The following is a 47,846-nucleotide window of genomic DNA, read 5'->3' as shown; positions in this document are numbered from 1 at the left end:
GCGGGAAGCCGAAGCGGTTGTAATAATTCAGATAGCGGTTAAATTCGCTTACCGGCCAGCCGTCAATTTCTCTGGCCGGGATATGCAACAGAAAAGACAGCTCAATTATGAATTTTTCGCGTCTTGTAACTGCTTTTTTAACCCTGCATCTCCGTTGATCAGGAAGAAATGATCTTGTACGGCCGCCAGTACTTTGCTGGGCAGGTCAGCCAGAAACTCCAAATCTTCGCGGCTATCCGGGTAAAACATGGGATTGCCATCCTGGTCGACAATCATCAGCGCTTTTTCACGCACGCCGTTTAAACCATCATCGTAGCTGCTTTCAAATTCGCTGCACCGCTGAAAAAAATCGGTCATTTCGCGCACATTGAACATCTTGACATGCAGATGTCCATCGTACGGGGCAATATCCGGTACGGCGCTGATTACTGCCTTGCGCATATACTGGCGGGCGGCATTGATAAAGGCTTCTTTTGTGTTTGCGGTGTTGGTCATCTTATTTTGCTCCTGTTGTCATATCTAACTTACGGCTGCGACCATTAATTTGCAGTTCGATAGAAAACTGCCATTTATCGCCACTTTTACCATCCCAGTCCAAGCTGGTGATTTTTACCTGATAACCGCGCATATACTTGCTGCCTTTGGGTTTTAAGGTAAAAAATATGGTCTCCAGCTCCTCGGCCATCTCTTCCAGAAAATCCTGAACTTCTTTGTCTGGCGCCCACAATCCGGACAGGCTAATGGTGCCCGGCTCTTTTTCCAGCTCAGTGACAGCGCCCTCGTCGCAGATGGTGGTTGCATCAATTGCTTTAGTCTTGAGCGCCGCTATCTTGACGCTGGTGGCATCACAGAAGCTGTATCTTTTCACGGTGGTAAATTTAGCATCGGTCACCGTGCCGATATCTTCCCCGTCCAGCGTCATCAGCGCAAATGAGTCTTCGTTACTCACGCTAACAAGATAATAGCCATTAATAGCATCGTTTTCGACGCTCTCAACCCAAACCGCATCACCCGTTTTCAAGCCATGACCCACAGATGTAGCAATGGCTGGTTTAGTGTTTGTTAAATCACTAATAACTTTTGTCGGCGTCTCCGGCAGGTCGTAAAAGTAAGTGCGGCTATTAAAACTCATCCCGCGCTTCGCACTTTTCTTAATAGCCGGTTGCCCTTGTGTTTTTGCCATAAAAAACTCCATAAAAAAAGCCACGGATAACCGTGGCTCGTATAAAAAACAATTGTCAGTTAAACAATCAGATAATCAAAGGTTGCCAGATATTTCTTTCTGTCAATATCGTAAGAAAAGAATGGCGCTGTTTTAAGCAGGCATTCGATTTCGTCGCTAGCCTGTATCGTATCCATCACCTGCTGCACACATTGCGCGCGCTCCTGCGCCGTGCTGGCATAAATATCCACCTGCACCCGCGGGTTGAAACTCTGATAACAGTTTGTTGTCTCCACTTGCCCGGAAACAAGTACATAACGCATAGCTGGCCACATGGCCGGGTCTGTGGCGCTGTTCTGCACCGGTATCAGGTCTGGATAAACGCGCCCGCCGCATAAATCCTTTATGGTGCTGTAAAAAATAGCTATTTCTTCCATTCTTTCTGCACCTCTTCCAGCAATATTTTGGCTGCTTCCTTTTTAGCCTCCCCGCGCTTATTGTCATAAGCTGGACGCATAAACGGATGCGGCTGCGGCATGTTAATACCGTATTCCACAAAGGTGGCAATCTGTTTTGCTCCTTTGGGAATTTCCTTGGAATTGGATACGGTGACGATATGCTTGGAAGCCAGCCCGTGCCGTTCCGAGGCAGGGATGCGCTTCATGATGATGCTGCGCCCGACATGGCCGGGCTTCACTACTGTACAGGTTTTACCGCCCTTGCCGTCACTGTTGTAAACCCGGTAAGGTTTTGATGCCTTGTAGGCATTGTTTTTTGCCTCGTCCCGGATGATGGCTGCACCTTTGCCGGTGGCTTTTTTGGCAATGTCTTCCTGAACGCTCTTACCAAGTCGCCTTAGCTTTTTCTGCAACCGCTCCAGCCCGTTAACCTTAAAGTTGAATGCCATTTTTAACCCTCGTTCATACCCGTTGTACAAGGTAAATTAATTACTTCGGGGTGAGTCGAATCCGGTAATACTGCCTGAATATTGAAAATACTGCCTTTGTACATAATCCGGTATTCAGGAGTAATGTTGGCTGTCAGTTTGCTTGTGCGCACCTGTATCGACACGGTACAACTTGCCGAATCCAGCCCGTTTTTAACAAACTCACGGCCAGACAGATAGGACATGTTTGCCCATACCTTGCCGACATCAACCCAGTTTTTTTCAATATCCCCCAGACTGCCCTTACTGATTTCCGGGCGTTGAATCAATACCCGTTTATCAAGTTTGCCTGCCGCAATACTCATGCATCCCCCCACATAATCCGGTACGGCTGCAATAAAAACCCGACACCAAAAGGCAGCCATGCGGCATTCATTGCAGAAACCGCCTCACGGTTTTTATACCAGTTGGCGGTTAGCAGTAACATTGCCATGTCGACTGCGGAGTTGTACAACATGCCTGTCGGGTCTGTATCCGGCACTTCATTTTCGTACCAGTTGCGTCCGGTGAACTGTTTTACTGTTTCCTGTGCCGCTGCTAGATAAATTCTAAGCAAATCATCTTCGCTATCGTCATCAATCCGGCAATTATTACGAATATCTTCAATACTAATCATAATCGCCCTCAGCCGCCCCTTGCGGGGCGGAATAAACGGTTTTGGTTTGTTTAGGAATTCGGCGGCGTAGGTGGCGCAGGCTGTGTACTCTGAACACCCTGCAATTTACCCGTTACAAATGCATCTTTCCGGTAAATAGCCAGTGCCAGCCGCTCCTCGCACAATATGGTTACCATATTGCGAACAAAATCATCCTCGTTATTAAAGGCGATATTAATACCCATATCCCAGCGGTCAAAGATTTGTGCCCCCATTTTGAAAGCGCCAGTCAGAAACTCGCCTTGTTCCATAGACGGCGTGGCAACAACTGGCTGCCCCCATAATGTCGGGATTGCCTGCCCCTGCGGATTACCGATGACATAGCGGCCAATGTCATCCTTGGCCATTTCAATTTCTGCCCATTGCACCGGGTTGAGTACATGGCCGGTAGCACTGTAACCAGACAATACCACCTGCAACATGGCCAGACGTAACTGGTCAATAATGGTAAAGTCCTTAACGTTACTTTTATTTTGAAACTTTGTAGCGTTAGGTATCAGACCTGTTATCTGCGCGCCACCACCAGCGCCATTTAATAGCTGCTGCTCTTCCTTGAGTTTCAGGCCGTACCGCAGGCGGCCATCAATCATAGATTGCAAGCCGGAAGCGTCACTCAATATCTGTCTGGTTGCTTTAAGCCAGTGGGCAATAGTTACAACCGGCACCGTTTCCTGCACAAAGTTTAAATGTGATTCAGGCTTTATACGCCCCTCAGGTACTATATCAGCTTTATTATCAAAAAATTCTTCTCTGGGTACGATTATCATGTCTCTATCGGTATTGCCCGGCGTAAGCAAATCACGCACCATTAATCGCTGCTCCGGCAAGGTGACAGTACTAACAACGTGTGGCTGTACTAATGCACCGGCACTGTAACTCGTGTTGTCTGAACCGCCCAACTCTTTAGTATTAATAGGAATGCGCAGCTTGTCGCCTTGTGATATGTTGGCGCAGTTTTTAAACTGTTCAGACTTAACCACCATACTCCCCAAAGTCTGCTTGCCCTGCGGGGTGACAGGATTGCGCGCCTGCGCCTGTTCCATATCCAGCACTTGCGACTTAAGGCCATTAACTTCGGTCAGCAGCTTGTCAACATCGTTTTTAAGTTCTTCGGTAACTTTGTCACCTTTCGCAAGCTTGCCTTTAAGCTCCTCGCCAAGTCCCTTAACTTCGTCAACGGCCTTATTAACCGCTTCCTGCTTTTCTTTCAGCACTTTAGCCAGTTCACCTGCTTTGATTTCATCTGCATCAGCCATCTAGTTAGCTCCTAAAATTCGTATAACTTCGTCTATTTCAGACACGTGGTTGGTTGGTGTTGCCTTTTGTGACAACGAAAAAAAACCGCTGTCGTGAATGACAGCGGCCTGCTTTGCATTAAATCCGTTTTGCATTAACAGCGCTTTGAACTGTTCAGATGAGGGTAAGCCATGATCATGCTTGACATAGTCCACCCTGGCTTCCGGATTGGCTGGAAAAATGACGACGGATATTTCATATAGTTTTACTTCTATCAGTTTGTTGGTATCTGCTTGCCGGTCGTATTCCTGCCGCTCGATGCTATAACCAATCGACAGGCCATCAATCGCCTTGGCCTGCAATAATGCATGCGTTTCCCGCGCTTTTCCTATCTGGTCGATCAGCAATCTACCCTCGACATACAGCCCTCGCTCATCTTCAACCAGTTTGGTATAGCAGCCAATAGGTGCGTTCCAGTCATGATTGAATAACACTGGTGGCATGCGGCCGCGGGCTTCCCATTCCGCCAGCGACTTTGCGAACGCCCCCGGCACTACCACATCACCATAAGAATCTACATTGCCATTTATAGAACCGTAACCCGAAAAAAAACCGTCTTCTTTGACGGATTTAATTTCAAGCGGCATATCAAGACGTTTTGTCTGCATCATTCTTGCCTCTTTAATGTTTCATTTGCTGCATGATTCAACGTACCCATATTTAACTGCACGGTTAATTCGTCCCCGCCCTCCACGGCCGGCAAGTCTTCAAGGTCGCGCACATGATTGCGTGAATAAATCCCGTTTTGCACCATTGAGGTATAAAAGCTGGCGCGGTTGGCGGGTGAAGCGCGCAATAGCCCCTCGGTATTAAATTTGGGTGTATAAATCTTGCGCTCCGCCGGACTTAACAATTTGCGCGTAATCGTCTGCTCAATCCGCGCCAGCTTCGGCACCATTACAAATGCCTGAAAACTAAGCACCGTGTTTTCGTAACTGGATGCCCAGCTAGACGATTTACTGGTGTGGCCAATTAATTGCGGTGGTACCGAAAAACAGCGGCAGATTTCCTCAATGCCAAACAGGCGTGATTCAAGCAATTGGGCATCAATCGGGCTTAATGACGGCGCTCGGTTTAAAAGGTCAAAACCACCCTCAAGTATTGGTGTCTTCCCTGCGGCACTTGCCTCTGAAAACTCTTGCAGCCATTTGCGGGTTTTCTTACGCTGCTCCTCATTCAATATCGGCGCCCCGCCTTGCCCTGTACCTCTGTATACAAGTACATCGCGCCCTTTGAAACGATTCTTGTAATCGTGTGCTGTAGTATCATTGGCTTCCATTTGCAATCCTAGGATTTCTGCGCCATAGGACAGCGGAGAAAGCCCAGTTATTCCGTCCATCGTGAAATCTTTCAAATGAAAAACATCTCGGTCGGGCAGTTTTCGCGTTCCATCCCTTTCATTGTATTCATATACTACCGCACCCGTTTGCAGGCGGGTTATTTTCATTCTGGCCGCATCAAGCACTTCCAGCGATATAATCCGCTCACCTTTGCGTTTGATTTCAGCAAATGCATTGCCATATATGTCTATTGAAGTCATCAATGCCTGCCAGAATTCGCATGGGTTCATGTCGGCATTGGGCGCATAGCGAAAGATGTCATACAAAGGATGCTCAGTAGCAATATTTTTATCCGCAGTTCGTAAGGCAAAAGGCAGGGTAGACACCAGTCCGGAGCGTAAATTAATACATGCCCACACAGCCGAAAGCTTTAACGCTTTTTCTGGCGTCACCATGACGCCACTAACCGACGATGCGCTATCAATTGCCATGATGCTCTCGCCTTTGCCTAGCTTTAACTGCGGCCTGAAAGCACTCAGAATGCGGCGAAAAAAGCCAGTATCCTGTAAATCAGCCATTGTTTAACCTATTATGTAGTTGTCTAGAAAAGAATCAAGGCCGCCGTTATATCGTGAGGTCGGATTGGTCGCCATCACGGCCACGGCATCAAACAGCGCCATCAGGCTGTCAATCTTGGCAAAACCTGCATACTGTTTGGTTACCTGAATACCGTTGCCCGATTGGATAACGCGGGCGTTACCAACATTCCAGTTCATCAGTGGTTGATTAGCGTGCCACATATTTTTGCTGGCTAAAGCGCGCTCTGTGGCTTTAATAGTGCCTGTCATTTTGAAGCCTTGCGATATCGCTTTAAACAGACCATCAGCAGGGAAAGCATAGCCACTGTCAACAAATTTATTATGGATGGTTTGTAAAACTGGTTCCATGCCATAGCGGTCAACTGCTATAGAGTGCAACAAACCCGTTTCGCCCACTTTCAAACATATCTCAGCCACTTCTTTCAGGTCATCGCCTACATTTTGGCAAAAGGTCATGTCACCGTCTTTCACAAAACTATCCAGTTGCGGCAGGATGTCCTTGCGATTATTCAGCACCGGCGGGTTTGCCCATGCATAACACCATGAAAGCCAGCGCTGAGTGTCTTTTTCCCGCCCAACCACGGCCAACCCAAACAGGTCATCATTACCACCGCCGTCAAGCCCTATTACAACCACCTCGCTGCGTTCTAGCAGCGTATCTAGCGTCAACGTGTCATCTGTCTGCGCTAGCCAGTAATCTGCACCACTCCAGCGATCTGAGCGTAAATTTAACCCGACTTCCTTGTTTAAGTGCTTGGCCTCAAACTCAATCAGCGTTTCTTCGCCTTTCAGTTCGGCCTGTCGATACTCACTAATCAGAAAAGCCTCGTCTACTGAGTAGCCAAGGCTTGGATTGGTTATATAGAAGTTTTCAGGCTTCTTATACGCTCCCGACTTAATAAGCGCAGCCGGAAACTCATATAAAACCGGCAAATAAGTCTTATCAACAAGCTCTTTACCCTCTGCCGTCTTGCCATCCCGTACCGAACGCGCATACTCCAGTTCCGTTTTAAACACACCAGCGGGCGGCTCTCGGGATTGCGTGGACAAAATAATTAAAAAACCATCCACTTTAGACATCAGGCCGCCGGTGGCTTCTTTAATTATGGATTCCGCATTCGCCATCGCGCCAAATAAATGATGTTCATCAATCAAAACAAAGGCGGCTTTCAGGCCACCTGCTGTTTTATCGTCCGCAGCCACAACTTTCAGGGTTGACTTAGTAGCTAAATGCGTTATCGTCCTTGTATGCTTGGAAATGCTGTATTTGTCCTGCATTTCCGGGTCAAACTCAATCATACCCGCCGCAGGTTTAAACGAATTATCAGCCACTTCTTTCGTTGGCGCCAGAATGATAGCCTCAGCTAAATTACGTTCATTCAGTTCGAGGGCGGTTATCATAATTCCGGCAGCAATGGTTGATTTAGCGTTTTTCTTGCTAATCAGCAGAAAGAACTTTTTGATTAGTCTGCGCTGCGTATCTGGATCAAGTGCGCCAAAAATCGCACCAACAAAATCAAATACCCACTGCGGCATTACATCACGCATTCTTGGCAATCCGGTCATGTCGGGCACTATCAGATCACCAAATACCTCAATCGCAATCTCTGCCACGATAGGAAATAGCGGTTCACTGGGCACCAATGACTGCCGGTTAACAATCCGCTCTTCCCAGTCAGGGCAGGCTGTCACCCAATCAGCCATTTACTTCACCTGTTTCAAACCTTTCTGCTCTAGCCGCGCAGACAGTCCGCCAGCGCGTGATTTTTCAATGGCCACATCTCTGGCCGCCTCTTTCTTGCCGGTCTCGCCAATACGCCCATGCTTATAAGGCATCAGGGTTTTAGCGGCATCAATCCGCAGCTTGTGCGGCCAGCTGTCATCATTCATTACCATCACCAAAAACTGCAAAGGGTCATCACTGGGCGGTGATGCAGACTTAACAGGATTAACATCCGTGTTAATATCATTGTTAACAATTTTGTTAATATTTTTGTTAAGTCTGTTTTGCTGTTTTTTCAGCTCCTCAATGCGTGCTAAAACGGCCTGATTTTTCATTAAACGACATGCGGCAGCGGCTGCACCATTCCTGCTGTAACCCGCATTAACACAGGCTTCCGTCTGATTTATCCCCGCAGCCACATTCAATGCGAATAATTCCTGTTTATCATTAAGTGACATAGCAAATTGCCTATTTTTTGAGCAGATTTTGTTAATTAACAGGTGTTTTCAGGCCATTTTTTTTATAAATGAGAGGGCGCGCGGTGTCGGCGGCGATAGTAACCCAACTTTACTACCACCCCTGCCTACTTTTTAAGCAACCTAAAAATAATAATAAATAGTTACTCAATGTTACTATTCCACATAAGAATATAAACCAAAGCGATAACATAACGTTACTATCTGTATGCGTAATAATCTAACCGGCTACATCCATCACTAAGTAGATTTACCATCCACGCTTGTATCGCTGCCGCAGTTCTTTGGTGGTTTTATGCTTATGACAATCCGCGCATAGCACTTGCAAATTGCTATCATCATTACTGCCACCTAACTCCAATGGAATGATATGGTCAACCTGTAAGCTGCCACCAATACAACCGCAGGATCGGCATCGAAAACTATCCCGTGCCAGCACCCGCTTCTTTATCTCCTGCCATTGATAGCCTCGTATGCGCTTTGTAGCCCCCGGTTTATCCCTGAGTACCGTGGCAGATGAACTGTTAAACTCAGGTAGGCTACTTTTAAGCGTTGGTATCTTCATGGCTTCGTGTCAGTAGGTAGTGAATCTTATGGGCTGCGCTATAGCTTTGCAGTACTTCGGCAAGCGTTGCTTCAAAGCCATCTTTATCAATAACGGATTTAAACCAGCCACCATGCCTAATCACGCACGGATACCCGCCCTGTGATGGCTCAATATCTACTAGCGTCTTGCGTACTCTAGCTTTACTTTTACTTCGCTTTATCGCAATCACTTTTAAATCAGATGGATTACAGTAAGGCCGTCTGCCAACCTCTAACACCAACTTGCCCTTGCTGGCAGTATGTACCTCTTCGCAAAACCGGGTAAGCACAGCATCAATTTCTGCCGCCTCTTTTTTCTTATTTCTGACAACTTCAAGGCCGTTGTAATACGCCTGTGCAAAATCTATAGGGTTACTCATATCCCAACTCCAACAAAAAACCCGCCTGAGGTGGGCGGGTTGAAAGATTCAAAAATTGATGTACATAAAAGGAGATTTTAAGAAACAATATTCTTGAACAAGATTTATCTTAAGTCTTATCCGAAGAATAGCTGAATTATAATTTTTCACTACGCTTTTTTCAAGCATAAATGACTGTTAATGCATCTATTTTACATTATTTTTCAATCTTCGTTTATTTGACCGTCTAGCTTTGAAATGCAGTCACAATGCAGTTTATTTATTATAGTTTTTATGTGCCTCAATTTTCTGTTTAGTTTCGGCGCGCTAAAATTAAATTTATCCTGCATTTGAGTGTAAGTTCTATTCTTCAAAAATAAATACTCCAGCAACGCATCGCACTCCAATGGCTGAATATATGAATCTCTATCTAGTACATAACTTGTTAAATCAATAATGCCTGATAAGTCATAACCATATTCAGCTTTAATCAGCGTCCATTCAATATCGTTTAAAATATTTTCCACCCGGCATAGAACCATTGCGCTATTTGCATGCCAATCGTGCTGACTTAACCCTGAGCAGCAACGATCAACAACCCCTTTGCTTTTAATCCATTCCTCAATTCTTGCCGAATTGCTTTTACCCATAATCAATGTGTTTTTAATATAAAACGCCTGACACAGTATTTCATCAACTGATTCCCAACACATTGAGGCGGTGCTTTTGATTAAATTAGCTGTACATGTCATATTTTCTCCAGTCTTTAAACTTAACATCATTTTCAGCTCCCCAAGCTGTTATATACTCAATCAGACTAGCCATGCGCTTAACCCCCATCTGCGCCGTCGATTCCCTTAGATTGATAACCTCACCCTCTAGCCCTATCGCCATTTCTGCCTGCCCGCCAGTGGCTATCCGATGACCACTTACAAAAATCATCTTCCACTGTTCAATACTCAGTTTTTTGCCGTTGAAAGTCTTCTGTTTGGCAATATCTCCCAGCATGGCATGCAGCTTTGCATTCTGTTCATCTGATCGGGTAATGCTTCGCACCTCAATGGAAATTACATCATGAGTATTTAGTAATGTGCCTACAAAATCCCAAGCAAGCGTCATTACATCCCGTTTATTTTTTTTGTTAATTCTGCGTTTGAATCTTTCAGTCATAGCAATGCCCGCCTTTTTTCTTTGTATAACCTCTCTAGCTGGCGTAAATCGTCTTTAGTGTAGTGGCGTGGCGCGTTATCAGACTCCAGTGCTTCTACAGCCTCCAATCCAATACGCTCAATTAACCCGCAGCGATAGTTGACATGGTTGCCACTTAAATAATTGTTGCAACGCTTACACTGGCCATGGCAGTTATCTTCATTAAAGCGTAGATTAGGTGCTGAACCTACCGAACGATAATGCCCTGCATCGTAACCGTTAGGTGTATCAGGCAAAGGATTACCACAGCTAATGCAAGACTGGTGCTTATCTCTCAATCTGATAAAGGCATTAAATGCCGCCTGTGCGCGCTTCGTAAGCTGCGGTTTGGTTTCTAATGCGTGCCTGCGGGCTTTTATAACCGCTCTTTCCCGTCGTTTTGCCTCCGCCTGTGCTTTTTTGTTTGCAGCCTCACGTTTCCTTTTGTTCAAGGATATAGCGCAAGCTGAACTGCAAACAATCTGTAATGGGCGCAGCTTTTCAAACTCTGCACCACACCAGCGGCATTTGCGCTTGGGTGATTTTCGTAGCTGCTTCATTTCCTTGTCCTTAATCTTTCAGCTCGCATCAGTTCTTGGCAGCGTTTTTGTTGTTCTGCATTTTTTCTGGCTATCCACTCTTCCCGCTTCTTTCTCAGCTCGTCTTCTATTGGCTCAAATTTGCCTTTTGAACATTCTTTGCGATAGGAGCAATATCTCCATATCTCATCAAACCGACACCAGCCCCAGCCACCTTTCCTTGTCATCTCATCGGCGACATATTCGCCTTTATTATTTTTTCGTTTCAGCATCCAGTGACGGCAAGCTATACAGGTGTTTTTAGCCACGATACGACCCCCAGTTAAAGCCAAGAATTAAGCCACCACCCTCTTTTAGCCTGTCGACGATGCGTTCACCCAATGCGTCTTTAAGCTGGTTTATATTCAGATTGCTAATAACAATCGTCGGTTTCATGTTCTGATAGCGGGCATTAAAGACATCGAATAACGCACGGCTTTCTGCATCTGTACCAGACTGAATGCCAACCTCATCAACAATCAGCAGGTCATAATTTCCAAAGGCTGTAATGATTTCTGTTTCAGTGTATTCAGCGTTGTAGCTCTTCGATTCTCTAACCAGCCTGTTAATCTCTGAAACGCTGGTAAATCGCGCTGTACCACCATAGTGTTTAATGACGCATAAAGCCATCGCGCTGGCGATGTGAGATTTTCCTGTACCAGTATTGCCCAGCATTGTCATACAGCGCCCAGAGTGCCCCTGAGGGCTGCTAAATTCAATCAAAAAAGCCTTGGCGTCGTTAATTACATCCTGTTGCTCTTTGCAGCTCACCTGATAGCTTTTCAGCGTTTTGCCAAGAAAGCGTTTTGGAATGCCTGAATTGCCGATTAGTTCGTCAATCAGTTTGCTTTTGCGTTCGGCAGCTTCTCGTAACTGCGCTGCTTTTTCGTCTGCAATGCGTTGTTGTTCACGTTCACGTTCGCACTCTGGGCATTTGGTAACGCGGCCAGATTGGTATTTCGTTTGCTGGTATTCACCATGTGTGCTGCATGTGGCTGTGCTTTGTCCGGCAACCACAAACTGCGGGTGGTGGGCAAACATGCTGCCTACCGATGTCAATCCGCTTACCATGACAATCTTCCTCCCTCTGTGTGGCGTGGCACGTCTTTAACGCTTGGCTTAACTGCATTGATTTGCGTCATCTGCTCGCCCCTATGCATGTCAGTCAATACCTGCTGATAGTTCTGGAGCAAGCAACCAAATCCATGCCTAGACTTCACAAACCAGCTATCGTTGTGTGATACAAAATATTCAGCCAGTGATGGTGCAACCTCCTTGCCAACGTATCGAACCAACGTTGCAACCTGCCCTCTGGTTTTTGGATTGGCGGCTGGTAGTATCCCGTACCGATTGCGATAGGCTTTTGCGTAAGCTTCCCAGCAAGCGATGTTGTCAGGGTTCGCATGTTTTGATTTTTTCACTTGCTCCGATGGCACTGTGGGTGCGTTAGCAACCCCCGTGCCTATATTTTCTGTATTCTTATGCAGTAATCTATTGCTGTAATCTAATGCTCCTTTATACGAATCCCCCATTTGTGCCCCCGCGAATCCCTCATTTGTAGCTTCGCGAATACCTGATTTGTCGATTCCCGAATCCCCTTTTTGCGTTTCGGGAATCTCCGATTTGTCGTTTGGTGATTCGTCATTCGGCGATTCGGTATTTTCTGTTTCGCTATCCGCCAAATGCTTGTAAACAAGCTCGTCATAAGCAGCAAAATCAATCCTAAAATAAAGCCGGTGTTCTAGCCTTTTATGTGTCTCATGCAGAACTCCATGCTCTTTTAATTTCTTCCGAGCCGTTTCCTGCTCTTTTGCACTTAATCCGGTTTCATCTTCAATCTGTGCAGCAGTTTTATATATTCCAAGCTCGTGCTCAGTCTTATCTGACCAATACACTAACTGTCCGAATAATATGGCTGCATTTACACTACCTAGCAGCCTTGCTAGTCTCGGGTGATAGGCTATTGGCCTACCTAGCAGTTTTAATGTCTCTGATGGGCTCATATTCACCTCTAACCTAGGCTAACCAGTGAGTAACGCGCGTAACGTCTCCCTGATTTTTCATCTTTCACCATCAGCGTATTAATTACGTACCCATCTTGCTTTAGGTCATAAATCCGCGCGCCTAGTCGCATACAGCCAAACTTGCGCAAGGCATCTAATGGCGTTATTGAATTGCCAGCTCTCATATACTCAAGAATCTGACTTGTCTGAGTTGTTTTAGTTGTCATTGCGAGCATCCTTTTTTCTGGCGTTTGCTATTAAGAGGAAGCGGGAATGGACGAATTTCAACCGCTTGCACCTTCCCAGAATAGCTGGCGTGAATAAAGATATTTCTTCCACTTCTTAGCGCCTTACTTATAGCGCCCTGAGTTAATCCAAGTTCCTTGGCAGTCTTGTGCTGTCCATTATTTTTTACATAATCCGATAAAGGTATTTTTTTCATTTAGCACCTGAGTAATAAGTTTTAAACATATTATTACCGCTTGTAATTATCATTGTCAATACCGGCGGTTGTTGTTTTTTGTGAATACCAACGGTAATAATTATTAAAATTCAATGGTGAACTTATGACTAAATCTGTGAAAAAACGCCCTTTAACATCTGAGGAGTTACTCGAAGCTAAAAAACTAAATGAAATTTACAAGGCAAAGAAAAAAGAATTGAATTTAAATCAATTGAAAGTTGGTGATCTAATGAATATTAGCCAAGGTGCCGTAAACCATTATCTAAACGGGATAAATGCACTCAATTATGAATCTGCTTCACAATTTGCGAAAATTCTTCAAGTCCCCGTTTCCGATTTCAGCCCCCGTTTGGCAAAAAAAATACAAACTCTAGTTCCAAGAGATTTTGCCAGCAATGTCGGCGCTAAAGGAAATTACCTTTTATGGGACGATGATAATCCTCTGCCAGAAGATGAGTACGTGCTTGTCAATTATTATAAAGATGTGCGTCTTGCTGCGGGAGATGGGTCATATGATTGCACCGACTATAATGACTTTAAAATTGCGTTTCCACGTAATGCATTAAGGAAATGTGGCGTCTCGCCAAACAAGGCAGTTTGCATGACGGTTAAAGGGGATTCCATGGAACCAGTACTGCCGGATGGTGCTATCGTTGGCGTCAACTTAGATAGAAAAAGAATAATAAATAATGAGATTTATGCATTCAGGCATTCCGACGTTCTCCGCATAAAGCAATTATCATGGAACAAGGATAATACTATTAATATCCACAGCTTCAATTTATCTAGAAAAGACGAAACCGCATACTTAGAAGAGATGGAAATTATTGGACATGTCTTTACATGGTCGGTAATTAGATATATCCCTTGAACTTAATTAGTAATATTTTTATTTTGAGGTAGAAAGTATCAATACTATTAGTTGATTGACTAATAGTATTTTATTATAAACACCAAGCCACAACTTTCGGTTGTGGCTTTTTTTGTTGTCTTTAAATAATAAAAATTTCCAAGCGACAAAAAACAAACATATAAATATCAACAGCTTAATAAAATTATCTAAATATTTATTACCTGCGGTATTGATATATTTAATTACCGCTAGTAATATACACCCATTGAACAAACACAGACACCGATGACCTCAGTATGAAAAAGAACTGGGGAAACGCAGCAAAAGGAAAGACAGGCTAGGTTGCCACGCTGCTATAAGTTGATAGCGACAATGGATTGTTCATTGTTCTTTAAATAAGCTGCCGAAAAATCTGAGACAAGTATGAAACGAGTTTAAAAATCGCAGCCCATTCTAACGAGTGGGCTTTAGTTTTTGAATTTAAATAAAGCTAAAGGAGTAAAAAATGAAATATGCTGCTTCATTAAATACAAACATCACCAACCCAGAACCTCACGGATATTTGGATTTTATGGCGCGTGAAGATGCTGCATGGGCAGCAAGCGACCTACTCGCAGAAAAGAATGCAGAAACAGAAGAACAGCTAGCTGATGATGAGTTGATACAGGTTGCTGATGACGCTATCGGGGAACTGTATAGCTCAAAATTCTATGAGGATATACAAAAGGTAGCAAATGAGCTGGTTAAGGCAATTTATTTAGGCGGCCATTACAGACAGCAGACAGTAGGCCAGATATTAAGCCATCTACCACTAGAGGCTGAAAAAATGGTTACTGAGTATATTAAAGAGAACGCAAATTGAAAGTATTTAATCATGATTGAAGTTACTGAAAAAGCAGAACCCGAAATTAAATATCCAGTAGGTAGACAATGGAAACCTGATGATGAGGACGAAGAAACTACGGTTGCTATTTTTTGGAATAGGTTTCAGGGTGCAATCCTATGCGGTAATAGTGCTAGCGGGCTTGTCGGGCGTACAGCTTTTCTCATACCTTGTGATAATTACGTTAAGTGGCTACCCGTGGATTTCGAAATATCAGAGGGATGTATTATTTTTGATGGCGGTAAAATTGTTAAAGAAGAAATTATATACCCAGTAGCTAGAAGACGGAAATACGATGGATTGCTTGTTATCTATACTGCTTATAAAGCTGGAGTAGTAGCCAATGTGGGTAGAAGAGGAAAACCTAATAAGGATACGTATGTGGGTTCTTGCGCTAGGGATTATTGGGATGAGGCTATGAAGTCTACGGATTCTGAGTGGGAACCGGTCAATTTAAAAATTTATGGGTAATCTATTAAAGGTTATGATTAATCATGCTTAAAATTACTGAACGGAATATACCGGAAATTAAATATCCAGTAGGTAGAAGACGGAGTTATGATGATGTGGTTGCTATTTTCTGGGGTGAGTGTAAATGTACGGTTGTTTGTAAAGGGACGTCCAATACCCCTCTTGGCTATATAACAGGAGATTCGGCATTCCATGTGTTAATTAGTGATTGGAAGCCGGTAGATATAAAAATATCAGCAGGGCAAATATCCATAGAGGGTAACACGGTTACAGGGGATGAAGTTATATATCCAGTAGCTATGCGAAATAATAAAAACAACATGATTGTTATCCTTACTGAGCCTAATGTTGGGGTAATAGCTGATCCGGGAAATAGCGAACATATGGATAGGGAAATTGGGGAGAAGTATCACTTATGTGAAACAAGCAGTGTATGGACGGCGGTTAATCTAAAAATTTGTGGATAACTTATCAATTCAAATGCATTCGATGAGTGCATTTGCGTGGATGAGTAGACAACGCCGGCTATTAGCTGGCGTTTTTATTGGAGATTGAAATGCAACCCAATCTAACCAAGGAGCAAATTGATATCCAGAGAAGTTTTTTTGAAAATTGGATATCTCGCACGCCAGACATTTATATGAGTTATCCCTTCAGTGCTCGTTATTTTAATGAAGAGAAATACGATAACGAGGAAGTTCAATTCCTTTGGGAAGTTTGGTTAGCGATTTATGAAGCTATGTATTTGAGTAATGAGACTAATAGTTATATTGATGTTGAGCAAGCATACGATACTTCTTTTGCTGCCATCCAATTCAATAATAGCAATAAACCATTAGAACCTTATGAAGTAGACAATATGCGTAAGGTATGGGATGAAATGTATGACACATATGTAAGATTGCCCTAGCCACGAACATTACCTTTATTGGAGTAAAGGACCACTGATGAATACATTCAAGTTAGAAAGTAAAAGATAACTATTTTAGGGAGATAGATGGTGATTAAACTACAGATAACTGCATTTATTGCAGTTTTTTTTATGACTGCTTCAATGATGATATTACCTGTACCTACTGAGACAGAGCAGCTACAGATGCAGCGCGAATACGTCGCCAAACAAATGCAACAAAAAGAGCGGTTAGCAGATTTAGAAGTTAAACGGATAGCTGATGCGTATGCGCGAATGAGTGATGCAGAACGGCTACGCGGTGATGCTGAGGCTTTATATTGAGAGGTCAGAAAAAATGTATATGTATATGACTAAATTTGTAGACGTGGTATCAACCCTTCCCAGCTGGGCTGTTTTGAAGCTTAATGACAAGAACGCGGCAATCCTCGCCCCATTTGAACTTGGCTATGGGGAACGGCTTTTTTTGTATATTCACAGTAGAGACGAATTATCTTTTAAGTTGACGGACGATGGTCGAGCTGCCAATTACGTCGCTGATAGAGAATTAGACCTAACAGAAGAATTAATACATGAATTAAATAATACGCACGGCATTAAATACGCACATGTTGAAGCCTGCGGCGAAATCATAGCAGAGCACAGGGATTTAAATCTATTGCACAAAGCCGTCGAGGACGCAGCAAAGTTGGCACTCGCTATGGTATTTAGGTGCCCTAATTAGGAGGTGTTAAGATGACTAAGAATGAAGAATTAACATTAAAAGAAGACTCTTGGGAGATTGAACGCCGCGATGACGGTCGAATTCTGCTTTTTTCTCCATACGAGATTGTGGATGGTGAAAACTTTTGTCTTTTTCTTACTGTTAATGATGAGGAGTTCGAATTAACGGATGACAATTACGTCGCAATGACCTTGTCTCACCGTGGATGGAATATGCCAGAAAAAGTAATTGATAAGTTAAATCGTTTTGCATATGCCAATTATAACTATGCCCGAATAACTTCCAGTGGGGAAATCATAGCATCAAGTAGCAAGAGATGGGCGTTGTTAATAGCGATTCACGAAGCAAGACAATTGAAAAATATGATGGTATTTTACTATTACATTCGGGGTCGGAGGGATTGATGTCGGACACTTCTGCAAGATGGTTTGTAATTAGGCTTTCGCCTGATTTAGCTACTGGCGAGCTATTAAATATAGGCGTAGGGATTATTTATAACAAGCAGGTATTCACCAAAATAATACCTAATACAAAACCTTTTGAATTGTTGTACGGCGATCATGTCAAGGAAAACCTCAGCTTTTTGCTTGATTTATTAAAATCAAGCAGAGATAGCTTTTCAGCCCTTAAATCGATTTCTCCACATCTTTCTTTCAGTTCATTGAACTTTGTTGCTGGGGACAGTGTTGAGGGCATACTTGATAGATTATATAAAAGTATGATCCGGATCGATAGAAATTTAAATAATTAAACAGCTAGTATCTAGTTCAAGGATATACAAATGAATAATGTAACTTACAAGCCTGTAAAAGCAGGTATTCATGTTGTTGTCTTCCGTACAGTCATGAAGAAAGAAAAAAGTAACCGAGCAAATAACTTAGGCCGCGGTAAATGCAAATCTGTCAAAAAAGTTATCGCAGAAAAAACATTGGATGGATGGGATGCAGCTTACGCGTGGAGTAATCAGTTTTTTGGTGTAGGTGTGTTCTGACCCGCCCAGCGCGCAGGTGGCGGGATTAATAACAGCGCGCAGCACATGGTTAGTCCTCCTTTGCTTTCGTGTGTGCCGACTGACCGCCGTAAGCGGTCGTTATTCAAAACAAATTATCGGAATTGAAATGGTTAAATGCACATACTGCGGCAATGATGCGGAGCTGGTTACTGGAGAAAGAATTTACCCTCACCGGCCAGATTTATACGCGCTTAACTTTTGGCTGTGTGCTCCCTGTGATGCGTATGTAGGCTGCCATAAAAAAGGCGCAAACATTCCAAGAATTGGGAAAAGTGATGGCACATTACCGTTAGGCAGTCTTGCTAATGCTGAGTTAAGAATGTGGCGACAAGCTGCGCATTCCGTACTAGACCCTATCTGGCAATCTAAACAGATGGGGCGAAGAGATGTTTACAGGAAGCTGGCAAAGCATTTAGGCATACGCTATAGAAAATGCCATATTAGCTTGTTTAGCATTGATAGATGCCGAAAAGCTATTGAATTTTTAAAAAAAGAATTTCCGGCCAGTCATTAGCTGGTGTTTATTGAAAAATAAGGATGTATAAGATGGCAAAATTAAAACAATTGCAGAGCTGTAAATGGATTCATGAAAAAAGCGGCATTGTGGTTACAAGAGCAAATCCAGGATTTAAAGTAAAAGTCCCAAGTTCGGCAACTTGTTCGGCGCATTCTACAACTTGCTCAACAATCAAAGACGCTAAGCAATATATAGATATGATTATCCAGCCTTGCGGATATGATCCAGATAACCCTGTAACAATTCGTCAATTAATATGGCAAGCCCAAGAACAAATGCAATCAAACGATCCTAACATAGTCGAATGCGCAAGAGACAATCTTGCCTCGTTCGCTGTTGCACTTGCAAACGGCTGCGCCCTTGATGATCACATTTATTAATCTTGAATAAGCCTAATAAGCAAAAAACATGCCAGCCTAATGCTGGCTTTTTTATTGGAGTTTGAAAATGAGTAACACCAACGCAATCCAAAAGGCAAAAGATATTAAATCCTTTTTAAACAACCCAGCCATTCAGAAAAAAATGCATGAGCTGGTTAATAAAAATGCCGCCAGCTTTGCAACCTCAATCATGCAGATTGTGAACAATAATGAAATGCTTCTGAATGCTGACCCATTATCTATTTTTAATGCAGCGTGCATGGCGGCAACTTTAAACCTGCCAATTAATAACAGCTTCGGCTTTGCCTATATCGTCCCCTACCATAATAAAAAAACAGGGCGAGTTGATGCGCAATTTCAGCTTGGCTACAAAGGGCTAATACAGTTGGCTCAGCGTTCAGGGCAGTTTAGGCGCCTTGTTTCATTGCCGGTTTATAAAGCTCAATTAGCTGAGAAAGATTTAATTAATGGCTTCAAGTTTGACTGGGAGGTTGAGCCTGATGAAAATGAAAAACCTATCGGCTTTTATGCTTATTTCAAGTTAATTAATGACTTTACTGCTGAGCTTTATATGACAACAAGTCAAATTGATGAGCATGCTAAACGCTACAGCCAGTCATTTAAAAAGGGTTATGGTGTATGGGCTGATAATTATGAGCAGATGGCCTTGAAAACAGTAACTAAATTGTTGTTATCTAAATATGCTCCCTTGTCTATTGAGCTGCAAAAGGCCGTTTTATCAGACCAATCAGTCATTAAGGACGTGACTGAGGATAAGTTTGATTATATAGACAATCAAAATACATCTCTGGATTTATCCGTGACAGTTGATGATGAGTTGATGCAAACGCTTGTAGAAAATATTACTACAGGAGAGGTAAGTAAAGAAGCGGTATTAAACGGGGATTACAAATTTACACCCGAGCAACGGGAAGTAATCGAGGGACTTTGAAGTGAAAATAAGATGCTCAGCAATATCACTGATAATCGGGGATGGTCGAACTAAAGGCAATCCCCTTTCTGATACGGCTAAATCGTACTTGATGACCTTGGCAAAAGAAAACCTGTACGGCGTTCAGAGATTCGCCGGTGATAAGGAAACGGCTAAAGGCAAGCAATTGGAAGATATAGCTATAAAGGCAAGCGGAATGAAGCGCGGGCGGGTATTTACTAAAAATACTACCCGTTTGGAAAATGACTGGATTACAGGTGAATGCGATATTTATGTGCCAAGCGAACGACTAATTATTGATACAAAATGTTCATGGGATGTTTTTACACACCCGCAGTTTGTCGATGAGGCTCAAAAGAAAGCTCAAAAGGCCGGATATATTCATCAGATGCAGGGCTATATGTGGCTTTATGATTGCGATAAGGCCGATATTGATTTTTGGCTATTCCCCTGCCCTGAAAACTTATTGGGCACTTACGACCGCACGGAAGTGCTGGTTGATGCGGTCGAGGATATTCCGTTGCTTAAACGGGTTACTACTGTAACGGTAGAAAGGGATGAAAAGGCAATTGAGAAGATTAAAGAAAAGGTTGAAATTTGTCAGGACTATTATGAAAGCCTGATAAAACAGGTTGCATGAAAGGATGATCCATGTCTGTAAATAAAGTAATCCTGGTTGGCCGTTTGGGTCGTGACCCTGAAGCTCGATATATGCCCAGCGGCGAAGCAGTAACCAATTTTTCTATTGCTACAGAAGAAAGATGGAAAGATAAATCTGGACAGCCTCAAACCCGTACCGAATGGCACAATATTACCCTATTTGGGAAACTGGGGGAAATAGCCGGCCAGTATTTGCATAAGGGTAGTCAGGTATTTATTGAGGGTCGCATTCAAAGCCGTAAATACAGCGGAAAGGACGGTATCGAACGCATCGCTTACGATATCATTGGGAATGAAATGAAAATGCTGGGCGATAGCAATAACGCCTCTAATTCAGGCGGCAGTTATGATGCCGCACCTACTGCTTCCAACCCACCACCAGCCGCGCCACGGCGTCAGGCACCACGGCCAGCACCCACACCGGCACCTGTAGATGATATTGATGATTCCATTCCATTCTAGGAGAGATGATTATGGCTACTTATAGATATTTTGTAGATGGTGAACGTGATAACCTGTATAAAATTGAACCATATTATGAATATGATTTGAACAATCCGGATAGCTTGAGCCTCCTTGCGAAAGTGATGGCTGCGGATTATCACTATAATCATGATGGCGGATGGAGCGATGATTCTCCTATTAAAATAACCATTACTCATAATGATAAAGATATTGCTACTTTTTACATTGAAGTTGAGTGGCGACCGTTGTTCTCAATATCTAGAATTGATGAGAATTAAAATATCAATAACCCAGCCCGCCAACCAGCGGGTTTTATTTTATCTCTTACAAACAACGCAAATTGAAAGGAGTTAATCATGCTTGAAGTTAAGAAGCCCGATGCATCTGGAATTAAATTCCCTGTAGGTAGAAAAAGAAAGTGTGACGGGTCGGTTGTTATCTTTTGGAAAGAGACGCGTGCTACTATTGTTTTACAGGGTGAAGCCAAGGCCGACGCTGGGGGTACATATGATGGGTTAATCTCATGCATGAATGAAGATGAGTGGGAACCAGTAGACATACACATTTATGGATAAAGCTTATCAATTTAAATGCATTCAATGAGTGCATTTTCGTGGATGAGTAGACACAGCCAGCTAAATGCTGGCTTTTTTATTACGAGATACTAAGGACAATACCATGATTATTACAAGCGAATGGTTAGAAGCAAATAACTTCGGACATGACTACATTAATGAGTTCAACCGGCGTTTTCCATCTGGTGAAGCTGACGCTTTAAAGGTACTGAAAAAATGGGAAGAATTGGGCTATTTCGCCTTTGCCATGTGGTTACTAGATGAACTCCCGTCTAAAATGGAACCTTTAGTAATAGAAGAATATAAAGGCGGGGATATCTATTATCCCGGTGACGTGCATATCAAAAAAGAATGCATGCTTACTGGCAATATTATTGTTAACGGCACATTATCGGTTGATGGTAAGCTTATCGTTAAAGGTAGACGGTTCATCCTTGGGAATGTCAACTCAAAGATCGTTGTTATTACTAATGACGGAAACATTAGTGGAGGTGTCGAAGCTGATAACATTGCCATCGATGATAGTGGTTCCATCCATGGAGATGTTAGAACCAGAGAGCTTACTATATATGCTGATGGATATATCCTTGGGGATGTTTATGCTGAGAAAACTAATATCAGTGCTTTTGGGGGCATCTTTGGTAAAGTTGAAGTAGTGAAATCATCCGACAATAAATAACCCTAAATACCAACCATAACTTAACGACTATAGCCAGCCTAGTGCTGGCTATTATTTTGGAGTTGAATAATGAAAAAACAAGTCTTTATTAACGGAAAGTATTTACGAGCATTATCTTTGTTAAGTGCTAAAGATGATATTAGGTATTATGTAAATGCAGTAAATCTGCGCTTCAAAACAAACAGTGTAATTATAGAGGCGACTGATCACTTGGTTGTTGGTGCATTAAAAATTGATTTGCCAGAACAAGTTGGGGGAGAAAATCAATTTCAGCCAGATGATTGCTGCATAATCCCTATTGAATGTTTGGCTAAAATTAACCCCAAAGTACATTATATTATTACACAGGAAGATGGCATAATTTCTATTAAAAGCGATGGGTTTTGCGCGTCAGAACCCGAAATACAGGCTATTTATCCAGATATACCTAAATGGTTTAAAGACCAATGTAGCAAGGAGATTAAACCATCTAATTTTGACCCCGAATTATTAAATAGATTCCGTAAGGTAGGCAAAATACTTGACTCTAATAATACGCCTATTTTAATCCAAAGAGGAATGGCATCTGTAACAGTGCTTTTTCAGCAGACACCCAATTTTATTGGAGGGATATCCCCCTTTTGGCCGTTGAAGGAACCAACCATTCCCGAATGGGTATTTGATTAAACAACTTATAGCCAGCACCACACTGGCTATTTTATTTTGGAGAGTAACAATGAGTAATGAAAATTTAGAGATTAAATATTTCCAAATTGGCGATGAGCCCAATATTTACATAGCTTATGATATAGAGAGTATAAAAGTATATCTTTTAAATTTAATAAACGAAAACATAAAAAACGGCAATGAATTCGGAAACGATTCCCTAGAAATGGTTGTAGAAGATATAAATGATGGCAAATATAAAGATGTTGGTTCAGATTATGAATATAACGACGATAATGGCGATAGCGTTAAAGTGTCTTGCCATTATCCCAAGGAGGTTGTAGAACAACTCGGAACAGATCAAGTACTTGTAATTGATTTAGAGGAGTGGTGACCAGTTGAACAACAAGCCGCTTTTATGCGGCTTTAATTTTTGGGAAAATTTATTATGGAAGCAAATAAAGAAACAAAACTTTGTTACGCGGTTATCGATGACAACGGTGACGCCTACAACGACACAGTACATGATTCTATTGAAGAAGCTATATCGTTTGCTGACGAATTCGTAAAGTCAAGAGTATTCACAACTGTTCACGCGTATGAGCAAGTGCCAATCTCACCTAGTGGTGTTAGTCTTATTGATGTGGGCGATTTGCTTTTGGAATTAGATGAAAGGCTTGAGGATAACGGGTTTGAGGGGGCTGAAGTAGCTGATTCGTTGTCTGATGACGAAGTTAAAGCGTTACAAGACAAGATTGATAAGGTTTTAGATGAGCATATTAAAATTCCTTATTATGAGTCTGGCAAATTAGTTGAAAAAATCACATTAACCGAAGATGATTTAAAAAAAGTATTTGTAAATCCATAAGCCAGCTACTAGCTGGCTTTAATTTTGGAGTTTAACATGAACAGCCCTGTACTAGACCCCTGCTGCGGCAGTCGCATGATGTGGTTTGACAAGAAAGATGAACGCTGCCTATTTGGTGATAAACGTCAGGAATCCCATATTTTATGCGATGGTCGCGCGTTAGATATTAACCCAGATGTTCTTCTTGATTTTACGGATTTGCCATTCCTAGACGACGCTTTTCATCTTGTTGTTTTTGACCCTCCACATTTGAACAAAGCCGGTTCTAAATCGTGGCTGGCTAAGAAGTATGGAAAACTAGGACAAGACTGGCGAGATGACTTACGGAAAGGTTTTGCTGAATGTTTCCGAGTTTTAAAACCAAACGGCACTTTAATCTTTAAATGGAATGAAACCCAAATCAAGGTTAAAGATATTTTAGCCCTCACACCGCATAAACCATTGTTTGGTCATGTGACTAAAAGACATGGCGGCACGCACTGGTTTGCTTTTATAAAAGGTTAATTTGTCAGCTACCAGCTGGCTTTAATTATTTTGGAGACTAATATGACCCCAAAAGAACGCCCTATTCTATTTTGCACGGAAATGGTCGCGGCACTACGGAATGGAGATAAAACACAAACGCGCCGATTATTAAAACCAGCGCATCTTAAAAAAGATGGTGCTTTTACCATTCCCGGAACAAATGGCAACTTCTCGCCACCTCATGGCATGGCGGGAGATAAATTATGGGTACGTGAATCATTCAAGGTGACTAAATGCGGTGACTTGCTTTCATACACTCATGACACCCATTACACCCATTACACCCATTACACCGTAGAGTATAAAGTAGAGTATAAAGCAGGTGGCAATCAAACCGTGAAAGCTATGATTGATAGTATAGATTATTATCAATTGACAAGATGTGCCGGAAACCCAGCCAACAAGTGGCGGCCAAACCTACATATGCCCAAGCAAATATGCAGGTTATTCCTGAACCTCATAGCTGTTAGGCTTGAAAGGTTACATGACATTAGCGAAGCGGATGCCAAAGCCGAGGGCGCAGTTATTGAGGATGGATCATACGTAACCAACTATAAAAGAATATGGGAAGAAATTAATGGACAAGGCTCATGGGACGATAATCCGTGGGTTTGGGTGTATGTATTTACTATAGATAAACGCATTCCTGACCCGTCCTAACACAAGCCGGCTCAAAGCTGGCTTTAATTTTGATTATCAGGACAGATAACATGAAAACTAAATTGATTATAGATGGCATAGCGGCTTTTTTTATTGCCGGTTGTGATTTCGCAGAAGAGCGGAACGCCAAATTAGCAGAACGGGCTAGTAAACGTATTATAGAAACACAGATTGTGTTACATGATGGGCGCAAAATCACCTGCATTGTTTACAACGAACAGCTTTACGAAAGTAATAACCAAGACAAAGCCTCAGGCCTATCCTGCGACTGGCATAACACACAGCAACCTAAACAACCCTAAGCAAACGTAACAACACACACCGGCAATCTGCCGGATTTTTATTAATGGAACGACAAATGCAAACCGCACAAGCTGATTTAGGCACACTATTGTCCGACATCCTTAATAGACTAGATGCGCTTATTCTTGCGCAAAATGATAATAGCAATTTATGGAATGCAGAACGATGCGCCCGATTCTTTTCATGCTCAATTGGGCATTTTAAAAGTCGCATCGCGTGTAAGCCTGATTTTCCAAGGCCGGTAAAATTGAATCAAACGGCGCATTCTTTATGGATTCCAGCAGATGTAAAAGATTATGCCAAACGAAAGCAATCAATCAAGTAAATCTGCCAGATTAGCTGCGTCTGGGGCATAATAGGTATTAAGCAATATTTTTATATCTCTATGCCCTGAAATCTTTGCCAAATCCATCACATTCACCTTTTTAGACATTCTTGTCAAGGCTTCACGGCGTGAATCATGAAAATGCAGGTCAGATATTCCGCAAACGCGACAAGCCCGCCTGAATGTGGTGCTTAATGAATCTGGATCAAGGTCGAAAACAGTAGGCAAATTAACCTGCTCAAGCTGATGAAGTAGTTTTATTGCAGCCTTAGATAACGGGACATCGCGAGAGTAGCCGTTTTTAGTCATTTCTAAGTGCGCCACCCTGCGGTTAAAATCGATATCGCCCCACTCCAAACCACATAATTCACCAGCTCGCATAGCTGTTTCAATTGCAAACAAGAAAGCCAAGGCTACACGCTGTTTTTTCAGTTTAGGAGGGGTGCTATCATCATAATGACACCATAAGCAAATGCGATGTATTTCATCGTCTGTAGGCCTGCGTGTACGCGCTTTATTTCCTTGTGGCCTTTTGATCTTACGGGCAGGATTGTCGTAGATGAGCCCCCACTCTTTCATTGCATGATTAAGTACGCTAGAAATAGTAGTTAGTTCACGGGCGACGCTAGGAGATTGTACTTTCTTTAGACGATCATCCCGCCATTGAGCAATATGGGTTGGCATTAATTCAGAGACAAGAACATTGGCCAAATCAGTTTTTAGTACTAGGTTAAGTCTAATATGCTCATTTCTATGCCCTCGCTTCAAAGGCGTTACTTCTAACAAATATCGACGGATAAGGTCGCCAACAGTAATATTCTTCGGCGTCAATCCTAGTCGTCTGCTATTGATATCTGATTCTGTTTGTACTGCCCATTCGCGCGCCTCGGCTTTGGTAGAGAACGTTTTGGTTACTTCTTTACCTTTAAGGCGGACGCGCGCAGTATATTTGTCCCCGCGTTTGAAGATGGAAGCCATATATAAAAATTGACTGATTGGGAATCACACACCATACCCCAAAACAGTTATTTTTAAAAGTTAATTGTCACAATATTGACACAAAACACGGTTAATCACTTAATTTTATTAAATATAATGGTGCCAGTAGCAGGAATCGAACCTGTGACCTTCGCGTTACGAGTGCGCTGCTCTACCAACTGAGCTATACTGGCATTGCATTGATTTTAATCAGAATGGCGCGCAGTATAGCATAATTGCCTGTTGTTCTCCATTATTCACTGAATGCATTTAAACTTTTCCCGCAGTAGTAAATCAATACAAATTTTAGGGTAGCTCTAAAAATAAATAGTTTTGCCAGTTTGCGATAAAACGGGCGATAACAATATTATCGATTACTCAAAACCGCTATCCTATAAAGCAAAATGAATATTATCCAAACTGATATTTGGCTACCTTAATTTTTAATCTTTTGGTTATGTGACAAAACTGATGAAACTGCAATTATTTTTGTATCACTACAGAACTACAGATAAAAATTTTTAGTCCACTGTGCATAACCGGCAAAATAAAATCAGCTTTTAGCGTTGTTTTTTCTTAAAATTACTCATTACTTGCGCCAGATTATGCTGCAATACATCTTCTACCGCCGCAGGCACTTCTGCCAGTAATTCACGCTGCAAGGTACTTACCAGTCCGGCAGTATGTTTTTGTACGGCAACACGCACCATACCTGACAATACATCGGCCAGATGGGGACGTAATTTCTCGCTTAACTGCTGCAATAATGCCTGCTCGGAAATACAGGCTACTGCCCTGTTGGCCGTCCCGCGTGGTTCGATCACATGCATATGTACATGAATAATTGGTTGGCCGTTTTCTGTTGTAGCAGGCAACTCACCATCAGCATTATTCTGGCTGGTTTCTGTTTGTAAGACAGTAGACTGATTACCCTTTAGTTGAATAGTACAGCTTGAAGGCAAATTTTCATCGATGGGTGCGCTTTGTAAACAGTTCTGTGCAGCCAGCCAGTCTTCCTGAATCAGTAAGGCTGTATCATTTAAAGCAGATTCCTGCTGTTGTACTTCCAGAGTACTTTGCTGCTGCCATTGCTTCAGGTAAGCACGATAAACCCGCTCCCGCTGTACTGGATCAAGTAAAACTTCATTATTAGGCTGAGGCAGGTTATTGTTTCTGGGATTAGGCCTTGTATATGCGCTACGGCCTGCTACAGTACCCGTTACCGCCGGTGGTAAATTGAAACCATGTTCCTCCGGCCTTCTGGTTTTGCGTGCGGCCACTGACGGTTTAGTGATTTTTGCATTCTCATGGTGAACAGACCCGCCATCCTGCTTTTTTTTATGTTGTCGCAACTGTTCAAGACGGCGCTCCCACTCGGGCATCACATCTGTTGTCATTGTTGCCGCACTGGTAGTCGTACTGGCCACAGCTTGCTGTTTAGGTGGATTATCTTCACTCAGAGTAAAAACAAATTGATTTTGTTGTTCATACTGGTTTTTCACCATGCCCCCTCTTCTCGCTATCCCGATATATTTTAAACAGGCTGCACATGATTTTTTAGTGCGCCATATCTTAGTAATTATAACAACTTTTATAGTTTAAAATGCTAAAATAATGTATATTTTTCCCAATTAAATTAGGATTGAATGATGAATACAATCGAACAGCGTATTGAGTTTCTTGAAGAAAGTAACGAAGCCTTAATCATGCAAAACCGGGTTCTGGCTACAGCACTGAAAGGCTTATTACGAGCACTGCCGGCAGATATAGCAGAACTGGCCACAGAATCCATTCGTGCAGCTTTTGATAACGAAGTTGCACGGTTGCAGTATGAAGAAAATCCGCAAGTGGAACTATTTCATGACGCAACATACGCATTCTTTCATGAACGCGAACACTGATATAAAACAGGCTGGTAATAGTACTATTACCAGCCTGTTTTATATCAGGACTTGCTAATTTAAGCTTATTTTAACATTTACATTTCCGCATAATTGGGGCCACTGCCACCTTCTGGACACACCCAGTTAATATTCTGGGCGGGATCCTTAATATCACAGGTTTTGCAGTGTACACAATTCTGTGCATTAATCTGCAAGTGTGGGTTTCCTGCTTTTTCAACAATTTCATACACACCAGCAGGACAATAACGGATTTCTGGGCTGGCATAATCACGATAATTGACACTGATGGCCAGTGCCGGGTTATGCAGTTGTAAATGTACCGGCTGGCTTTCATTGTGGCTGATTCCTGCCAGAAAAACGCTGCTCATGCGATCAAAGGTTAATTTACCATCTGCCTTAGGATAATCAATAGGCTGGCAGTCCTGCGCTTTACGCAAAGATGCATAATCTGCACAGTAATGGCGAAGTGTCCATGGGGTTTTGCCTCTGAACAGATATTCTTCAAGTGCACCATAAGCCAGACCGCCAAACAGCCCCCATTTGAACGCTGGCCGCATATTGCGAACTTTATGCAATTCCGTATGTAACCAACTGTTTCGGAACAATTCAGTATACCTTACAGCTTCACTATTACTACTCTCATCGATGCCTTCTGCATTCAATACGTCAATCACGGCTTCTGCTGCCAACATTCCCGATTTCATGGCGGCGTGGATCCCTTTGATACGCGGCACATTCAGAAAGCCAGCTGTATCACCAACCAGTACACCACCGGGGAAAGTCAGCTTGGGCAGACTTTGCAGCCCTCCTTCGCTTAACGCGCGTGCACCATAAGCAATACACTTACCACCTTCAAGCACTTCCCGAATGGCCGGATGGGTTTTATAGCGTTGCATTTCAGCAAAAGGCGACAAATAGGGATTCTGGTAATCCAGACCGATTACAAATCCCACAGCCACTTTATTATCATTCAAGTGATACAGGAATGAGCCGCCATATGTCTGCTGATCCAGTGGCCAGCCAATTGAATGTATTACCGTGCCTGGTCTGGATTTTTCTGGCGCGATTTCCCATAACTCTTTAATCCCGAGTCCGTATGTCTGATGCTGACAATCCCTGTTTAATCCAAACTGCTGAATCAAGGTTTTGGTAAGCGAACCACGACAGCCCTCCGCAAAGATGGTTTGCTGCGCCAATAGCTCCATACCCTGCTGATAATTGTCTCCGGGCTTACCATCACGGTTTAGCCCCATATCTCCGGTAGCTATGCCACGCACGGAACCATCAGAGTGATACAGTACTTCCGCAGCAGCAAAACCCGGATAGATTTCTACACCCAGCTCTTCTGCCTGCTGCGCCAGCCAGCGACAAAATACCCCCAGACTGATAATATAATTACCATGATTGTTAAAGCTTGGCGGAGTGGGCAATCGATAGGCTTTCTTCTGGGTTAGAAACAGCAGCCGGTCTTCCTTAACAGGACAGGATAATGGCGCATCCTTCTCCTGCCAGTTTTCAATTAGCTCAGATAAAGAACGAGGGTCAATAACTGCACCAGACAGAATATGTGCCCCCACCTCAGAACCTTTATCGACTATGCACACACTGATGTCACGTTGCTGCCGTGCTGCCAGTTGCTTCAGACGGATGGCAGCAGATAAACCTGACGGACCAGCACCAACAATCACAACATCATACTGCATGCTTTCGCGTTCAACGGTTTCTGTCATGGTAAGCTTCCTGAATTGAAACAATGATAACTAAAACAGCTAGCATGCCTAATATACGCATGCCGGATATTCAAAACTTGTCATTATAACGAACAATGGCAATTAAACGGTCTTTGACTAGCTGTATAGACAGATTAATAAAAGATGCAAACAAATTAAGATGTAAAAAAAGAGTGATAAACCAGCCAGATACAGATAAATAAGTTATAGCCAGCAATACTCACCCATTAACTAAATTTAATTTGAAATCATAAAAATTGCTGCTATCTTAAATTTTGTATTTTAATAGCAGATGCATTCAGTAATAGATTAACAATTTTCAACTATTTGCTATACCAAGTCAAAATGTTAAATCCAACATGAAGACTGTAGAGTTTAAAACGGCAAATAAGCTGTCGCTGGTTATTGAGGTATTGAACGGTTGTATTATTAATAATACTAATCTGAATACATAAGATAATTGAATTGCAGATTTGAGGTTAATTACGACCACATGATGAGTATTCAAAAAATCATTTATAAAACGCCTTTTTTATACAACCACAGTCAGCAAAAATGAGGTACTTCGTTCCTATATATGAAATAAGTACTCCGTTTAGTAACAGTTGAAAAGTTTATATGAGGCAATAAAGCCACAAACATGCAAACATGTTGTAAAAAAGCAACTGATGTTTATTTTAACAATTTGGATATGTAATCACCTAACTGTAAAATTATTGTCGAATATTATTTACTTTTACTAAATTTTATCAATATCTTATATTTTTAATTTTACCAATCGCCTGTAATTGCATACAGAAGCTTGTATATCATCAAACAGCATTTTCAATTAGGCAACAGACTTTACCAACCGCCTTATTTAACAAAAATACACGCATGGCTGATTGCATTAGTTTGCAAGGCGGGGCATAATTCGATTTGCACAAGTTATGCGCACTATAGCTATTTGTTGATGAAACGATATGGTGTGCAAAAACTGGACTTCCATCATTAAAGTAATACTTTTTGATACAGATTAAGGTACATAATCATGAAAAAATCTTTGTTAGCTGCTGCTGCCCTGATGTCTTTGTTCTTGGCTGCTTGTACTAAAGACGAAGCAGCTCCTGCTGCTTCTGCTGCTTCTGAAGTTGCGGCTCCTGCTTCTGAAGCAGTTGCTCCTGCTTCTGAACCAGCAGCTGCCGCTTCTGAAGTTTCTGCTCCTGTTGTTGCTTCTGAAGCTGAAGCCGAAGCTTCAGCAGCTGCTGCTTCTAAATAAGCACACACAAATCAAAAAAGCCAGACTGTTTAGTCTGGCTTTTTTGTTATGTGATTTTTTAAAACAATAGAAATTATCTTAGGTGTTCATTACCAATCCTAATTACAATTTTCCTCTAAAACTTAACGTCATATATACCAGCTGTGTAAATAAACTGAAAAGCAGCAAAGTCTGCCAACGCCATATTGGCTTTTCGTTATCAGCGCCACGCAAAAACAGCATCATCATCAATATCCATTGACTACCAATCCAGAAAATCGGTTGCCAGGCAAACATCTGGAGCAAACTTACCAGAAAAGGGATAATCAGAGCAGCTTTTGTTATCAGGCACAGAACTAAAGCCAGACAAATAGCCAATGATCCAAGCTGTAACCAGCAACTGTAGAACAACATAGTTAAATAAGGGCTATTCCTGAGTTTGCGGCCTTGGTGCATAGCGAAACATGACCCTAGCAATACGTACACAGGCACCAGAAACGAATTTACCGGCTTAAAAGGACCAGCAATACCCGGCAAAATCTCACTACTGATGTTGGTCAAAACCAACCAGACAGTTACTGATGCCGCCAACCAGCCATCAAGCTGATATTTGCAGCATTGCCAGACAAACAGTACAGCATATATCAGTACAACAGCATTACTTATTAGTGTACCCATTAGCGTACCAATTTCAGCAAACGCGCCAGAACAATAGCCATATTATCAGCCATGGCTGTTACCCATTCAGTGGCCATATCGGGAGCAAAATGCGCTTCATTTTCATGGCCAATAACCAGTATGGCAAGCACTTGATCTTTCCAGAGCAGTGGTAACTGTAAAAAACTTTCCAGACGTGGCTGCGCAGGTAATAACTCTAATAAAGCCGCTGCCGGCAAGGCACCACAAACAGGAGCAGTTAATTTTTCACTAATGGCTTTAATTCTGTTTTCAGCCAGTAAAGTTACAGGCACACGCACATTTTTTGGTATATCGGCAACAATTTTCAGCGCATAGTAAGATAAAGCAAATTCATTCTTCAACCCATCCCTGATTGCACACTGCCACTGTGTCACTGTATTTACAGTAAGCAGGCGCTGATCAAATGCCATAAATTTAGCCATCAGTGTGTGATTTGCATCAGCATCACCCAGCATCTGAATCAGTTGTGAGGCCATTTTTTCGGTTTTACGCTGCATCACTTGCATCTTGCCCTGCTGAAATGACAATATCTTGCTTTCGATCGGGCGCAAATTAAACTCGGCAGCATGTTCGTACAGCCACTGTGGTTGTGCATGTAAAAAAGCACGCACTTTTGCTTCATCAATACTCATAAGTAATTAATCTCCCCCTCAAATACAGTCTGCACCGGGCCAGTCATCCAGACATGAGCATCTTCTGGCTGTTGCTGCCAACTAATCGATAGCAGCCCACCGGGTAAATTAACTTGTACCGGTTCATCATCGCCTAGTAAACCCAGACTGATTCCGGCCACTACCGCTGCACATGCACCGGTACCACAAGCCTGTGTTTCGCCAACACCACGCTCAAAGACACGCAAGCGAATCTGTTGTGGTGACAGTATTTGCATAAATCCCACATTAACCCGCTGTGGAAACTGTTTATGATTTTCAATTGCAGCACCCAGCCGATGTACTGGTGCCTGGTCGATGTCTTCCACAACCATTACGGCGTGCGGATTACCCATATTGATACAGGTCACATCAACCATATCAGTGCCAACAATCAGCTGATGGCTGATACGCTGGGCATCATCTTCATCAATGGCAGCAAACGGAATCTGTTCGGGTGCAAATAATGGCACGCCCATATCTACTGTTACTGTACCATCATCATTTAAATGCGGCACAATCACCCCACCGGCTGTTTCTACCACAATCTGTTGCTTGCTGGTTAGGCCTTTATCGTAGACAAAGCGGGCAAAACAGCGTGCACCATTGCCACACTGTTCCACTTCTGAACCATCGGCATTAAAGATACGATACCGAAAATCAGCTTTTGCTGTCTGCGGCGCTTCAATCAAAAGAAGCTGGTCGAATCCTACACCTGTATGCCGTTGTGCCCATGCAGCAATAGGTGCTGTTGTCGGGTCAAATTTCTGGTTGATACCATCAATAACCATGAAATCATTACCCAAACCATGCATTTTGGTAAATTTTAATCTAGTCATGTGCCATTCAATTTGTTATCACAACAGGTTTAAGCGGCTATGATACCGGTTTATAGTGATAACGATAAGTTTTGGGAAGCAGTAATCAGCCAATATCTTGATAGAGTAATGGTTCTAAAACGCTAAAGATAACCGTGTTATCTTTATTTAGTAGCCTTTTGATTGCTACGATAACAAAACAGTTTTTTGCTTCAATTATATACAACAGTTGCAAAAGCAAACTTCCTGTTATTATAGCAATAAATATTAAAACAAATATAAATAGCTTATGGTTTATTCTATTTGGGAGAGTTGGTAATAACACTGATTTGGGCAATCAAAAACAATATTTTGATGAATCAACCTGAATAGGCTGAATGTTTTTACCAATCAGAATATTCATGCCAAACAAGATAAGTAAAAAGTTATTCTATTCTTTTATTGAAATAATCGATAAAAACCCTAAGCTTTGCCAAATTTTATTAGTCTCAGATAGAGAAAACAAAATTGCCATGTAATTAATACTAGTTTAAACAGTATGGCACCCAGTACATAATGGATAAAGGTAAGATAATTGCCATCTATAATACTAGATACGGCATGTTTTGATACGAAGTACATAATTTCTCAGCCTACTACTGTAATCGGTAAATACAATGCACTTCTACATTTTTACGGTATGCATACTTTCGTACTATTGAGCCTGATTTAATTTAAAACTAATTATTATTGCTGTTCTCAGACTAAAAAGCATTAAGGAAATGGTAATAATTATAGCTACATCAGGTAACAGCTAGTATTGGGTGTATCGTTATCAAATTATGTGCCAACGTTGAAACCTATCTACCTGCCGCTCTCAAGTTCATTTATTACCTGATATCCTATTTAAACTATATTTATACTGCTTACAAATGTATTACCGGTGGCTGCACCAGCATCAGAACAACAGGCAAAGTAATCAGACTTAATACTGTGCTGATAAATGTTGCCGTAGATACCAGCTGTGGTCTGGTGTTGAACTGTACAGACAGTAAGGTAGTATTGGCGGCTGTAGGCATTGCCGCCAGCACAATGAGTACTTTTTTGGACATCAGGTCTATCGGCATAAAATACACCAGCAGTACTGCCCAGAGGGGTGAAATCAGTAATCTGATAACCAGTGCAAAGCTTATTTTGGCAACTTCAATTTGCCTGATATGTAATGTAGCCAATTGCATACCCAGAATCAGCATGATTACTGGAATAGATGAATCCCCTATCATGCCCACGGCCAGCATAATTTCTTTACTCAAGGGAATATGCAGCAATTGAAATATCAGCCCGAGCAGAGCACCATAGACAATCGGCATCCGTAAAACTTTTTTCAGTATCGTCCGCTGGCTGACACCTTCGACATCACTGCTGCCTTTGGCTGCATAATAGGTACCGAGAGTACTCATGATAAACTGCTGTAATACCATCAGGATAACAGCCACATCAAAACCGGCAGAACCGAAAAATACCAGAATAACCGGCGTACCGTAGTTACCGTTATTCATAAAGCATGACGCCAGAATCAGGGCGCAATTATCCTGATTCTGGTAATGACACACTTTCGACCAGAGATAAACCAGTATAATAAGCCCGACACATAAAGCCAGTACATAAAAGGCATAATAAGCATAGGCAGCAGTTAACTGATGGCTATAGAACGTTTTAAAGGCTAAAAATGGCGAAAGAATATACAACGACATTTTTGATAAACTGGCAATATCAAATTTTAATACTTTCTGCGCAATAAAACCTGTGACAAAAATACCGAATACAGGTAATAGAATTATCAAAAAATGCATTGTTTACTTTCTATTTTTCAGACAGCAGTCCAGATTTATATTCAGTCAGCAATTTTTGTAAAAAGTTAACAATACCCGCATCAGCAATTCGACTATCTATAGTAGAAATACAGTATTGTTTAAAACCAGTTAACCAGATAATCACGCCATAATGCCAATAACCACAAGATAGCCAGAAGTAGCATAGTTAACAACTGAGCGGCCGAAGCTGTATCTTTGGCACGTTTGGCCAAAGGATGTTTAGCCAACGAAGTATGATCTACGGCAGCCTCAATAGCGGTATTAAACAGCTCAACAATCCAGCTTAAAAATGAGGCCATAATCAATACCATCCGTGTCAGCATACCAAAATCCAGCACAAATACCAGTACAATCAATACGCTGTTTAATAATAACAACTGACGAAAACCTGACTCGCTACAGGCGGCTTTCAAACCGGCCAGAGAATAACCATAAGCATTGAATATACGGCGTAAACCTTTTTTACCTTTAATATTTGTGGCGTACTGATTGTTATTTTCCGACATGACAATAATTTTTCCCTTTTATCATCTGATTTTTATAAAATATATGAAAAGCTACACAGGTGAACCATGCAAGCGCGCAGCTTCTTCCACTGCATCGGCAAACAGTGCGGCTACATCACAATCGGTTTGTTTGGTAATTTCCTGAAAACCAGTTGGGCTGGTAACATTGATTTCAGTGAGATAATCACCAATAACATCCAGACCGGCCAGTAAAATACCTCTGCGTACCAGTTCTGGAGCCAGTGTTTCTGCAATCTGCAGATCACGTTCACTTAATGGCTGGGCTACACCTCTGCCACCAGCAGCCAGATTGCCACGCGTTTCACCCTGCTGCGGGATACGTGCCAGCGCATACGGCACTACTTTACCGCCAATAATCAGTATACGTTTATCGCCATGAACAATTTCGGGAATATAACGTTGTGCCATGATGGTGCGGCTATCCAGACGCATCAACATTTCCAGAATACTGCCAATATTTGGGTCGTTCTGTTTTAAGCGAAAGATGCCCATACCGCCCATTCCATCTAGCGGCTTGATAATAATGTCTTGATGTTCATTTAGAAACGCCCGCACATCAGCTGCGTGTGTAGTAACCAGTGTTGGGGCGGTAAACTCAGGGAAATCCAGAATGGCCAGTTTTTCATTAAAATCACGCATTGCCTGACCACTGTTATACACATAGGCACCCTGTTTGGCGGCCAGTGTCAACAATTGAGTAGCATACAGATACTGCATATCAAAAGGCGGATCGGTACGCATGATAACGGCATCAAAACGATTCAGTGGGCATTGCTGCGGTGGCAAAGAGTTAAACCAATCATGATCATGCTCATCTCTGGCATCAGTAAAGCTGAACTCGCTCGCACTGGCGACAACACATTCCTGTTGCACACTCAGCTGACTGGCTAATGTATGAAACAGTTTCCAGCCGCGTCTGGCCATCTCCCGCATCATGGCATACGTGGTGTCTTTATAGGTTTTAAAACCTGCCATCGGGTCGGCAATAAATAGGATTTTCATTGAGTTTACCTGTCGGATTGTTTATCCGGCAGGGAGAGTCATTTTCCCTTCCGGATAAAAATGTACTCTATTTTAATGAACGGATACCCACTGCTTCGCGTACTGCCTCCAGCAGCGGCTGTGCCTGCTGGCGCGCTTTTACAGCACCAGCCTGCAAAATATCTTCAATCAGGGCAGGCTGTGCGTTCAGTTGCGCAAAGCGTTCACGCTTCTCAGCCAGTTCCTCATTGATTTTTGCCGCCAGAATTTTCTTGGCTTCACCCCAGGCCAGTCCATCTGCGAGCATCTGTGTGAACTGGTCGGTTTCTGCTGGTGTGGCAAATGCCTTGTAAATATCAAACAAAGGACTTTCATCCGGCTGTTTCGCTTCGCCGGGTTCTTTCAGATTAGTGACAATCTTATTAACTGCTTTCTGCAATTTCTTTTCAGACTCAAACAGCGGAATGGTATTGCCATAACTTTTGCTCATTTTACGGCCATCCAATCCCACAAGTGTTTCAACATTGTCATCGATTTGCGCTTCCGGCAAGGTAAACAACGGTCTGAAACGATGATTGAAACGGCCGGCAATATCGCGAGCCATTTCCAGATGCTGAATCTGGTCACGCCCCACGGGTACTTTATCTGCATTAAACATCAGAATATCCGCACTCATCAGCATCGGATAACAGAACAGCCCCATTTCAATACCATGATCCGGGTCTTCCTGCCCTTTTTCAGCATTATCCTGCATGGCTGCCTTATAGGCATGTGCGCGGTTCATCAGCCCTTTAGCGGTATTGCAGGTAAGAATCCAGTTTAATTCCATTATTTCGGGAATATCTGTCTGACGATAGAAAGTGGTACGCTCTGGGTCGAGACCGCAGGCAAGCCAGGTTGCCGCCACCGCTTTTGTGGATTCGTACACTTTTTCAGGTTCATGACATTTAATCAAGGCATGATAATCTGATAAAAACAGAAATGATTCCACGTCAGGGTTCAGGCTGGCCTGAATCGCCGGGCGAATTGCCCCAACATAATTGCCCAGATGTGGTATCCCACTGGGGGTAACGCCGGTTAATACTCGAGTTTTTTTCATTAGGTATAATACTTTATCAATTAGCGATTTACTAAAACTGAAGCTGATTTGCTGAGTTCTGAAAATCAGCGCAACAATACAATCAAGGCAGTTCAGGTAAATTAAACAGTCGGTTCAGGCATATTTTCCAGTTCAATTGCTGCGGCCAGTAAAGATAATCTGGCCAGTACGCCATACACATACAAGCGAGTACTTTCGCAATCATTAGCCTGAGTAATAGCATCTGTCTGCGGTATGCTCAGCTTTTCCCACGGCTTAAACTCGCGTTTGCTTACAGTTTCTTCTTCAGCATTTTGCGTTTCCGGTGAAGCGATATTACATTTCAATGGGACAAAATGCATACCTATAGCATTAAGATTCTCATCAGGCCCGCGATCCTGATGCACGCGATAAAAGCCACCGATAACGAATCTATCCATCATGTATACCACTGGTTCGGCTGTTGCGCCTTGCAGTGTTTCATAAGTATAGATACCTTCCTGCACGATGACTTCGCTAACTTCCAGGCCTTCTTTGATTTTGGCCATTTTATTGCGTTTTTTGCGATTGAGTCCACGCACTTCATCAGCAGAATGCACGCTCATCACGCCCATACCATAAGTGCCGGCATCAGCCTTAACAATAACAAAGGGCTTATCCTTAATCCCCAGCTCATCATATTTGTGCTGAATACGCTGTAACAGCCGTTCTACGGCTTCGGCCAAGCGATTTTCTCCTTCATGGCTAGTGAAATCGAGACCGCTGCATACTTCAAAATAGGGATTGATTGTCCATTCATCTATACCTACCAGCTGGGCAAATTCTGCCGCCACTTGGTTGTAGGCCTGAAAATGGGTACTTTTACGCCTTGTGGTCCAGCCAGCTTTCACTGGGGGTAACAATGTCTGCGCCAGACCCTGTAAGATGTCTGGCACACCACCGGACAAATCGTTGTTTAGCAGAATCATACATGGCGTAAACCCATCAGCGAGCTGCAAATGGTTTCCCTGTCGTTGTACCGGTTCCAGTGTGATGTGGTCACCAAGTGCGGTTTCAAGCGTGGTCACCTGAGTAATTTCAGGATTTAATGTACCAATACGAACATCTAAACCAACATGCCGCAGAATTGAATACAATGCATAAACATTTTGCAGATAAAAAGTATTCCGCGTATGGTTTTCGGGGATTAATAATACCGACTTCGCTTCAGCACAGGCACGTTCCACCGCATCCTGCGCCGCTACCGACGCCAGAGGCAGAAAAGCAGGATTCAGATTATTAAAGCCGCCGGGAAACAGATTCATGTCTATACTGGCCAATTTATATCCGCTGTTGCGAATGTCCACCGATCCGTAAAAAGGAGCGTGGTGATGTCGCCATTGAGAACGAAACCATGATTCAATTTGGGTTTGTTTGGCTAAAATTGCACGTTCAAAATTCTGCAACTCTATACGATGCGCTGCGGCCACATCCGGTAAACTCATATTTCATTCCTTTCTACATTCACACACAGCATTTTTTGCTTCATATGGCAGTCATCATTATAACAATAAACGACAATTCAGCAGAAAATAGCAAATATAATCATTATCAGAAAATTATTTAGATATGTCAGTTTAGTTAATTTAGACATTTCGTCTAAAATTACCTAAATTTTTTGCTTATATTTGCTGATTATTTTATTTTTAGACAAAAATACTTGTAAAACTGTCTTAACAGTATTAAGATTCCTCACACAGAAATCATAACAAAACAAAGCTACTACAATGAACGCACAAACCCTGTATGAAAAACTGTGGAATAGCCATATTGTCCAAGAACAGGCAGATGGCACAGTATTACTTTATATCGACCGCCATCTGGTGCACGAAGTAACCAGCCCGCAAGCATTTGAAGGCCTGAAACTGGCGCACCGTCCGCTCTGGCGCGAGCAAAGCATTGTGGCCACAGCTGATCACAACACCCCTACTGATCACTGGGATGAAGGCATTACTGATCCCATATCCAAACTTCAGGTCAATACGCTGGATAAAAATATTCAGGATTTCGGCGTACAGAAATATTATCCATTTAAAAATATCAATCAGGGAATTGTCCATGTTGTTGGCCCGGAACAGGGTGCGACTCTACCGGGCATGACTGTAGTATGCGGCGATTCACATACGTCCACACATGGCGCATTCGGTGCACTTGCTCATGGCATCGGCACATCAGAAGTAGAACATGTCATGGCAACACAGTGCATTACCGCCAAAAAATCACAAACCATGCTGATTGAAATTAATGGCAATCTCAAACCCGGCATTACCGCCAAAGATATTGCCTTATATATTATCGGCCAGATTGGTACAGCTGGCGGAACCGGCTATGCAATTGAATTTGGTGGCGAAGCCATACGCAATCTATCAATGGAAGGGCGCATGACACTTTGCAATATGGCAATTGAAGCCGGTGCCCGCTCTGGTCTGGTGGCCGTAGACCAGACAACCATTGATTACATCAAAGACCGTCATTTTGCACCCAAAGGGGCATTATGGGAACAGGCTGTCAGCTACTGGCGGACTCTGGTGTCTGATGATAGCGCGCATTTTGATAAAACCTATCATTTTAACGCAGCAGATATAGAGCCTCAGGTAACTTGGGGCACATCACCGGAAATGGTTATCGCAATAAACAAACAGATACCCGACCCGGCAGCAGAGGCTGATCCGGTTAAGCGCGAAGGCATGCAGCGCGCCTTACAATATATGGGATTAACTGCCGGCACACCAATAAATGAAATTCCTGTTGATGTGGTATTTATCGGTTCATGCACCAACGGGCGCATTGAGGACCTGCGTATGGCCGCCAAAGTCGCAGAAGGGCAACACAAGGCAGATAATGTTAAAAGAGTATTGATTGTGCCCGGCTCTGGTGTAGTTAAACAACAAGCGGAAGAAGAAGGTCTGGACAAAATCTTTACTGCGGCTGGCTTTGAATGGCGTGAACCGGGCTGCTCAATGTGTCTGGCCATGAATGCAGACCGCTTACAGCCACAGGAACGCTGTGCTTCTACTTCCAACCGCAATTTTGAAGGCCGGCAGGGCAATGGCGGGCGTACTCATCTGGTTAGTCCGGCCATGGCAGCCGCAGCAGCAATTACCGGATATTTTACCGATGTGCGACAGATATAAAGTGAATAACTTGCAGTTTTAGGCCAGCAAGTGCATGATAAGCATGTAGTTCTGATTGAATTTGTTTACTTTTATCTTTGTTTAAGGAGTAAGGCATGAAAAAAATGTTGTTAATTGCTGCAATGGTTATGGCTGTACTCTCTGGTTGTCACACAATTCATGGAATGGGACAGGATGTAAGAGCCGGTGGCCAGCACTTGTCCAATGCTGCCGATAAATAATCATACAAGGATAAGATCATGAAAAAACTGATGCTTTTGAGTATTGCCATTGTTGGTTTTCTGGCAGGTTGTCATACTGTTTCCGGTGTGGGTCGTGATATTTCCTCCGGTGGCCAAGCAGTAAGTAATGCTTCTGACCACGTACGCTCAGAAATGTAACTGTACGCAAGCCCGTCAGGGCTTGCTCAAAATTCAATCATTAACTACACAATACTGAAATACCAGCATGAAATCTTTTACTACCCTTACTGCTCTGGTGGCACCTCTGGATCGCGCCAATGTAGACACAGATGCCATTATTCCAAAGCAATTTTTAAAATCAATCAAACGCAGTGGCTTTGGTCCCAATGCTTTCGATGAATGGCGTTATCTGGATCACGGTGAACCCGGTATGGATAACAGCAAGCGCCCCTTAAATCCGGATTTTGTGCTCAACCAGCCACGTTATCAGGGTGCACATATTCTGCTCACACGTAAAAATTTTGGTTGTGGTTCCAGCCGAGAACACGCACCATGGGCATTGGATGATTATGGCTTCCGAGCTATCATTGCTCCCTCTTTTGCAGATATCTTTTTTAATAACTGTTATAAAAATGGTTTATTACCGATTATTCTGCCTGAGGAAGTCGTTGACCAGCTATTCCAGGAAGTTGTTGCTCAGGAAGGCTACCAGCTCAGCATCAATCTGCCAGAACAAACCGTCAGCACACCCAATGGTAATCATTATCATTTTGAGATTACCGAGCATCGCAAACATTGTTTGCTCAATGGTCTGGATGAAATTGGCCTGACTTTACAACACGCAGATGCCATCAAGGCATATGAAACCAAACACCAGCAACAGCAACCCTGGCTGTATCAGCCTTAATTGAATCGGGTAAATTTTTATTTTTCTTTTATTCAGAATAAACAAACTGATGACCGCAAGGCCATTGGCAATTAATTAACATGCAGAAAGAATAAAATGAGTAAACACATTGCCATTCTTCCCGGTGACGGCATAGGGCCGGAAATCATTGCACAGGCAGTACGCATTTTAGACAAACTTATTGCAGATGGGCTGGATGCAGATTATCAATACGCACCGTTAGGGGGAGCTGCCTATGATGAATATGGCCACCCCTACCCCGAATTTACCCAAAATATCTGTCGTCAGGCAGATGCAGTATTACTGGGTGCCGTTGGTGGCCCACAATATGACAAGCTGGAACGTCCATTACGCCCCGAACGTGGTTTGCTGGCCATACGCAAAGACCTTAACCTGTTTGGTAATCTGCGCCCGGCGATTCTCTATCCTGAGCTGGCCAATGCTTCAACCCTGAAACCGGAAGTTGTTTCTGGCCTGAATATACTGATTGTGCGCGAATTAACCGGTGATATCTACTTTGGCGAACCCCGCGGTATTCATACTTTGCCCAATGGCGAACGTGAAGGCATCAATACCATGCGTTACAATGAAAGTGAAATCCGCCGCATTGGTAAAATTGCCTTTGAAGCTGCGCAGAAACGCAATAAAAAACTGTGTTCCGTTGATAAAGCCAATGTACTGGAAACTACCGAACTGTGGCGTGAAATCATCACGGATATGAGTAAGGATTATCCAGATGTCAGCGTCAGCCATATGTATGTAGACAATGCAGCCATGCAGCTAGTAAAAGCGCCCAAGCAGTTTGATGTGATTGTTACCGGCAATATCTTTGGCGATATTCTCTCTGATCAGGCATCCATGTTATCTGGTTCCATTGGCATGCTACCTTCTGCTTCTCTCAACGAAACAGGAAAAGGCATGTATGAACCTTCACATGGTTCCGCCCCTGATATAGCTGGCCAGAATCTGGCCAATCCACTAGCAACCATACTTTCTCTGGCCATGCTATTGCGTTACAGCCTGAATAATGAGCATGCAGCACAAAGCATTGAGCAGGCCGTGGGTAAAGTACTGGCACAAGGGTTGCGTACCAGTGATATTTTTGAAGAAGGCTGCCAGCGCGTTTCCTGTAGTCAGATGGGTGATGCAGTACTTACTGCATTATAAGTCAATTGCACATTGGCCTTAAATTACGTATATTAAACTTAACAGAGCAATTGCTACTCTGTTAAGTTATTTTTTTATATAGCTGCTTTCCCAACTGAAACCTGATATCTTGAGCTATCGTTCCGTACAATCAGCGCAACAGCCATCAACCAACTTGCCTGTTGGCAGCCTGCCTGCCCATCAAGTTGGCTGCCCCTGTTGTGGTCTGTCATTATTCATTCCTGTCCTGACTCCGGGTGAATCTGCTCTGTGTCCGCGCTGCCATCAGCATCTTGTACGGGTCGAAACACATCCGCTTGATACGCCGACAGCTTATGCCATAGCCTCACTGATTATCATGACCATTGTGTACACCCAGTTATACATGAGCATAGATTTGTTTGGCATGCATATAGAGTTAACTATTCCCTATATGGTAGCGTCACTGGCACAGCAGGACTATTCCCTGCTGGCAGAAATCATGTTTTTTCTTACCTTTGGTTCACCGGTACTGTTTCTGCTCTTGTGCCTGTACGTTTATACCGGCCTGCGCTATCAGCAAGTGCTACCGGGCATGTTATACGCTACCCGTACACTGGTACGTCTGCGCCACTGGATCATGGTAGATGTATTTTACATTGCTACGCTGGTGTCTTACATCAAAATCAGCGGTATGGCACAAATACACTTCGGGCTGGCTTTCTGGCTTATGATGGTACTGGCCATCCTGCTCATCCGCACCTCTCAGGGTGTACCCGAACACTGGATTTTTTATCAGATTCAGCGCCTTACTGGCCATGACCCAACATTACAAATCCATAACGCTGACACCATCAATTGTCATTACTGCCTGTTTGAACAACCGGATACCCAGAATGTCTGTGACGTTTGTGGTTCCTATTTAAGCCGGCGCAAACCTCTAAGCCTGAGTATCAGCATGGCATTTTTACTGGCAGCCATTATTTTCTATATTCCAGCCAATTTACTGCCCATGATGATAACCCGTTCCCCAGGTACCAATCTGGCCAGTACCATTCTTGATGGTATTGAATACATGTGGAATGATGGCGATGTACTCATAGCCGTAGTTATTTTCAGTGCCAGCATGGCCATTCCCGTGCTGAAAATCATATTCATGCTGGTATTACTTTACTCGGCTGCTTACCGGCCACTAATGTCTGCACGTAAATTAACCATGTTGTACCGCATTACCGAATCAATCGGACGCTGGTCAATGATTGATATTTTCGTCGTTATCATACTTATGTCAGCATTTTCCACACCACTGGCAAATGTGGCACCAGGTGCCGCCACCATTTATTTTTGCGCAGTAGTCATTTTAACTATGATCTCAGCACTCAGTTTCGACCCACGCTTAATCTGGGATGAGGTAAAACAACATCCATCTCATCATAAAAGTAGCACTAAAAGGCATTCATCATGAGCCAAACAGAAAATGAATCTACGCAAACAACGGCTACAGTAAAGCATACCCCACCATTTAATGTTCTGGTGTGGACTATCCCGGTATTGGCGTTATTAACAGGAGCTTGGCTATTTATCCAGCACCTGCGCCATACAGGACCGGAAATTACCCTGTACATTAACGATGCAGATGGAATTGAAATTAACACAACGGCAATCAAAGTACTGAATGTTACCGTGGGTAAAGTTACCTCCATCAGCATCAGTCCGGATGAAAAAGGAGTGCAGATCAAAGCGCAGATGAGCGCAGATGTCAAAGATATGCTGCGTAAAGATACCCAGTTCTGGATTGTCAAACCGCGCATAGACCAAAGTGGCATTACCGGCCTTAATACCTTGGTATCTGGCTCCTACATTGCCTTTACCCCCGGCCATAGCAAAGAAAAGGCCGAAACTTTTACTGTAGGAGATTTACCGCCAGTCAGTGCCATTTCCCAAAGCGGCATCCGTCTACGCCTGAAAGGTCACAGTGATAAGCTGCTAACGCCGGGCAGCCCCGTACTTTACGGCGACATCAGTGCAGGACGAATTGAAAAAGCCGATTTTGATCCCAAAGACAACAGCGTCCATTATCAGGTTTATATAAACAGTCCGTACGACAGTCTGATTGGCGACAAAGTTAAATTCTGGTTGCAGACCGGCATTCAGGTTACTGCATCAGGCGGTGGTGTGCACATCGATTCCGCTCCCCTGCCTGCCCTGCTCTCAGGAGCCATTGTTTTCAAAACCATGTTTGAAGGCAAAGGCAAGCCTGTTACCAACAATACCGAATTTACTCTGTATAACAGTGAACGCGAACTGGATAACCTGCCCACCAAACGTGCACAATACTACGTGGTATTTTTTCAGCAATCAGTGCGAGGCCTGAGCGTCGGCGCCCCAGTAGAGTATCAGGGAATCAACATCGGTTCCGTTGCCGACGTACCTTACTTCGCCCTGAATGACAGCCATAAACTATTCCAGCATGGCTGGATACCGGTACGCCTGCGCATCGAACCGGGACGCATGGAAATCAATGCCAGCAAACAGGATGATAAAATATGGCAGCAACAAATCCAGCAGGCACTCAATAAAGGTCTGTCTGCATCACTAGAAAAAGACAATCTACTTACAGGTAATCAGTATATCAGCCTAACACAGGCTCAACCCGGCAAGTCGCTACTCAAACCAGTAGCATACTACCAGGGATATACCGTAATCGGCACTAGCAATACCGGATTCGATATGATTCAGAATCAAGTATCGACGTTATTAACCAAACTAAACAACCTACCAATAGAGCATTCCATGCATCAGCTAGACAGCACACTGGCACAACTGAAAACTACTTTAGCCAGCGCTGACCGGCTTCTGGCGCAAAACAAAACTCAACAGCTACCGGCCGAGCTGGCTGCTACCCTGAAGGAGTTGCGTACTACCCTGCAAGGCGTATCCAGTACCTCTCCACTATATAGCGATATTCAGCAAACCCTGAAAAGCATTGATAGCACGCTGAAAGAGGCACAGCCGACACTGAAAACCCTGAAACAGCAACCCAATGCCCTGATTTTCAACCGCCGCGGGCATGACCCAGAGCCAAAAGGAGCCAGATAATGAAAATCCTGCTACCACTTGTCTGCGCCGCCACTCTGGCACTCAGCGCCTGTGCCAGCAATTCGGTAACCTATTACCAGTTACCCGGCAGTAATTATCAGTTGCCTGCCACCAGCCAGCGAACCCCTGTTCAGCTTAAAGTCGTACTGGCCGAACGTCTCAATCAAGGAAATCTGGTTTATCAGGACAGCCCAACCACCCTGCATTTTGCCCAGCAACATTTATGGGCAGATGATTTGGGCAATGAAATCAGTTTGGCATTAGCCAATGAACTGAACAAACAGAGCGCTCACTATCTGTTTACCCCTGAGAGCAAACCCAAAGCCGCCACACTAACTGTTTATATCCAATCCTTTCAGGGCAGCTACGATGGTTATATCTACATCAATGGCTACAGTAGCTGGCTGGGTACTGATGAAACAGGACAGAATTTTAACGTCCGCATTGCTCAGCAAGGTAATGGCTACAGTAATATGGTTAAAGCTCTGGCACAGGGATTAACCAGTGTAGCCCAAAGCATTGCTCCATATAATTAAGCATTAATCTGCACCACAGCAAACACAAAACCCGGCCTGTTAAAATAAACTATTAACTGGCCGGGTAATACATAACTAATTGCAAGACGCATAGCCTATTAAATCGGAAACACATCGCGACCTTTAAAAGCTCATCTGATTACCAAAGCGACAGCTTGAATTCAACACAGATATTACCTAATCAAGTGGTTGAAATCTCGATAAAGCCTAAAAATGGCAATTGGAGATAAAATGAAAATATTTAAGTACGCTATTTTATCTTTTTTATTATTTTCATTTGGTTACACCAACGCCAATCAAAATCAAAATAAAACCAATACTAATTTAAATTTTGCTGATTTCTCTGTTGAAACTAAAGCAAAAATAAAAAATGCAAACTTTGCTTATGAATATTTAGTTAAGGTTTATGGGTGTGGTGGTGGTGCAGTTTGTGGAGAAATCAGAAATTTACTTTCTAACACAGTTATTGCTTTACCTAATGCTTATTTAATAGAAGATGAAAATGGAGAGAACGGGTTTTCAATATGTAAATACCCCAAACTTAGTACAAGCTTCAAGTAGAAAATAATACTGCTTGTCTTAGGGTTTTATACTCAATCGGCGTCATATTATTTAATGCTTCATGAGGCCTTTCGGTGTTATAACTGGT

General features: G+C 43.0%; 68 protein-coding genes and 1 tRNA gene. 36 read left to right on the top strand and 33 right to left on the bottom strand.

The genetic code is table 11. The features are described from left to right. Positions 1 to 105 precede the first annotated feature (105 nt). The 21 genes from BGI33_RS01675 to BGI33_RS01575 all read right to left on the bottom strand — a co-directional run bounded on the left by BGI33_RS01675 (position 106) and on the right by BGI33_RS01575 (position 13,292). Positions 106 to 495: a hypothetical protein gene (locus BGI33_RS01675; protein WP_100089660.1), complete on the bottom strand. Its 390-nt coding sequence runs from the start codon at positions 493 to 495 to the stop codon at positions 106 to 108. 1 nt (position 496) lies between these two features. Further along, positions 497 to 1,183, bottom strand: coding sequence for a phage tail tube protein (locus BGI33_RS01670; RefSeq protein WP_180298949.1), 687 nt, complete (start codon positions 1,181 to 1,183; stop codon positions 497 to 499). Between the two features lie 59 nt (positions 1,184 to 1,242). Beyond that, the gene (locus BGI33_RS01665; protein ID WP_100089658.1) at positions 1,243 to 1,599 is read right to left on the bottom strand and encodes a DUF3168 domain-containing protein; all 357 of its coding nucleotides are present in this window, start codon (positions 1,597 to 1,599) and stop codon (positions 1,243 to 1,245) included. Beyond that, on the bottom strand, positions 1,587 to 2,069 hold the full coding sequence (locus BGI33_RS01660; protein ID WP_100089657.1) for an HK97-gp10 family putative phage morphogenesis protein: 483 nt from the start codon (positions 2,067 to 2,069) through the stop codon (positions 1,587 to 1,589). The genes BGI33_RS01665 and BGI33_RS01660 overlap by 13 nt, the downstream gene beginning before the upstream one ends. A 2-nt stretch (positions 2,070 to 2,071) precedes the next feature. Continuing rightward, complete coding sequence (locus BGI33_RS01655; RefSeq protein WP_180298948.1) at positions 2,072 to 2,413, bottom strand: phage head closure protein; 342 nt, start codon at positions 2,411 to 2,413, stop codon at positions 2,072 to 2,074. Beyond that, a complete protein-coding gene (locus BGI33_RS01650; protein WP_100089655.1) occupies positions 2,410 to 2,724 on the bottom strand; it encodes a head-tail connector protein in 315 nt (104 codons plus the stop codon). Before BGI33_RS01650 ends, BGI33_RS01655 begins: the two co-directional genes overlap by 4 nt. Before the next feature lie 50 nt (positions 2,725 to 2,774). Further along, positions 2,775 to 4,019, bottom strand: a complete 1,245-nt coding sequence (locus tag BGI33_RS01645; protein WP_100089654.1) for a phage major capsid protein — start codon at positions 4,017 to 4,019, stop codon at positions 2,775 to 2,777. Next, positions 4,020 to 4,670: an HK97 family phage prohead protease gene (locus BGI33_RS01640; protein ID WP_100089653.1), complete on the bottom strand. Its 651-nt coding sequence runs from the start codon at positions 4,668 to 4,670 to the stop codon at positions 4,020 to 4,022. Beyond that, positions 4,667 to 5,917, bottom strand: coding sequence for a phage portal protein (locus tag BGI33_RS01635; protein ID WP_100089652.1), 1,251 nt, complete (start codon positions 5,915 to 5,917; stop codon positions 4,667 to 4,669). Before BGI33_RS01635 ends, BGI33_RS01640 begins: the two co-directional genes overlap by 4 nt. A gap of 3 nt (positions 5,918 to 5,920) precedes the next feature. After that, complete coding sequence (locus BGI33_RS01630) at positions 5,921 to 7,642, bottom strand: terminase large subunit (RefSeq protein WP_100089651.1); 1,722 nt, start codon at positions 7,640 to 7,642, stop codon at positions 5,921 to 5,923. Continuing rightward, on the bottom strand, positions 7,643 to 8,119 hold the full coding sequence (locus BGI33_RS01625; protein WP_100089650.1) for a terminase small subunit: 477 nt from the start codon (positions 8,117 to 8,119) through the stop codon (positions 7,643 to 7,645). 268 nt (positions 8,120 to 8,387) lie between these two features. Further along, positions 8,388 to 8,702 (bottom strand): HNH endonuclease, encoded by a 315-nt coding sequence (locus BGI33_RS14050; protein WP_100089649.1) that lies wholly within the window; start codon positions 8,700 to 8,702, stop codon positions 8,388 to 8,390. Beyond that, a complete protein-coding gene (locus BGI33_RS01615) occupies positions 8,683 to 9,102 on the bottom strand; it encodes a hypothetical protein (protein WP_100089648.1) in 420 nt (139 codons plus the stop codon). The genes BGI33_RS14050 and BGI33_RS01615 overlap by 20 nt, the downstream gene beginning before the upstream one ends. 203 nt (positions 9,103 to 9,305) lie before the next feature. Then, entirely contained in the window at positions 9,306 to 9,863 is a 558-nt protein-coding gene (locus BGI33_RS01610; protein WP_144235326.1) for a hypothetical protein, read from the bottom strand. Then, positions 9,817 to 10,251: a recombination protein NinB gene (locus BGI33_RS01605; RefSeq protein ID WP_218965096.1), complete on the bottom strand. Its 435-nt coding sequence runs from the start codon at positions 10,249 to 10,251 to the stop codon at positions 9,817 to 9,819. Before BGI33_RS01605 ends, BGI33_RS01610 begins: the two co-directional genes overlap by 47 nt. Continuing rightward, positions 10,248 to 10,829, bottom strand: a complete 582-nt coding sequence (locus BGI33_RS01600) for a recombination protein NinG (RefSeq protein WP_100089646.1) — start codon at positions 10,827 to 10,829, stop codon at positions 10,248 to 10,250. The genes BGI33_RS01605 and BGI33_RS01600 overlap by 4 nt, the downstream gene beginning before the upstream one ends. After that, on the bottom strand, positions 10,826 to 11,116 hold the full coding sequence (locus BGI33_RS01595; protein ID WP_144235325.1) for a hypothetical protein: 291 nt from the start codon (positions 11,114 to 11,116) through the stop codon (positions 10,826 to 10,828). The genes BGI33_RS01600 and BGI33_RS01595 overlap by 4 nt, the downstream gene beginning before the upstream one ends. Beyond that, the gene (locus BGI33_RS01590) at positions 11,109 to 11,918 is read right to left on the bottom strand and encodes an ATP-binding protein (RefSeq protein WP_100089644.1); all 810 of its coding nucleotides are present in this window, start codon (positions 11,916 to 11,918) and stop codon (positions 11,109 to 11,111) included. The genes BGI33_RS01595 and BGI33_RS01590 overlap by 8 nt, the downstream gene beginning before the upstream one ends. Continuing rightward, positions 11,912 to 12,742, bottom strand: a complete 831-nt coding sequence (locus BGI33_RS01585) for a hypothetical protein (protein ID WP_144235324.1) — start codon at positions 12,740 to 12,742, stop codon at positions 11,912 to 11,914. Before BGI33_RS01585 ends, BGI33_RS01590 begins: the two co-directional genes overlap by 7 nt. Before the next feature lie 116 nt (positions 12,743 to 12,858). After that, positions 12,859 to 13,077: a helix-turn-helix domain-containing protein gene (locus tag BGI33_RS01580; protein ID WP_100089642.1), complete on the bottom strand. Its 219-nt coding sequence runs from the start codon at positions 13,075 to 13,077 to the stop codon at positions 12,859 to 12,861. Next, positions 13,074 to 13,292, bottom strand: a complete 219-nt coding sequence (locus tag BGI33_RS01575; protein WP_100089641.1) for a Cro/CI family transcriptional regulator — start codon at positions 13,290 to 13,292, stop codon at positions 13,074 to 13,076. The genes BGI33_RS01580 and BGI33_RS01575 overlap by 4 nt, the downstream gene beginning before the upstream one ends. A 124-nt stretch (positions 13,293 to 13,416) precedes the next feature. On the opposite strand from BGI33_RS01575, the gene BGI33_RS01570 reads away from it, so the two are divergent. The 25 genes from BGI33_RS01570 to BGI33_RS01450 all read left to right on the top strand — a co-directional run bounded on the left by BGI33_RS01570 (position 13,417) and on the right by BGI33_RS01450 (position 25,720). After that, the gene (locus BGI33_RS01570; protein WP_100089640.1) at positions 13,417 to 14,184 is read left to right on the top strand and encodes a S24 family peptidase; all 768 of its coding nucleotides are present in this window, start codon (positions 13,417 to 13,419) and stop codon (positions 14,182 to 14,184) included. A gap of 487 nt (positions 14,185 to 14,671) precedes the next feature. Continuing rightward, positions 14,672 to 15,028, top strand: coding sequence for a hypothetical protein (locus BGI33_RS01565; RefSeq protein ID WP_100089639.1), 357 nt, complete (start codon positions 14,672 to 14,674; stop codon positions 15,026 to 15,028). A gap of 12 nt (positions 15,029 to 15,040) precedes the next feature. Next, positions 15,041 to 15,520: a hypothetical protein gene (locus BGI33_RS01560; RefSeq protein ID WP_100089638.1), complete on the top strand. Its 480-nt coding sequence runs from the start codon at positions 15,041 to 15,043 to the stop codon at positions 15,518 to 15,520. Between the two features lie 23 nt (positions 15,521 to 15,543). After that, the gene (locus BGI33_RS01555) at positions 15,544 to 15,987 is read left to right on the top strand and encodes a hypothetical protein (protein ID WP_100089637.1); all 444 of its coding nucleotides are present in this window, start codon (positions 15,544 to 15,546) and stop codon (positions 15,985 to 15,987) included. Between the two features lie 89 nt (positions 15,988 to 16,076). Then, positions 16,077 to 16,430, top strand: a complete 354-nt coding sequence (locus tag BGI33_RS01550) for a hypothetical protein (protein ID WP_100089636.1) — start codon at positions 16,077 to 16,079, stop codon at positions 16,428 to 16,430. An 87-nt stretch (positions 16,431 to 16,517) separates the two neighbouring features. Then, a complete protein-coding gene (locus tag BGI33_RS01545; RefSeq protein ID WP_100089635.1) occupies positions 16,518 to 16,754 on the top strand; it encodes a hypothetical protein in 237 nt (78 codons plus the stop codon). A 25-nt stretch (positions 16,755 to 16,779) separates the two neighbouring features. Next, a complete protein-coding gene (locus tag BGI33_RS01540) occupies positions 16,780 to 17,154 on the top strand; it encodes a hypothetical protein (RefSeq protein WP_144235323.1) in 375 nt (124 codons plus the stop codon). An 11-nt stretch (positions 17,155 to 17,165) separates the two neighbouring features. After that, positions 17,166 to 17,558, top strand: coding sequence for a hypothetical protein (locus tag BGI33_RS01535; protein ID WP_100089633.1), 393 nt, complete (start codon positions 17,166 to 17,168; stop codon positions 17,556 to 17,558). Next, on the top strand, positions 17,558 to 17,905 hold the full coding sequence (locus BGI33_RS01530; RefSeq protein WP_100089632.1) for a hypothetical protein: 348 nt from the start codon (positions 17,558 to 17,560) through the stop codon (positions 17,903 to 17,905). Before BGI33_RS01535 ends, BGI33_RS01530 begins: the two co-directional genes overlap by 1 nt. Positions 17,906 to 17,935: 30 nt before the next feature. After that, positions 17,936 to 18,145 carry a hypothetical protein gene (locus tag BGI33_RS01525; protein WP_100089631.1) on the top strand — a complete coding sequence of 70 codons (210 nt, stop codon included), beginning with the start codon at positions 17,936 to 17,938 and terminating at the stop codon, positions 18,143 to 18,145. A 127-nt stretch (positions 18,146 to 18,272) separates the two neighbouring features. Further along, the gene (locus BGI33_RS14045; RefSeq protein ID WP_218965094.1) at positions 18,273 to 18,680 is read left to right on the top strand and encodes a zinc-finger-containing protein; all 408 of its coding nucleotides are present in this window, start codon (positions 18,273 to 18,275) and stop codon (positions 18,678 to 18,680) included. A 32-nt stretch (positions 18,681 to 18,712) separates the two neighbouring features. Then, positions 18,713 to 19,063 carry a hypothetical protein gene (locus tag BGI33_RS01515; protein WP_100089630.1) on the top strand — a complete coding sequence of 117 codons (351 nt, stop codon included), beginning with the start codon at positions 18,713 to 18,715 and terminating at the stop codon, positions 19,061 to 19,063. Between the two features lie 67 nt (positions 19,064 to 19,130). Continuing rightward, positions 19,131 to 20,015: a recombinase RecT gene (locus BGI33_RS01510; RefSeq protein WP_100089629.1), complete on the top strand. Its 885-nt coding sequence runs from the start codon at positions 19,131 to 19,133 to the stop codon at positions 20,013 to 20,015. Positions 20,016 to 20,106: 91 nt separating this feature from the next. Continuing rightward, the gene (locus BGI33_RS01505; RefSeq protein WP_257380401.1) at positions 20,107 to 20,655 is read left to right on the top strand and encodes a translocation protein TolB precursor; all 549 of its coding nucleotides are present in this window, start codon (positions 20,107 to 20,109) and stop codon (positions 20,653 to 20,655) included. Positions 20,656 to 20,666: 11 nt separating this feature from the next. Then, on the top strand, positions 20,667 to 21,137 hold the full coding sequence (locus BGI33_RS01500) for a single-stranded DNA-binding protein (RefSeq protein ID WP_100089627.1): 471 nt from the start codon (positions 20,667 to 20,669) through the stop codon (positions 21,135 to 21,137). An 11-nt stretch (positions 21,138 to 21,148) separates the two neighbouring features. After that, a complete protein-coding gene (locus tag BGI33_RS01495) occupies positions 21,149 to 21,418 on the top strand; it encodes a hypothetical protein (RefSeq protein ID WP_100089626.1) in 270 nt (89 codons plus the stop codon). A 78-nt stretch (positions 21,419 to 21,496) separates the two neighbouring features. Further along, positions 21,497 to 21,715, top strand: coding sequence for a hypothetical protein (locus tag BGI33_RS01490; protein WP_100089625.1), 219 nt, complete (start codon positions 21,497 to 21,499; stop codon positions 21,713 to 21,715). A gap of 103 nt (positions 21,716 to 21,818) precedes the next feature. Then, positions 21,819 to 22,394 (top strand): bactofilin family protein, encoded by a 576-nt coding sequence (locus BGI33_RS01485; RefSeq protein WP_180296958.1) that lies wholly within the window; start codon positions 21,819 to 21,821, stop codon positions 22,392 to 22,394. Between the two features lie 69 nt (positions 22,395 to 22,463). Next, positions 22,464 to 23,060 carry a hypothetical protein gene (locus BGI33_RS01480; RefSeq protein WP_100089623.1) on the top strand — a complete coding sequence of 199 codons (597 nt, stop codon included), beginning with the start codon at positions 22,464 to 22,466 and terminating at the stop codon, positions 23,058 to 23,060. A gap of 49 nt (positions 23,061 to 23,109) precedes the next feature. Beyond that, positions 23,110 to 23,433, top strand: a complete 324-nt coding sequence (locus BGI33_RS01475; RefSeq protein ID WP_144235322.1) for a hypothetical protein — start codon at positions 23,110 to 23,112, stop codon at positions 23,431 to 23,433. A gap of 54 nt (positions 23,434 to 23,487) precedes the next feature. After that, complete coding sequence (locus BGI33_RS01470; RefSeq protein WP_100089621.1) at positions 23,488 to 23,907, top strand: hypothetical protein; 420 nt, start codon at positions 23,488 to 23,490, stop codon at positions 23,905 to 23,907. 75 nt (positions 23,908 to 23,982) lie between these two features. Then, on the top strand, positions 23,983 to 24,411 hold the full coding sequence (locus BGI33_RS01465) for a class I SAM-dependent methyltransferase (protein ID WP_218965093.1): 429 nt from the start codon (positions 23,983 to 23,985) through the stop codon (positions 24,409 to 24,411). A 42-nt stretch (positions 24,412 to 24,453) separates the two neighbouring features. Next, positions 24,454 to 25,092: a hypothetical protein gene (locus tag BGI33_RS01460; RefSeq protein WP_100089619.1), complete on the top strand. Its 639-nt coding sequence runs from the start codon at positions 24,454 to 24,456 to the stop codon at positions 25,090 to 25,092. Positions 25,093 to 25,142: 50 nt separating this feature from the next. After that, positions 25,143 to 25,394: a hypothetical protein gene (locus tag BGI33_RS01455; RefSeq protein WP_100089618.1), complete on the top strand. Its 252-nt coding sequence runs from the start codon at positions 25,143 to 25,145 to the stop codon at positions 25,392 to 25,394. Between the two features lie 56 nt (positions 25,395 to 25,450). Beyond that, entirely contained in the window at positions 25,451 to 25,720 is a 270-nt protein-coding gene (locus BGI33_RS01450) for a hypothetical protein (protein ID WP_037406616.1), read from the top strand. Here BGI33_RS01450 and BGI33_RS01445 read toward each other — a convergent pair. From BGI33_RS01445 to BGI33_RS01435, 3 genes are all read right to left on the bottom strand, one after another. Next, positions 25,709 to 26,698: a tyrosine-type recombinase/integrase gene (locus BGI33_RS01445; RefSeq protein ID WP_100089617.1), complete on the bottom strand. Its 990-nt coding sequence runs from the start codon at positions 26,696 to 26,698 to the stop codon at positions 25,709 to 25,711. The two genes, BGI33_RS01450 and BGI33_RS01445, sit on opposite strands and share 12 nt — an antisense overlap. A 118-nt stretch (positions 26,699 to 26,816) precedes the next feature. Beyond that, a tRNA-Thr gene (locus BGI33_RS01440) sits at positions 26,817 to 26,892 on the bottom strand. 366 nt (positions 26,893 to 27,258) lie between these two features. Continuing rightward, on the bottom strand, positions 27,259 to 28,200 hold the full coding sequence (locus BGI33_RS01435) for a hypothetical protein (protein WP_144236225.1): 942 nt from the start codon (positions 28,198 to 28,200) through the stop codon (positions 27,259 to 27,261). Between the two features lie 147 nt (positions 28,201 to 28,347). Here BGI33_RS01435 and BGI33_RS01430 point away from each other — a divergent pair, with 147 nt between their 5' ends. Next, positions 28,348 to 28,599 (top strand): NGO1151 family protein, encoded by a 252-nt coding sequence (locus BGI33_RS01430; RefSeq protein WP_100089615.1) that lies wholly within the window; start codon positions 28,348 to 28,350, stop codon positions 28,597 to 28,599. Between the two features lie 77 nt (positions 28,600 to 28,676). On the opposite strand, the gene BGI33_RS01425 is transcribed toward BGI33_RS01430, so the two are convergent. Continuing rightward, positions 28,677 to 30,332 carry an electron transfer flavoprotein-ubiquinone oxidoreductase gene (locus BGI33_RS01425; protein ID WP_100089614.1) on the bottom strand — a complete coding sequence of 552 codons (1,656 nt, stop codon included), beginning with the start codon at positions 30,330 to 30,332 and terminating at the stop codon, positions 28,677 to 28,679. Positions 30,333 to 31,362: 1,030 nt separating this feature from the next. Between BGI33_RS01425 and BGI33_RS01420 the strand changes: the two genes are divergently transcribed. Next, positions 31,363 to 31,590 carry a hypothetical protein gene (locus tag BGI33_RS01420; RefSeq protein ID WP_174828777.1) on the top strand — a complete coding sequence of 76 codons (228 nt, stop codon included), beginning with the start codon at positions 31,363 to 31,365 and terminating at the stop codon, positions 31,588 to 31,590. 102 nt (positions 31,591 to 31,692) lie between these two features. On the opposite strand, the gene BGI33_RS01415 is transcribed toward BGI33_RS01420, so the two are convergent. The 8 genes from BGI33_RS01415 to gshA form a co-directional block, all read right to left on the bottom strand. Continuing rightward, on the bottom strand, positions 31,693 to 32,247 hold the full coding sequence (locus BGI33_RS01415; RefSeq protein WP_100089612.1) for a hypothetical protein: 555 nt from the start codon (positions 32,245 to 32,247) through the stop codon (positions 31,693 to 31,695). After that, a complete protein-coding gene (locus BGI33_RS01410) occupies positions 32,247 to 32,900 on the bottom strand; it encodes a DUF484 family protein (protein WP_100089611.1) in 654 nt (217 codons plus the stop codon). The genes BGI33_RS01415 and BGI33_RS01410 overlap by 1 nt, the downstream gene beginning before the upstream one ends. After that, positions 32,897 to 33,757, bottom strand: a complete 861-nt coding sequence (gene dapF / locus BGI33_RS01405) for a diaminopimelate epimerase (protein WP_100089610.1) — start codon at positions 33,755 to 33,757, stop codon at positions 32,897 to 32,899. The genes BGI33_RS01410 and dapF overlap by 4 nt, the downstream gene beginning before the upstream one ends. Positions 33,758 to 34,641: 884 nt before the next feature. Continuing rightward, positions 34,642 to 35,568 (bottom strand): AEC family transporter, encoded by a 927-nt coding sequence (locus BGI33_RS01400; protein ID WP_100089609.1) that lies wholly within the window; start codon positions 35,566 to 35,568, stop codon positions 34,642 to 34,644. A gap of 119 nt (positions 35,569 to 35,687) precedes the next feature. Further along, entirely contained in the window at positions 35,688 to 36,095 is a 408-nt protein-coding gene (locus BGI33_RS01395) for a diacylglycerol kinase (RefSeq protein WP_100089608.1), read from the bottom strand. 51 nt (positions 36,096 to 36,146) lie between these two features. Then, positions 36,147 to 37,118 carry a glutathione synthase gene (gshB, locus tag BGI33_RS01390; RefSeq protein ID WP_100089607.1) on the bottom strand — a complete coding sequence of 324 codons (972 nt, stop codon included), beginning with the start codon at positions 37,116 to 37,118 and terminating at the stop codon, positions 36,147 to 36,149. 67 nt (positions 37,119 to 37,185) lie between these two features. Continuing rightward, positions 37,186 to 38,196, bottom strand: coding sequence for a tryptophan--tRNA ligase (gene trpS, locus BGI33_RS01385; RefSeq protein ID WP_100089606.1), 1,011 nt, complete (start codon positions 38,194 to 38,196; stop codon positions 37,186 to 37,188). A gap of 101 nt (positions 38,197 to 38,297) precedes the next feature. Further along, the gene (gshA, locus tag BGI33_RS01380; RefSeq protein WP_100089605.1) at positions 38,298 to 39,659 is read right to left on the bottom strand and encodes a glutamate--cysteine ligase; all 1,362 of its coding nucleotides are present in this window, start codon (positions 39,657 to 39,659) and stop codon (positions 38,298 to 38,300) included. 282 nt (positions 39,660 to 39,941) lie between these two features. On the opposite strand from gshA, the gene leuC reads away from it, so the two are divergent. The 9 genes from leuC to BGI33_RS01335 all read left to right on the top strand — a co-directional run bounded on the left by leuC (position 39,942) and on the right by BGI33_RS01335 (position 47,758). Then, positions 39,942 to 41,348 carry a 3-isopropylmalate dehydratase large subunit gene (leuC, locus tag BGI33_RS01375; RefSeq protein ID WP_100089604.1) on the top strand — a complete coding sequence of 469 codons (1,407 nt, stop codon included), beginning with the start codon at positions 39,942 to 39,944 and terminating at the stop codon, positions 41,346 to 41,348. 95 nt (positions 41,349 to 41,443) lie between these two features. Beyond that, entirely contained in the window at positions 41,444 to 41,569 is a 126-nt protein-coding gene (locus BGI33_RS01370; protein WP_080701765.1) for an entericidin A/B family lipoprotein, read from the top strand. Between the two features lie 18 nt (positions 41,570 to 41,587). Further along, on the top strand, positions 41,588 to 41,728 hold the full coding sequence (locus BGI33_RS01365) for an entericidin A/B family lipoprotein (RefSeq protein ID WP_100089603.1): 141 nt from the start codon (positions 41,588 to 41,590) through the stop codon (positions 41,726 to 41,728). Between the two features lie 67 nt (positions 41,729 to 41,795). Next, positions 41,796 to 42,437, top strand: coding sequence for a 3-isopropylmalate dehydratase small subunit (leuD, locus tag BGI33_RS01360; protein WP_100089602.1), 642 nt, complete (start codon positions 41,796 to 41,798; stop codon positions 42,435 to 42,437). A gap of 96 nt (positions 42,438 to 42,533) precedes the next feature. After that, positions 42,534 to 43,604, top strand: a complete 1,071-nt coding sequence (leuB, locus tag BGI33_RS01355) for a 3-isopropylmalate dehydrogenase (RefSeq protein WP_100089601.1) — start codon at positions 42,534 to 42,536, stop codon at positions 43,602 to 43,604. Between the two features lie 109 nt (positions 43,605 to 43,713). After that, a complete protein-coding gene (locus tag BGI33_RS01350) occupies positions 43,714 to 45,027 on the top strand; it encodes a paraquat-inducible protein A (RefSeq protein ID WP_100089600.1) in 1,314 nt (437 codons plus the stop codon). Then, positions 45,024 to 46,661: an intermembrane transport protein PqiB gene (pqiB, locus tag BGI33_RS01345; protein ID WP_100089599.1), complete on the top strand. Its 1,638-nt coding sequence runs from the start codon at positions 45,024 to 45,026 to the stop codon at positions 46,659 to 46,661. Before BGI33_RS01350 ends, pqiB begins: the two co-directional genes overlap by 4 nt. Continuing rightward, positions 46,661 to 47,197, top strand: coding sequence for a PqiC family protein (locus tag BGI33_RS01340; protein WP_100089598.1), 537 nt, complete (start codon positions 46,661 to 46,663; stop codon positions 47,195 to 47,197). The genes pqiB and BGI33_RS01340 overlap by 1 nt, the downstream gene beginning before the upstream one ends. A gap of 213 nt (positions 47,198 to 47,410) precedes the next feature. Continuing rightward, a complete protein-coding gene (locus BGI33_RS01335) occupies positions 47,411 to 47,758 on the top strand; it encodes a hypothetical protein (RefSeq protein ID WP_100089597.1) in 348 nt (115 codons plus the stop codon). Positions 47,759 to 47,846: the final 88 nt, after the last annotated feature.

It is taken from the genome of Snodgrassella alvi (assembly GCF_002777425.1).
Taxonomy (GTDB): domain Bacteria; phylum Pseudomonadota; class Gammaproteobacteria; order Burkholderiales; family Neisseriaceae; genus Snodgrassella; species Snodgrassella alvi_B.
The sequence above is the reverse complement of the archived record's forward strand: the minus strand, read 5'-3'. Positions and strand labels throughout refer to the sequence as shown.

Coding starts and splice junctions, on each gene's coding strand:
- BGI33_RS01675 (WP_100089660.1), bottom strand. CDS start 495: ATGACCAACACCGCAAACACAAAAGAAGCCTTTATCAATGCCGCCCGC.
- BGI33_RS01670 (WP_180298949.1), bottom strand. CDS start 1,183: ATGGCAAAAACACAAGGGCAACCGGCTATTAAGAAAAGTGCGAAGCGC.
- BGI33_RS01665 (WP_100089658.1), bottom strand. CDS start 1,599: ATGGAAGAAATAGCTATTTTTTACAGCACCATAAAGGATTTATGCGGC.
- BGI33_RS01660 (WP_100089657.1), bottom strand. CDS start 2,069: ATGGCATTCAACTTTAAGGTTAACGGGCTGGAGCGGTTGCAGAAAAAG.
- BGI33_RS01655 (WP_180298948.1), bottom strand. CDS start 2,413: ATGAGTATTGCGGCAGGCAAACTTGATAAACGGGTATTGATTCAACGC.
- BGI33_RS01650 (WP_100089655.1), bottom strand. CDS start 2,724: ATGATTAGTATTGAAGATATTCGTAATAATTGCCGGATTGATGACGAT.
- BGI33_RS01645 (WP_100089654.1), bottom strand. CDS start 4,019: ATGGCTGATGCAGATGAAATCAAAGCAGGTGAACTGGCTAAAGTGCTG.
- BGI33_RS01640 (WP_100089653.1), bottom strand. CDS start 4,670: ATGATGCAGACAAAACGTCTTGATATGCCGCTTGAAATTAAATCCGTC.
- BGI33_RS01635 (WP_100089652.1), bottom strand. CDS start 5,917: ATGGCTGATTTACAGGATACTGGCTTTTTTCGCCGCATTCTGAGTGCT.
- BGI33_RS01630 (WP_100089651.1), bottom strand. CDS start 7,642: ATGGCTGATTGGGTGACAGCCTGCCCTGACTGGGAAGAGCGGATTGTT.
- BGI33_RS01625 (WP_100089650.1), bottom strand. CDS start 8,119: ATGTCACTTAATGATAAACAGGAATTATTCGCATTGAATGTGGCTGCG.
- BGI33_RS14050 (WP_100089649.1), bottom strand. CDS start 8,702: ATGAAGATACCAACGCTTAAAAGTAGCCTACCTGAGTTTAACAGTTCA.
- BGI33_RS01615 (WP_100089648.1), bottom strand. CDS start 9,102: ATGAGTAACCCTATAGATTTTGCACAGGCGTATTACAACGGCCTTGAA.
- BGI33_RS01610 (WP_144235326.1), bottom strand. CDS start 9,863: ATGATGTTAAGTTTAAAGACTGGAGAAAATATGACATGTACAGCTAAT.
- BGI33_RS01605 (WP_218965096.1), bottom strand. CDS start 10,251: ATGACTGAAAGATTCAAACGCAGAATTAACAAAAAAAATAAACGGGAT.
- BGI33_RS01600 (WP_100089646.1), bottom strand. CDS start 10,829: ATGAAGCAGCTACGAAAATCACCCAAGCGCAAATGCCGCTGGTGTGGT.
- BGI33_RS01590 (WP_100089644.1), bottom strand. CDS start 11,918: ATGGTAAGCGGATTGACATCGGTAGGCAGCATGTTTGCCCACCACCCG.
- BGI33_RS01580 (WP_100089642.1), bottom strand. CDS start 13,077: ATGACAACTAAAACAACTCAGACAAGTCAGATTCTTGAGTATATGAGA.
- BGI33_RS01575 (WP_100089641.1), bottom strand. CDS start 13,292: ATGAAAAAAATACCTTTATCGGATTATGTAAAAAATAATGGACAGCAC.
- BGI33_RS01570 (WP_100089640.1), top strand. CDS start 13,417: ATGACTAAATCTGTGAAAAAACGCCCTTTAACATCTGAGGAGTTACTC.
- BGI33_RS01565 (WP_100089639.1), top strand. CDS start 14,672: ATGAAATATGCTGCTTCATTAAATACAAACATCACCAACCCAGAACCT.
- BGI33_RS01560 (WP_100089638.1), top strand. CDS start 15,041: ATGATTGAAGTTACTGAAAAAGCAGAACCCGAAATTAAATATCCAGTA.
- BGI33_RS01555 (WP_100089637.1), top strand. CDS start 15,544: ATGCTTAAAATTACTGAACGGAATATACCGGAAATTAAATATCCAGTA.
- BGI33_RS01550 (WP_100089636.1), top strand. CDS start 16,077: ATGCAACCCAATCTAACCAAGGAGCAAATTGATATCCAGAGAAGTTTT.
- BGI33_RS01545 (WP_100089635.1), top strand. CDS start 16,518: ATGGTGATTAAACTACAGATAACTGCATTTATTGCAGTTTTTTTTATG.
- BGI33_RS01540 (WP_144235323.1), top strand. CDS start 16,780: ATGACTAAATTTGTAGACGTGGTATCAACCCTTCCCAGCTGGGCTGTT.
- BGI33_RS01535 (WP_100089633.1), top strand. CDS start 17,166: ATGACTAAGAATGAAGAATTAACATTAAAAGAAGACTCTTGGGAGATT.
- BGI33_RS01530 (WP_100089632.1), top strand. CDS start 17,558: ATGTCGGACACTTCTGCAAGATGGTTTGTAATTAGGCTTTCGCCTGAT.
- BGI33_RS01525 (WP_100089631.1), top strand. CDS start 17,936: ATGAATAATGTAACTTACAAGCCTGTAAAAGCAGGTATTCATGTTGTT.
- BGI33_RS14045 (WP_218965094.1), top strand. CDS start 18,273: ATGGTTAAATGCACATACTGCGGCAATGATGCGGAGCTGGTTACTGGA.
- BGI33_RS01515 (WP_100089630.1), top strand. CDS start 18,713: ATGGCAAAATTAAAACAATTGCAGAGCTGTAAATGGATTCATGAAAAA.
- BGI33_RS01510 (WP_100089629.1), top strand. CDS start 19,131: ATGAGTAACACCAACGCAATCCAAAAGGCAAAAGATATTAAATCCTTT.
- BGI33_RS01505 (WP_257380401.1), top strand. CDS start 20,107: ATGACCTTGGCAAAAGAAAACCTGTACGGCGTTCAGAGATTCGCCGGT.
- BGI33_RS01500 (WP_100089627.1), top strand. CDS start 20,667: ATGTCTGTAAATAAAGTAATCCTGGTTGGCCGTTTGGGTCGTGACCCT.
- BGI33_RS01495 (WP_100089626.1), top strand. CDS start 21,149: ATGGCTACTTATAGATATTTTGTAGATGGTGAACGTGATAACCTGTAT.
- BGI33_RS01490 (WP_100089625.1), top strand. CDS start 21,497: ATGCTTGAAGTTAAGAAGCCCGATGCATCTGGAATTAAATTCCCTGTA.
- BGI33_RS01485 (WP_180296958.1), top strand. CDS start 21,819: ATGATTATTACAAGCGAATGGTTAGAAGCAAATAACTTCGGACATGAC.
- BGI33_RS01480 (WP_100089623.1), top strand. CDS start 22,464: ATGAAAAAACAAGTCTTTATTAACGGAAAGTATTTACGAGCATTATCT.
- BGI33_RS01475 (WP_144235322.1), top strand. CDS start 23,110: ATGAGTAATGAAAATTTAGAGATTAAATATTTCCAAATTGGCGATGAG.
- BGI33_RS01470 (WP_100089621.1), top strand. CDS start 23,488: ATGGAAGCAAATAAAGAAACAAAACTTTGTTACGCGGTTATCGATGAC.
- BGI33_RS01465 (WP_218965093.1), top strand. CDS start 23,983: ATGATGTGGTTTGACAAGAAAGATGAACGCTGCCTATTTGGTGATAAA.
- BGI33_RS01460 (WP_100089619.1), top strand. CDS start 24,454: ATGACCCCAAAAGAACGCCCTATTCTATTTTGCACGGAAATGGTCGCG.
- BGI33_RS01455 (WP_100089618.1), top strand. CDS start 25,143: ATGAAAACTAAATTGATTATAGATGGCATAGCGGCTTTTTTTATTGCC.
- BGI33_RS01450 (WP_037406616.1), top strand. CDS start 25,451: ATGCAAACCGCACAAGCTGATTTAGGCACACTATTGTCCGACATCCTT.
- BGI33_RS01445 (WP_100089617.1), bottom strand. CDS start 26,698: ATGGCTTCCATCTTCAAACGCGGGGACAAATATACTGCGCGCGTCCGC.
- BGI33_RS01430 (WP_100089615.1), top strand. CDS start 28,348: ATGAATACAATCGAACAGCGTATTGAGTTTCTTGAAGAAAGTAACGAA.
- BGI33_RS01425 (WP_100089614.1), bottom strand. CDS start 30,332: ATGACAGAAACCGTTGAACGCGAAAGCATGCAGTATGATGTTGTGATT.
- BGI33_RS01420 (WP_174828777.1), top strand. CDS start 31,363: ATGAAAAAATCTTTGTTAGCTGCTGCTGCCCTGATGTCTTTGTTCTTG.
- BGI33_RS01415 (WP_100089612.1), bottom strand. CDS start 32,247: ATGGGTACACTAATAAGTAATGCTGTTGTACTGATATATGCTGTACTG.
- BGI33_RS01410 (WP_100089611.1), bottom strand. CDS start 32,900: ATGAGTATTGATGAAGCAAAAGTGCGTGCTTTTTTACATGCACAACCA.
- dapF (WP_100089610.1), bottom strand. CDS start 33,757: ATGACTAGATTAAAATTTACCAAAATGCATGGTTTGGGTAATGATTTC.
- BGI33_RS01400 (WP_100089609.1), bottom strand. CDS start 35,568: ATGCATTTTTTGATAATTCTATTACCTGTATTCGGTATTTTTGTCACA.
- BGI33_RS01395 (WP_100089608.1), bottom strand. CDS start 36,095: ATGTCGGAAAATAACAATCAGTACGCCACAAATATTAAAGGTAAAAAA.
- gshB (WP_100089607.1), bottom strand. CDS start 37,118: ATGAAAATCCTATTTATTGCCGACCCGATGGCAGGTTTTAAAACCTAT.
- trpS (WP_100089606.1), bottom strand. CDS start 38,196: ATGAAAAAAACTCGAGTATTAACCGGCGTTACCCCCAGTGGGATACCA.
- gshA (WP_100089605.1), bottom strand. CDS start 39,659: ATGAGTTTACCGGATGTGGCCGCAGCGCATCGTATAGAGTTGCAGAAT.
- leuC (WP_100089604.1), top strand. CDS start 39,942: ATGAACGCACAAACCCTGTATGAAAAACTGTGGAATAGCCATATTGTC.
- BGI33_RS01370 (WP_080701765.1), top strand. CDS start 41,444: ATGAAAAAAATGTTGTTAATTGCTGCAATGGTTATGGCTGTACTCTCT.
- BGI33_RS01365 (WP_100089603.1), top strand. CDS start 41,588: ATGAAAAAACTGATGCTTTTGAGTATTGCCATTGTTGGTTTTCTGGCA.
- leuD (WP_100089602.1), top strand. CDS start 41,796: ATGAAATCTTTTACTACCCTTACTGCTCTGGTGGCACCTCTGGATCGC.
- leuB (WP_100089601.1), top strand. CDS start 42,534: ATGAGTAAACACATTGCCATTCTTCCCGGTGACGGCATAGGGCCGGAA.
- pqiB (WP_100089599.1), top strand. CDS start 45,024: ATGAGCCAAACAGAAAATGAATCTACGCAAACAACGGCTACAGTAAAG.
- BGI33_RS01340 (WP_100089598.1), top strand. CDS start 46,661: ATGAAAATCCTGCTACCACTTGTCTGCGCCGCCACTCTGGCACTCAGC.
- BGI33_RS01335 (WP_100089597.1), top strand. CDS start 47,411: ATGGCAATTGGAGATAAAATGAAAATATTTAAGTACGCTATTTTATCT.